This window comes from Pseudomonas sp. S3_B08, assembly GCF_054667725.1.
On record NZ_CP162750.1, the window covers coordinates 3,934,909 to 3,990,345 of the forward strand.

Annotated in this window: 54 protein-coding genes (2 of these 54 cut by a window edge); 29 read left to right on the plus strand and 25 right to left on the minus strand. The window is 61.0% G+C overall.

Annotation, left to right across the window (positions count from 1 at the left end):
* Both cydB and AB4N73_RS17790 read right to left on the minus strand, forming a co-directional pair.
* Window positions 1-936, minus strand: the 5' portion of a protein-coding gene (gene cydB / locus AB4N73_RS17785) for a cytochrome d ubiquinol oxidase subunit II (protein WP_024014408.1). Its footprint begins 72 nt before the window's first position; the window shows 936 of its 1,008 coding nt (coding positions 1-936); its start codon is at window positions 934-936; its stop codon lies beyond the left edge, outside the window.
* Between the two features lie 3 nt (window positions 937-939).
* Window positions 940-2,385 (minus strand): cytochrome ubiquinol oxidase subunit I, encoded by a 1,446-nt coding sequence (locus tag AB4N73_RS17790; protein ID WP_041477768.1) that lies wholly within the window; start codon window positions 2,383-2,385, stop codon window positions 940-942.
* 470 nt (window positions 2,386-2,855) lie between these two features.
* Between AB4N73_RS17790 and AB4N73_RS17795 the strand changes: the two genes are divergently transcribed.
* The 3 genes from AB4N73_RS17795 (at window position 2,856) to AB4N73_RS17805 (ending at window position 4,772) form a co-directional block, all read left to right on the plus strand.
* Entirely contained in the window at window positions 2,856-4,091 is a 1,236-nt protein-coding gene (locus AB4N73_RS17795; RefSeq protein ID WP_400501154.1) for an MFS transporter, read from the plus strand.
* A 100-nt stretch (window positions 4,092-4,191) separates the two neighbouring features.
* Window positions 4,192-4,470, plus strand: coding sequence for a type II toxin-antitoxin system RelE/ParE family toxin (locus AB4N73_RS17800; RefSeq protein ID WP_041477766.1), 279 nt, complete (start codon window positions 4,192-4,194; stop codon window positions 4,468-4,470).
* 14 nt (window positions 4,471-4,484) lie between these two features.
* Complete coding sequence (locus AB4N73_RS17805) at window positions 4,485-4,772, plus strand: HigA family addiction module antitoxin (RefSeq protein ID WP_460142373.1); 288 nt, start codon at window positions 4,485-4,487, stop codon at window positions 4,770-4,772.
* Between the two features lie 4 nt (window positions 4,773-4,776).
* Here AB4N73_RS17805 and AB4N73_RS17810 read toward each other — a convergent pair whose 3' ends face one another.
* Window positions 4,777-5,328, minus strand: coding sequence for a DJ-1 family glyoxalase III (locus AB4N73_RS17810; protein ID WP_252868317.1), 552 nt, complete (start codon window positions 5,326-5,328; stop codon window positions 4,777-4,779).
* A gap of 67 nt (window positions 5,329-5,395) precedes the next feature.
* Window positions 5,396-5,842, minus strand: coding sequence for a DUF4879 domain-containing protein (locus tag AB4N73_RS17815; protein WP_460142374.1), 447 nt, complete (start codon window positions 5,840-5,842; stop codon window positions 5,396-5,398).
* A gap of 220 nt (window positions 5,843-6,062) precedes the next feature.
* Here AB4N73_RS17815 and AB4N73_RS17820 point away from each other — a divergent pair, with 220 nt between their 5' ends.
* From AB4N73_RS17820 to AB4N73_RS17835, 4 genes are all read left to right on the plus strand, one after another.
* Window positions 6,063-7,358 (plus strand): NCS2 family permease, encoded by a 1,296-nt coding sequence (locus AB4N73_RS17820; protein ID WP_016773083.1) that lies wholly within the window; start codon window positions 6,063-6,065, stop codon window positions 7,356-7,358.
* Window positions 7,355-8,434: a tRNA (uridine(54)-C5)-methyltransferase TrmA gene (trmA, locus tag AB4N73_RS17825; protein ID WP_150638447.1), complete on the plus strand. Its 1,080-nt coding sequence runs from the start codon at window positions 7,355-7,357 to the stop codon at window positions 8,432-8,434. The genes AB4N73_RS17820 and trmA overlap by 4 nt, the downstream gene beginning before the upstream one ends.
* A gap of 270 nt (window positions 8,435-8,704) precedes the next feature.
* Complete coding sequence (gene aroQ, locus AB4N73_RS17830) at window positions 8,705-9,145, plus strand: type II 3-dehydroquinate dehydratase (RefSeq protein ID WP_137215639.1); 441 nt, start codon at window positions 8,705-8,707, stop codon at window positions 9,143-9,145.
* Between the two features lie 5 nt (window positions 9,146-9,150).
* Complete coding sequence (locus AB4N73_RS17835) at window positions 9,151-10,005, plus strand: shikimate dehydrogenase (protein ID WP_460142375.1); 855 nt, start codon at window positions 9,151-9,153, stop codon at window positions 10,003-10,005.
* A 117-nt stretch (window positions 10,006-10,122) separates the two neighbouring features.
* On the opposite strand, the gene AB4N73_RS17840 is transcribed toward AB4N73_RS17835, so the two are convergent.
* Window positions 10,123-10,800 carry a TetR/AcrR family transcriptional regulator gene (locus AB4N73_RS17840; RefSeq protein ID WP_252868321.1) on the minus strand — a complete coding sequence of 226 codons (678 nt, stop codon included), beginning with the start codon at window positions 10,798-10,800 and terminating at the stop codon, window positions 10,123-10,125.
* 102 nt (window positions 10,801-10,902) lie between these two features.
* Window positions 10,903-12,804 carry a 3-dehydroshikimate dehydratase QuiC gene (quiC, locus tag AB4N73_RS17845; RefSeq protein ID WP_460142376.1) on the minus strand — a complete coding sequence of 634 codons (1,902 nt, stop codon included), beginning with the start codon at window positions 12,802-12,804 and terminating at the stop codon, window positions 10,903-10,905.
* Between the two features lie 361 nt (window positions 12,805-13,165).
* On the opposite strand from quiC, the gene AB4N73_RS17850 reads away from it, so the two are divergent.
* Window positions 13,166-14,500 (plus strand): MFS transporter, encoded by a 1,335-nt coding sequence (locus tag AB4N73_RS17850; RefSeq protein ID WP_041477757.1) that lies wholly within the window; start codon window positions 13,166-13,168, stop codon window positions 14,498-14,500.
* Window positions 14,501-14,618: 118 nt separating this feature from the next.
* On the opposite strand, the gene AB4N73_RS17855 is transcribed toward AB4N73_RS17850, so the two are convergent.
* Window positions 14,619-15,497: a DMT family transporter gene (locus AB4N73_RS17855; protein ID WP_041477756.1), complete on the minus strand. Its 879-nt coding sequence runs from the start codon at window positions 15,495-15,497 to the stop codon at window positions 14,619-14,621.
* A 390-nt stretch (window positions 15,498-15,887) separates the two neighbouring features.
* On the opposite strand from AB4N73_RS17855, the gene ypfJ reads away from it, so the two are divergent.
* On the plus strand, window positions 15,888-16,772 hold the full coding sequence (ypfJ, locus tag AB4N73_RS17860; protein ID WP_310220142.1) for a KPN_02809 family neutral zinc metallopeptidase: 885 nt from the start codon (window positions 15,888-15,890) through the stop codon (window positions 16,770-16,772).
* Complete coding sequence (locus tag AB4N73_RS17865) at window positions 16,773-17,726, plus strand: alpha/beta fold hydrolase (RefSeq protein ID WP_457265202.1); 954 nt, start codon at window positions 16,773-16,775, stop codon at window positions 17,724-17,726. It begins immediately after the preceding gene.
* A gap of 133 nt (window positions 17,727-17,859) precedes the next feature.
* Here the strand turns inward: AB4N73_RS17865 and AB4N73_RS17870 are convergent, their stop codons facing one another.
* From AB4N73_RS17870 to AB4N73_RS17880, 3 genes are all read right to left on the minus strand, one after another.
* A complete protein-coding gene (locus tag AB4N73_RS17870; protein WP_150638437.1) occupies window positions 17,860-18,453 on the minus strand; it encodes an HAD family hydrolase in 594 nt (197 codons plus the stop codon).
* A complete protein-coding gene (gene tesB / locus AB4N73_RS17875; protein ID WP_236168718.1) occupies window positions 18,450-19,319 on the minus strand; it encodes an acyl-CoA thioesterase II in 870 nt (289 codons plus the stop codon). The genes AB4N73_RS17870 and tesB overlap by 4 nt, the downstream gene beginning before the upstream one ends.
* Window positions 19,320-19,430: 111 nt before the next feature.
* Window positions 19,431-20,000 carry a GNAT family N-acetyltransferase gene (locus AB4N73_RS17880; RefSeq protein WP_095181877.1) on the minus strand — a complete coding sequence of 190 codons (570 nt, stop codon included), beginning with the start codon at window positions 19,998-20,000 and terminating at the stop codon, window positions 19,431-19,433.
* A gap of 82 nt (window positions 20,001-20,082) precedes the next feature.
* On the opposite strand from AB4N73_RS17880, the gene AB4N73_RS17885 reads away from it, so the two are divergent.
* Window positions 20,083-21,003 (plus strand): histone deacetylase family protein, encoded by a 921-nt coding sequence (locus AB4N73_RS17885; protein WP_056790583.1) that lies wholly within the window; start codon window positions 20,083-20,085, stop codon window positions 21,001-21,003.
* A 293-nt stretch (window positions 21,004-21,296) separates the two neighbouring features.
* Window positions 21,297-22,541, plus strand: coding sequence for a TIGR03862 family flavoprotein (locus AB4N73_RS17890; protein ID WP_460142377.1), 1,245 nt, complete (start codon window positions 21,297-21,299; stop codon window positions 22,539-22,541).
* Between the two features lie 156 nt (window positions 22,542-22,697).
* Here the strand turns inward: AB4N73_RS17890 and AB4N73_RS17895 are convergent, their stop codons facing one another.
* Entirely contained in the window at window positions 22,698-24,038 is a 1,341-nt protein-coding gene (locus AB4N73_RS17895) for a DEAD/DEAH box helicase (protein ID WP_024014423.1), read from the minus strand.
* A 52-nt stretch (window positions 24,039-24,090) separates the two neighbouring features.
* Entirely contained in the window at window positions 24,091-25,026 is a 936-nt protein-coding gene (gene yedA / locus AB4N73_RS17900) for a drug/metabolite exporter YedA (RefSeq protein ID WP_315435491.1), read from the minus strand.
* Window positions 25,027-25,188: 162 nt separating this feature from the next.
* Between yedA and AB4N73_RS17905 the strand changes: the two genes are divergently transcribed.
* Window positions 25,189-25,641 carry an Lrp/AsnC family transcriptional regulator gene (locus AB4N73_RS17905; protein ID WP_056790591.1) on the plus strand — a complete coding sequence of 151 codons (453 nt, stop codon included), beginning with the start codon at window positions 25,189-25,191 and terminating at the stop codon, window positions 25,639-25,641.
* A gap of 106 nt (window positions 25,642-25,747) precedes the next feature.
* Here the strand turns inward: AB4N73_RS17905 and AB4N73_RS17910 are convergent, their stop codons facing one another.
* The gene (locus AB4N73_RS17910; RefSeq protein ID WP_236168721.1) at window positions 25,748-26,260 is read right to left on the minus strand and encodes a BRO-N domain-containing protein; all 513 of its coding nucleotides are present in this window, start codon (window positions 26,258-26,260) and stop codon (window positions 25,748-25,750) included.
* A 445-nt stretch (window positions 26,261-26,705) separates the two neighbouring features.
* On the opposite strand from AB4N73_RS17910, the gene AB4N73_RS17915 reads away from it, so the two are divergent.
* Window positions 26,706-27,710: a hypothetical protein gene (locus AB4N73_RS17915; protein WP_460142378.1), complete on the plus strand. Its 1,005-nt coding sequence runs from the start codon at window positions 26,706-26,708 to the stop codon at window positions 27,708-27,710.
* Window positions 27,711-27,826: 116 nt separating this feature from the next.
* Here AB4N73_RS17915 and AB4N73_RS17920 read toward each other — a convergent pair whose 3' ends face one another.
* The 3 genes from AB4N73_RS17920 to AB4N73_RS17930 form a co-directional block, all read right to left on the minus strand.
* Entirely contained in the window at window positions 27,827-28,432 is a 606-nt protein-coding gene (locus tag AB4N73_RS17920) for a 3'-5' exonuclease (protein WP_095181881.1), read from the minus strand.
* 35 nt (window positions 28,433-28,467) lie between these two features.
* On the minus strand, window positions 28,468-28,947 hold the full coding sequence (locus AB4N73_RS17925; RefSeq protein ID WP_056790604.1) for a LabA-like NYN domain-containing protein: 480 nt from the start codon (window positions 28,945-28,947) through the stop codon (window positions 28,468-28,470).
* Window positions 28,948-29,234: 287 nt separating this feature from the next.
* Complete coding sequence (locus tag AB4N73_RS17930; protein ID WP_460142379.1) at window positions 29,235-29,996, minus strand: DUF2076 domain-containing protein; 762 nt, start codon at window positions 29,994-29,996, stop codon at window positions 29,235-29,237.
* A gap of 177 nt (window positions 29,997-30,173) precedes the next feature.
* Between AB4N73_RS17930 and AB4N73_RS17935 the strand changes: the two genes are divergently transcribed.
* Together AB4N73_RS17935 and AB4N73_RS17940 are read left to right on the plus strand one after the other, a co-directional pair.
* Entirely contained in the window at window positions 30,174-30,848 is a 675-nt protein-coding gene (locus AB4N73_RS17935; RefSeq protein ID WP_016773061.1) for a YciC family protein, read from the plus strand.
* 75 nt (window positions 30,849-30,923) lie between these two features.
* Window positions 30,924-32,003: an endonuclease/exonuclease/phosphatase family protein gene (locus AB4N73_RS17940; RefSeq protein WP_460142380.1), complete on the plus strand. Its 1,080-nt coding sequence runs from the start codon at window positions 30,924-30,926 to the stop codon at window positions 32,001-32,003.
* Window positions 32,004-32,015: 12 nt separating this feature from the next.
* Here the strand turns inward: AB4N73_RS17940 and AB4N73_RS17945 are convergent, their stop codons facing one another.
* From AB4N73_RS17945 to hrpB, 3 genes are all read right to left on the minus strand, one after another.
* Window positions 32,016-32,441, minus strand: coding sequence for a hypothetical protein (locus tag AB4N73_RS17945; protein ID WP_016773059.1), 426 nt, complete (start codon window positions 32,439-32,441; stop codon window positions 32,016-32,018).
* A gap of 13 nt (window positions 32,442-32,454) precedes the next feature.
* A complete protein-coding gene (locus AB4N73_RS17950) occupies window positions 32,455-33,027 on the minus strand; it encodes a hypothetical protein (protein WP_256810310.1) in 573 nt (190 codons plus the stop codon).
* Between the two features lie 129 nt (window positions 33,028-33,156).
* Window positions 33,157-35,676, minus strand: coding sequence for an ATP-dependent helicase HrpB (gene hrpB, locus AB4N73_RS17955; protein WP_460142381.1), 2,520 nt, complete (start codon window positions 35,674-35,676; stop codon window positions 33,157-33,159).
* A 110-nt stretch (window positions 35,677-35,786) separates the two neighbouring features.
* Here hrpB and AB4N73_RS17960 point away from each other — a divergent pair, with 110 nt between their 5' ends.
* Together AB4N73_RS17960 and AB4N73_RS17965 are read left to right on the plus strand one after the other, a co-directional pair.
* Window positions 35,787-36,206 (plus strand): hypothetical protein, encoded by a 420-nt coding sequence (locus tag AB4N73_RS17960; RefSeq protein WP_042610556.1) that lies wholly within the window; start codon window positions 35,787-35,789, stop codon window positions 36,204-36,206.
* A gap of 13 nt (window positions 36,207-36,219) precedes the next feature.
* On the plus strand, window positions 36,220-37,116 hold the full coding sequence (locus AB4N73_RS17965; RefSeq protein WP_406227547.1) for a cation diffusion facilitator family transporter: 897 nt from the start codon (window positions 36,220-36,222) through the stop codon (window positions 37,114-37,116).
* Here AB4N73_RS17965 and AB4N73_RS17970 read toward each other — a convergent pair.
* Window positions 37,110-38,048, minus strand: coding sequence for a DUF6515 family protein (locus tag AB4N73_RS17970; RefSeq protein WP_252876952.1), 939 nt, complete (start codon window positions 38,046-38,048; stop codon window positions 37,110-37,112). The genes AB4N73_RS17965 and AB4N73_RS17970 overlap by 7 nt on opposite strands.
* 450 nt (window positions 38,049-38,498) lie before the next feature.
* Here AB4N73_RS17970 and AB4N73_RS17975 point away from each other — a divergent pair, with 450 nt between their 5' ends.
* Together AB4N73_RS17975 and AB4N73_RS17980 are read left to right on the plus strand one after the other, a co-directional pair.
* On the plus strand, window positions 38,499-38,978 hold the full coding sequence (locus AB4N73_RS17975; protein ID WP_007909658.1) for an Lrp/AsnC family transcriptional regulator: 480 nt from the start codon (window positions 38,499-38,501) through the stop codon (window positions 38,976-38,978).
* 170 nt (window positions 38,979-39,148) lie between these two features.
* Window positions 39,149-39,358 carry a DUF2788 domain-containing protein gene (locus tag AB4N73_RS17980; RefSeq protein WP_016773053.1) on the plus strand — a complete coding sequence of 70 codons (210 nt, stop codon included), beginning with the start codon at window positions 39,149-39,151 and terminating at the stop codon, window positions 39,356-39,358.
* Here AB4N73_RS17980 and AB4N73_RS17985 read toward each other — a convergent pair.
* The 4 genes from AB4N73_RS17985 to AB4N73_RS18000 all read right to left on the minus strand — a co-directional run bounded on the left by AB4N73_RS17985 (window position 39,353) and on the right by AB4N73_RS18000 (window position 45,783).
* On the minus strand, window positions 39,353-39,988 hold the full coding sequence (locus tag AB4N73_RS17985; RefSeq protein WP_076564263.1) for a pseudouridine synthase: 636 nt from the start codon (window positions 39,986-39,988) through the stop codon (window positions 39,353-39,355). The genes AB4N73_RS17980 and AB4N73_RS17985 overlap by 6 nt on opposite strands.
* A gap of 72 nt (window positions 39,989-40,060) precedes the next feature.
* Window positions 40,061-41,560 carry an AMP nucleosidase gene (gene amn, locus AB4N73_RS17990; RefSeq protein ID WP_016773051.1) on the minus strand — a complete coding sequence of 500 codons (1,500 nt, stop codon included), beginning with the start codon at window positions 41,558-41,560 and terminating at the stop codon, window positions 40,061-40,063.
* A gap of 120 nt (window positions 41,561-41,680) precedes the next feature.
* Complete coding sequence (locus AB4N73_RS17995; RefSeq protein ID WP_460142382.1) at window positions 41,681-43,336, minus strand: acyl-CoA dehydrogenase family protein; 1,656 nt, start codon at window positions 43,334-43,336, stop codon at window positions 41,681-41,683.
* 95 nt (window positions 43,337-43,431) lie between these two features.
* On the minus strand, window positions 43,432-45,783 hold the full coding sequence (locus tag AB4N73_RS18000; RefSeq protein WP_460142383.1) for a hybrid sensor histidine kinase/response regulator: 2,352 nt from the start codon (window positions 45,781-45,783) through the stop codon (window positions 43,432-43,434).
* Between the two features lie 475 nt (window positions 45,784-46,258).
* Here AB4N73_RS18000 and AB4N73_RS18005 point away from each other — a divergent pair, with 475 nt between their 5' ends.
* From AB4N73_RS18005 to AB4N73_RS18020, 4 genes are all read left to right on the plus strand, one after another.
* Window positions 46,259-47,056 carry a hydroxymethylpyrimidine/phosphomethylpyrimidine kinase gene (locus AB4N73_RS18005; protein WP_007909650.1) on the plus strand — a complete coding sequence of 266 codons (798 nt, stop codon included), beginning with the start codon at window positions 46,259-46,261 and terminating at the stop codon, window positions 47,054-47,056.
* A gap of 18 nt (window positions 47,057-47,074) precedes the next feature.
* Window positions 47,075-47,698, plus strand: coding sequence for a thiamine phosphate synthase (thiE, locus tag AB4N73_RS18010; protein WP_056790629.1), 624 nt, complete (start codon window positions 47,075-47,077; stop codon window positions 47,696-47,698).
* A 15-nt stretch (window positions 47,699-47,713) separates the two neighbouring features.
* Window positions 47,714-48,997 (plus strand): glutamate-1-semialdehyde 2,1-aminomutase, encoded by a 1,284-nt coding sequence (gene hemL, locus AB4N73_RS18015; protein WP_122610969.1) that lies wholly within the window; start codon window positions 47,714-47,716, stop codon window positions 48,995-48,997.
* A gap of 224 nt (window positions 48,998-49,221) precedes the next feature.
* A complete protein-coding gene (locus AB4N73_RS18020) occupies window positions 49,222-49,776 on the plus strand; it encodes a tetratricopeptide repeat protein (protein ID WP_016773046.1) in 555 nt (184 codons plus the stop codon).
* Window positions 49,777-49,967: 191 nt separating this feature from the next.
* On the opposite strand, the gene AB4N73_RS18025 is transcribed toward AB4N73_RS18020, so the two are convergent.
* On the minus strand, window positions 49,968-50,297 hold the full coding sequence (locus AB4N73_RS18025) for a DUF1820 family protein (protein ID WP_016773045.1): 330 nt from the start codon (window positions 50,295-50,297) through the stop codon (window positions 49,968-49,970).
* Window positions 50,298-50,428: 131 nt separating this feature from the next.
* Between AB4N73_RS18025 and miaB the strand changes: the two genes are divergently transcribed.
* The 5 genes from miaB to lnt form a co-directional block, all read left to right on the plus strand.
* The gene (miaB, locus tag AB4N73_RS18030; RefSeq protein WP_041477732.1) at window positions 50,429-51,757 is read left to right on the plus strand and encodes a tRNA (N6-isopentenyl adenosine(37)-C2)-methylthiotransferase MiaB; all 1,329 of its coding nucleotides are present in this window, start codon (window positions 50,429-50,431) and stop codon (window positions 51,755-51,757) included.
* A 282-nt stretch (window positions 51,758-52,039) separates the two neighbouring features.
* Window positions 52,040-53,032, plus strand: coding sequence for a PhoH family protein (locus tag AB4N73_RS18035; protein ID WP_016773043.1), 993 nt, complete (start codon window positions 52,040-52,042; stop codon window positions 53,030-53,032).
* Entirely contained in the window at window positions 53,025-53,519 is a 495-nt protein-coding gene (ybeY, locus tag AB4N73_RS18040) for an rRNA maturation RNase YbeY (RefSeq protein WP_016773042.1), read from the plus strand. The genes AB4N73_RS18035 and ybeY overlap by 8 nt, the downstream gene beginning before the upstream one ends.
* A 5-nt stretch (window positions 53,520-53,524) precedes the next feature.
* Window positions 53,525-54,364 carry an HlyC/CorC family transporter gene (locus tag AB4N73_RS18045; protein WP_024014438.1) on the plus strand — a complete coding sequence of 280 codons (840 nt, stop codon included), beginning with the start codon at window positions 53,525-53,527 and terminating at the stop codon, window positions 54,362-54,364.
* Between the two features lie 14 nt (window positions 54,365-54,378).
* Window positions 54,379-55,437: the 5' portion of an apolipoprotein N-acyltransferase gene (lnt, locus tag AB4N73_RS18050; RefSeq protein ID WP_460142384.1), read on the plus strand. Its footprint extends 465 nt past the window's final position; only the first 1,059 of its 1,524 coding nucleotides appear in the window; its start codon is at window positions 54,379-54,381; its stop codon lies beyond the right edge, outside the window.

A 55,437-nucleotide genomic window follows, 5' to 3' on the forward strand; every position in this document is an offset into this window, starting at 1 on the left:
GAACGGGATGATGAACAACGTGCCGACCAGCATGAAGCCCTGACTTTGCGGCGGCGCGGCGGCGTCCCAGATCGAGATCGACGGTGGCACGATGTTCGGCCACAGGCTGATGCCCAAGCCACTGTAGCCGAGGAAGATCAGCACCAGGGTCAGCAGGAACGGCGTGTAGTTGGCGTTACGTGCCACCGCGCGGATCAGGCCGTACAAGGTGACCAGCACCAGAATCGGCACCGGCATGAACCAGAACAGATTCGGCATGCTGAACCAGCGTGAGGCGATTTCCGGATGCGACAGTGGCGTCCACAGGCTGACGACACCAATCACTGCCAACAGGACGAACGCCAGCGGTCGCGCCAGATCATGCATTTGTTCCTGCAACTTGCCTTCGGTTTTCATGATCAGCCAGGTACAGCCGAGCAAGGCATAGGCCACCACCAGCGCCGCGCCGCAGAACAGCGTGAACGGTGTCAGCCAGTCCAGTGAACCTCCAGCGAACTGGCGATTGACCACCGGCAGACCATCGATGAACGCTCCCAGCGCCACGCCCTGAAAGAACGTCGCCGCGATCGAACCACCGATGAATGCCTTGTCCCACAGGTGACGTTTTTCATCCTTCGCCTTGAAGCGGAACTCGAAGGCCACACCGCGAAAGATCAGGCCCATGAGCATGAAGATCAGCGGCAGGTACAGCGCCGACAACACCACCGAATAGGCCAGCGGGAAGGCGCCGAACAACGCCGCCCCGCCCAGCACCAGCCAGGTTTCGTTGCCGTCCCATACAGGGGCGACCGTATTCATCATCACGTCGCGATCGGTCTTGCCGGGCACGAACGGGAAGAGAATGCCGATGCCCAGGTCGAAGCCGTCCATGACCACGTACATCATGATGCCGAAGATGATGATCACGGCCCAGATCAGCGGAAGATCGATACCCATGAGTCAAATCTCCTTGGTCAAGCGAGTGTTGTCTTCGTGCTCGCCCTCGGCCGGATCATCGGCTGCGGACAACGGACGCGCCGGGGTGCGTTTCTTGCCTGGACCACCGTCCGGCGTTGCGCTGCCTTCGCTGATCTTCGGCCCTTTGCGCACCAGGCGCATCATGTAGCCGAGCCCGGCGCCGAACAGGGCGAAATACACCACTACGAACATGATCAGGGTGATGCTCATCTGCATGAAGCTGTGGTTGGACGAAGCATCTGCGGTGCGCATCAGGCCATAGACCACCCACGGTTGACGGCCGATTTCCGTGGTGAACCAGCCGGCAAGAATTGCGATCAGGCCGGACGGCCCCATCCACAAGGCCAGATGCAGGAACGGCCGCGAGGTATACAGCGAGTCGCGTTTGCGCAGCCACAGACTCCACAAACCGGTGAAGATCATCAGGAAACCGAGGCCGACCATGATCCGGAACGACCAGAACACGATGGTCGAATTCGGCCGGTCTTCCGGTGGAAATTCCTTCAGCGCCGGTACTTGTTTATCCAGCGAGTGGGTCAGAATCAGGCTGCCGAGGTATGGAATCTCTACGGCGAACTTGGTGCGTTCCTCTTTCATGTCCGGCCAGCCGAACAGGATCAGCGGCGTCGCTTCGTCGCCATGGTTTTCCCAGTGGCCTTCGATCGCAGCGATTTTTGCCGGCTGATGCTTGAGCGTATTGAGGCCGTGGAAGTCGCCGATCACCGCTTGAATCGGCGCGACGATCAATGCCATCCACATGGCCATCGACAGCATGGTGCGGATCGCCGGGTTGTCTCTGCCGCGCAGCAGGTGCCAGGCCGCTGACGAGCCGACGAAGAAGGCAGTGGCGACGAACGCCGCCGTGGCCATGTGCATCAGCCGGTAAGGGAATGACGGGTTGAAGATGATTGCCAGCCAGTCGGTGGGGATCACCTGACCGTTGACGATTTCAAAGCCTTGCGGGGTCTGCATCCAGCTGTTGGAGGCGAGAATCCAGAAGGTCGAAATCAGCGTGCCGATCGCTACCATCACCGTCGAGAAGAAGTGCAGGCCGCGCCCGACCTTGTTCCAGCCGAACAGCATGACGCCAAGGAAACCGGCCTCAAGGAAGAACGCGGTGAGCACTTCATAGGTCAGCAACGGCCCGGTGACGGCACCGGCGAAGTCGGAAAAACGACTCCAGTTGGTGCCGAACTGATAAGCCATGACCAGCCCGGAAACCACGCCCATGCCGAAGTTGACGGCAAAAATCTTCGACCAGAAATGGTAGAGATCACGGTAGGTGTCGTTGCGGGTCTTCAGCCACAAGCCTTCGAGCACCGCCAGGTAACTCGCCAGGCCAATGGTGATGGCCGGGAACAGAATGTGGAACGAGATGGTGAACGCGAACTGAATTCGGGCGAGATCCAGAGCCTCTAAACCGAACATATGGCTTCCTCTGTCAGGTAATACGGGTAGCTGGCCCGGAGGCCTGCACCACTGCCCCCACGGATATGGAGTGCGGCGAATTCGGATTCGTTCTTTTTTTGCAACCATCGCAACGCAGGGAGTCTGGCCAAATGGCCGCCAGATCAGTTCCGGTCGGGGTCTTGATCTGGATCAAGCAACGTTGAAAGAGTAGTCCCATTTTTACCAATGAACTGCGTGGTGGTTTGCCGCGTGACAAGTTGCCTCACTCCCCTGTGGCGAGGAGATTTATCCCCGTTCGGCTGCGCAGCAGTCGTCGCTTCCAGCTTTTGGGGCCGCTGCGCGACCCAACGGGGATAAATCCCCTCACCACAGGGTTGATTGTCAGCATGAAAGATCGATGTCTGGCTAACTGAATTGTTTCTCCTAGCAACTTCCTGTTACAGACTGGTGATAATCTCGCCGTTCACTCGCCCAAGACCTGCCTTCAGATGCCCATTCAAGAGCCCCTGCTGTTACGTCACCATCGTCCATTCATGGCCTTTTGGCTGGCGCGGATTTTCACCGCCAGCGGTTTCCAGATGCTCACCGTGGCGATCGGCTGGAATCTGTATCAACTGACCGGCAACGTGCTGGATCTGGGCCTGGTCGGGCTGGTCGAATTCGCGCCGCGGGTGCTGTTCATGCTGCACACCGGGCACGTTGCCGATCGCTATGATCGGCGCAAGGTCGCCGCGCTTTGCCAGTCGTTGCAGGCACTGATTGCCTTGGCGCTGGCTATCGGCAGCGCCACCGATCACGTCACCCGCGAGATGATTTTCATCCTCGCCTTCCTGCTCGGCGCCGCCCGTTCGTTCGAGATGCCGACGACTCAGGCCTTGCTGCCCAGCATCGTCCCCAGTGCGCTTTTCCCCCGTGCGGTTGCCGCCGCGCAATCGGCGCAGCAGTCGGCCACTATCGTCGCTCCGGCTCTTGGCGGTTTGCTCTATGCGTTCGGCAGCGTCTGGGTCTACGGCCCGACCGTGCTGCTGTACGTGATCGCCTGCACGCTGATGCTCAACCTGCCGGCACGCCAGACGCCATTGAATAAAGGCAAAGCCACGCTGGACTCGCTGCTGGCGGGAATTCGCTTCATCCGCAGCCGCCCGGACATCCTCGGAGCGATCTCGCTGGACCTGTTCGCCGTGTTGCTCGGTGGCGCCACGGCGTTGCTGCCGGTGTTCGCCAAGGACATTCTGCTGACCGGCCCGTGGGGCCTTGGCCTGTTGCGCTCGGCGCCGGCGGTGGGTGCGTTGCTGATGTCGCTGTTTCTGGCGCGATTTGCCGTGGAACGCAATGTCGGCCGGGTGATGTTCACCGCCGTCGGCATCTTCGGCGTCGCCACCATCGCGTTCGGCCTGTCGACCTCGTTCTGGTTCTCGCTGGCGGTGCTGGTGGTGCTCGGCGCAGCGGACATGATCAGCATGGTCATCCGCGCCTCGTTCGTACAACTGGAAACCCCCGACGAAATGCGCGGCCGGGTCAGTGCGGTCAACGGCCTGTTCATCGGCGCATCCAACCAGTTGGGCGAATTCGAATCCGGCCTCACCGCCCACTGGTTCGGCACCGTGCCGGCCGTGGTGATGGGCGGGATCGGCACGCTGGTGGTCACAGGAACGTGGATCAAACTATTCCCGACGTTGGCGAATCGGGACCGGATGCATGTGCCGGTGGAAGAGAAGGTCTGAGTTTTTTGGAAAAAACTCACCTGCTCAGCACCTATCAAGCGACAACGTGCGGTACATAGTTACCGCACCGGGTGTAATGTATCGCCTTACACTCGCCGCCATGATCAAATCCTTTCAGCACAAAGGCCTTCGTGGCTTCTATGAAACAGGTACGACTCGTGGAATTCGTGCCGACCATGCAAAACGGCTGTCGCGCATGTTGCAGTTCATGGATCGAGCGACGCTTCCCGCAGACCTGGACTTGCCCGGCTGGCGCCTGCATCCGTTGAAAGGTGAGCTGAGCGAATATTGGTCGCTCAGCGTTTCAGGCAACTGGCGAGTGATCTTTCGTTTTGTCGGTTCGGATATCGAATTGGTCGATTATCTGGACTACCACTGACAGGAGGCTGGCTCATGCCCATGCACAACCCGCCACACCCCGGTGAAACCCTGCTGCTGGATATCTTGCCCGAGCTTGGTATCAGCGTGAGCGAATTGGCCCGGCACCTTGGCTTTGCACGCCCGCATCTTTCGCGCGTACTGCACGGACACGCGCCGATCAGCCCGGATCTGGCAGTAAGACTTGAGCGTGCAGGGATCGGCAAGGCGCGCGTTTGGCTAGGCGTCCAAACCGACTACGATCTTTGGCAAGCGGAGCACCGTGAGCAACCAATGATAGAACCCCTCGCAGCCCACGGCTGACCCTTCAGGCCATCAACTCCCCCGCCACCCTCGCCCGCAACGCCTTGCCACCAAGCTGCTCGACCAGGGTCAAGGCAAATTCCAGCGCCGCGCCCGAGCCTTGGGCGGTGATGCAGTTGCCGTCGACCACCACCGCTTGATCAACAAACGTACAGCCTGATAGTTGATGGCTGGCGCCGGGCAGGCAGGTCATGCGTCGCTGGCGCAGCACGCCTGATGCTTGCAGGGCGACAGCTGGAGCTTCGCCGATGGCGGCGAACAGGCGGCCGGCGCTGGCTTGGTCCTTGAGCAATTGCTGCAAGGGTTGATGCGCCGCCAGATGCCGGGAACCGACGGCACCGCCCGGCAGGACAATGAGGTCAAAAGTCTGTGCCAGTACATCGACCAGCATGCCGTCGGCAGTCAGCCGGGTGCCGCGCGCACAGGTCAGCATGCGTCGGCCTTCGATGCTGGCGGCGACCACTTCGATGCCGGCGCGGCGCAGCACGTCGATCAGGGTCACGCTTTGCAAATCGTCGATGCCCTCGGCGAGGGCAATCAGGGCTCTGGAAGTCATGGGTGCTTTCCGCTGGATAGTCAGTCAAGCGTAGTCAGCTTTGTCCCACCCTGTTCGCAGACAGCCGTTACTTGATGTAAAGCTGGGTCGAAAGCGTGTTGCGCGGGGCGTTGATCGAGGTGTTGCTGAAGTTGAAGGTGCCTTCCTGTTTGCCGGCCAGATCGAAGGTATAAAGAGATCCGACGGTTTTGCTGCCAGGCGTGCATTCGGTGAGGTTGCCATTATCGAAGGCGCACACCGGACCTCTGGTGCCGTTGACCTCGAAGCCATCCAGAGTCACGTGTGGCTGGTTCTGGCCATAGCCGACTTCCAGCACGAAGACTTTGATATTCGGCCCGCTGTGATTGCATTGGGTTTGCGGCTGGTTATCGGCAATATCTTCCAGGCCGCAGGACGGTGACTGCACTTTGATCACCTTCACCTCGGTGAGCGGCGGCGCCGATGCCGCGAACGCCGGAGCTGTCTGCAGCAGTGCTGCAATCCATCCGAAAATCCTGATCCAACCGTTGCGCATGCCTGCCCACTCCAAAAAATCAGCGCGCAGTATGGCGCAGTTGTTGGCTGCGCAAAACTTCGCCGACGATCGACACCAACATCCGCCAAATTCCTCACGCGGCTGGTATGATGCGCGGCTTTTTCCGGCCCACGACAATTTTCCAGGCGCTTGCGACGGTCTGTGCTTTGCTGTTGAGGTCGATACATTCACGGCGCCACGCGCGCCACGGGGAGCAGACATGCTGGAAAGGCTGTTTCAACTCAAGGCACACAACACCAACGTGCGCACCGAAATTCTTGCGGGCGTCACGACTTTCCTGGCCATGGCTTACATTCTGTTCGTCAACCCGAGCATCCTCGGCGAGACCGGCATGGACAAAGGCGCGATCTTCGTCGCCACCTGTCTGGCGGCTGCAATCGGCTCGACCGTGATGGGCCTGATCGCCAACTACCCGATCGCTCTCGCTCCGGGCATGGGCCTGAACGCCTTCTTTACCTACACCGTGGTGCTGCACATGGGCCACACCTGGCAAGTGGCGCTGGGTGCGGTGTTCATTTCCGCCGTGCTGTTCTTTCTGCTGTCGATCTTCCGCATCCGTGAATGGATCATCAACGCCATTCCGCTGCCACTGCGCTCGGCGATCGCCGCAGGTATCGGCCTGTTCCTGGCACTGATCGCCCTGCACAATGCCGGCATCGTGGTCAGCAACCCGGCGACCATGGTCGGCCTCGGCGATCTGACCAAACCGGCGCCGATTCTGGCCACCGTTGGCTTTGCCGTGATCGTCGCCCTCGAAGCGCTGAAAGTGCGTGGCGCGGTGCTGATCGGCATTCTCGCCGTAACCATCGCCTCGATCGTACTGAACGTCACCGAGTTCGGCGGCATCATGTCAATGCCGCCGTCGCTGGCGCCGACCTTCCTGCAACTGGACATCAAAGGCGCACTCGACATCGGTCTGGTCAGCGTGATTTTCGCCTTCCTGTTCGTCGACCTGTTCGACAACTCCGGGACCCTGATCGGCGTCGCCAAGCGCGCCGGCCTGATGGGCAAGGACGGCCACATGCCGAAAATGGGCCGTGCGCTGATCGCCGACAGTACTGCGGCCATGGCCGGCTCGCTGCTGGGTACTTCGACCACGACCAGTTACATCGAATCCGCTGCCGGCGTCAGTGCCGGGGGCCGCACGGGCCTGACCGCCATCGTCGTGGCAATCCTGTTCCTGCTGGCGCTGTTCTTCTCGCCCCTGGCGGCCAGCGTTCCGGCGTTCGCCACTGCGCCAGCGCTGCTGTTCGTCGCCGTGCTGATGACTTCCGGCCTGGCGGAAATAGACTGGGACGACATCACCGTGGCGGCGCCGGTTGTGGTTACCGCGCTGGCCATGCCGTTCACCTATTCGATCGCTAACGGCATCGCCTTCGGCTTCATCGCCTGGACCGCCATCAAGCTGCTGTCCGGCCGCGCCCGTGAGCTGAACCCGGCACTGGTGATTCTGTCGATTCTGTTTGTGATCAAGTTGGGTTGGTTCAACGCATGAGTTTCGATTCCCAAGCCTACGCCGAACAACTCGAAGCCAAGGTCACGCGCTTGCGTGATCTGCTGGCACCGTTCGATGCACCTGCGCCGACGGTGTTTGACTCGCCTCTGCAGAACTTCCGCCTGCGCGCCGAATTCCGCCTGTGGCGCGAGGGCGGCGAACGCCACTACGCGATGTTCTCTCAGGACGACAAACGCACGCCGATCCTTATCGAAGAATTCCCGATTGCCAGCCTGCGCATCAACCAGTTGATGCCGCAGTTGAAGGCCGCGTGGCAAGCCAGTTCGGCGCTGAGCCACAAGCTGTTCCAAGTCGAATTTCTGACCACGCTGGCCGGCGACGCGATGATCACCCTGTGCTATCACCGTCCGCTGGACGAGCACTGGCATGCGGCAGCAACGAAGCTGTCGGCCGATCTCGGCGTGAGCATCATCGGCCGCTCCAAGGGCAAGCGCGAAGTGCTCGGTCAGGACTATGTCGTCGAGAAACTCGAAGTCGGCGGCCGCACCTTCAGCTATCGCCAGCCCGAAGGCGCGTTCACCCAGCCCAACGGCACGGTGAACCAGAAGATGCTCAATTGGGCTTACGAAGCGCTGGGCGATCGCAGCGACGATCTGCTCGAGTTGTACTGCGGCAACGGCAACTTCACCCTGCCGCTGGCGACTCGCGTGCGCAAAGTGCTCGCTACCGAAATCAGCAAGACTTCGGTCAACGCGGCCCTGAGCAACCTCAGCGAAAACGCTGTGGATAACGTTACGCTGGTGCGTTTGTCCGCCGAGGAGCTGACCGAAGCGCTCAACGAAGTGCGCCCGTTCCGCCGCCTGCACGGCATCGATCTGAAGAGCTACGAATTCGGCAGCGTCTTCGTCGACCCGCCACGCGCCGGCATGGACCCGGACACCTGCGAACTGACACGACGCTTCGACAACATCCTCTACATCTCCTGCAACCCTGACACCCTCGCGGCCAACATCGCCCAGCTGCATGACACCCACCGCATTACCAAGTGCGCATTGTTCGACCAGTTCCCGTGGACCCATCACATGGAATCCGGTGTGCTGCTGACCCGACGCTAATCGCGGGTAGTTGGTACGAGAAAGCCGTCGTGATTGACGGCTTTTTTGTGGGTGCTCTAAAAGATCGCAGCCTTCGGCAGCTCCTACATGTGGAACGCGGTTATCTGTAGGAGCTGCCGAAGGCTGCGATCTTTTGATCCGTGCGATCACCGAACATAAAACGCCAAGGTCATTTCTGTTCAATTGACCGATGTAACCATCTAGTACATTTTATCTCCACAGGCCGAACCCTCTCGGCCAATGCCAAAAACAATAAGTGGAGTTGCCCCCATGTCCCCTATCGTTCTGGTGCTTAACGGCCCGAACCTGAACCTGCTCGGCACCCGCGAGCCGGCGACTTATGGTCATGAAACCCTGGCCGATATTTCTGCACTGTGTGGTCGCGCGGCTGACGAGTTCGGCCTGACCGTGGAATTTCGCCAGACCAATCATGAAGGCGAGCTGCTCGACTGGATTCACGCCGCGCGTGGTCGTTGTGCCGGGATCGTGATTAATCCGGCGGCGTGGACGCATACGTCCGTGGCGATTCGCGATGCACTGGTCGCCAGTGAATTGCCGGTGATCGAGGTGCATCTGTCCAACGTGCATGCCCGTGAGCCGTTTCGTCATCATTCGTTTGTTTCCGGCATCGCCACGGCGGTGATGTGCGGGTTCGGCAGCCATGGCTACCGCCTGGCGCTGGAGCATTTCAGTCAGCGGTTGCAGAGGTAAGAACCATGTCGCGTTCCAGGGTGATACTCGCCGGGCTGATCGGCGCCGGGATTCAGGCTTCACGTACACCGGCACTGCATGAGCACGAAGGTGATGCGCAGGGCCTGCGTTATCTGTACCAGCTCATCGACCTCGATCAATTGCACCTCGACAGCACGGCCCTGCCCGACCTGCTGCAAGCGGCGGAGCGGATGAATTACACCGGACTGAACATCACTTTCCCGTGCAAACAGGCGGTCATCCCGCTGCTCGATGAGTTATCGCCGGAAGCCCGTGGCATCGGCGCGGTCAACACCGTGGTGCTGAAGGACGGCAAGCGTGTCGGCCACAACACCGATTGCCTCGGTTTCGCCGAGGGCTTTCGCCGGGGTCTGACAGACGCTGCCCGTGAACGTGTCGTCCAGATGGGCGCCGGCGGGGCTGGCGCGGCGGTGGCCCACGCGCTGCTCAGTGAAGGCGTACGGCAATTGACGATTTTTGATGTCGACCGCGAGCGTGCCGAGAGCCTGGCGAACAATCTGAATCAACATTTTGGCGCCGGTCGCGCGCAGGCGGGACGGGATTTGCCCGGGGCGCTGGCGCAGGCCGATGGCCTGGTCAACACCACGCCGATGGGCATGGCCAAGCTGCCGGGTTCACCGGTGCCGGCCGGCTTGCTACGCAAGGCAATGTGGGTCGCGGAAATTGTGTATTTCCCGCTGGAAACCGAGCTGCTGCGCGATGCCCGCGCCTTGGGTTGCCGCACCCTGGATGGCGGCAACATGGCGGTGTTTCAGGCGGTGAAGGCGTTTGAACTGTTCAGCGGCGTGGTGCCGGATGCGCAGCGCATGCTTGAGCATTTTCAGAGCATGAATGGCTGAACAACAGGGTAACTCTGTGGGAGCGAGCCTGCTCGCGAAGGCGTCGATTCAGTCAACGAACAGGGCGACTGACACACCGCTTTCGCGAGCAGGCTCGCTCCCACAGGGGGGATCGAGTCAGGCCTTCAGGTAGCGCAACACCGATTCGCAGATCATCTCGCGGTGGCGCTGCTTGATGGTTTCGTCCGGCAGGTCGATCTGGAAGATTTCTCCCAGCGTGTGGCGGTTCGACACGCGATAGAAGCAGAACGAACTGATCAGCAGGTGCACGTCCAGCGCATCGATGCCACGCCGGAACAAACCTTCGTCCGCGCCTCGTTGCAGAATCCCGCCCAAGGTGTCGAGGATCGTGTTGTTCAGCGCCTTGATCGCATCGGAACGCTTTACGTACTCGGCGTTGTGGATGTTTTCGATGCTGACGATGCGCACGAAATCGACGTTGTGGTCATGGTGATCGAAGGTGAATTCCACCAGTCGGCGGATCGCCAGCTCGGGCAGCAGCTCGTCCAGGTGCAGGCGGTTTTCCGTGCTGCGAATATCGCCGTAAAGCTTCTCCAGCACCTCGACGTACAACTGCTCCTTGCTGCCGAAGTAGTAATAGATCATCCGCTTGGAGGTGTGGATGCGCTCGGCGATCGCGTCGACGCGGGCGCCGGACAAGCCCTGCTGGACGAACTCGACGATCGCCTCCTGCAGAATGTTTTCGCGGGTCTTTTCCGGATTGTTCTTGCGACTCTTGCGCGGCACTGCGTCGGACTCGACAGCAGCGGCGGAAAGTTCTGAATTCATGGTCATCGCGGGCTCACGGCCATCACTGCACAAGCTGGCGATTATGGGCCGCGCGGGACAGTGAAGGAAGCCGCGCAGCCGGTGTTTAATCCCGCGTTTACGAATTCCCTACAACTTCGCCTGACGCACCGCACCGCTGCGGGATTTGGCCATCGCCGCCAGCCGCACCGCAACGTTGGCCGCGCCGTAGCCGGCATAGCCATTCTTGCGCTGGATGATCTCGAAGAAGAAACGCCCCTCGAACGGCTCGGTGTAGACGTGAAACAACTCGCCGCCCTGGGCGTCACGGTCGTAGAGCACGTTGTAATAGGCCAGCTCGCTGAGAAACTCATCGTCGAAATCGAAACGCGCCGCGAGGTCGTCGTAGTAATTCAGCGGGATGTCCAGCAGCGGCACACCGGCCTCTTTGGCGCGACTGACCTGGGCGAAGATGTCGTCACAATCGAAGGCGATGTGATGCACGCCGGAGCCGCGATAACTCGACAGCGCATGCGAAATGGCAGTGTTGCGGTTCTCGGAAATGTTCAGCGGCAGCCGGATCGAGCTGTCGCGACTGCGCAGTGCGCGGCTCTTCACCAGACCGTACGGATCGGGCAGCACCACTTCGTCGTCGGCTTCGAAATCCAGCAGGCTTTTGTAAAACAGCACCCAACTGTCGAGGCTGTCCGCCGGCAACGCCATGGCCATGTGATCGATACGCTTGAGGCCGCCGCCGGTCTGCGCGTCCGGCAACAGATTGAAATCGGTGCCGTACACGTCGGCGTCCTCATCGACCAGATAAATCAGGCTGCCGTCCGGTGCGCGCACCGCCGCCAGCTCCAGTTCATTCGGCCCGACCAGCCCGCGATAGGGCTGCCCCTTGTAAGCGACCGCGCGGGCCAGCGCACTGGCGCTGTCCTTGACCCGCACGGCCGTGGCGCACAGTGACGGGCCGTGGGCTTCGAAAAAGCTGTGGGCGAAGGAATACGGCTCGGAGTTGAGGATCAGGTTGATATCGCCCTGACGCAGCAGGCTGACGCTCTTGGAGCGATGCTGCCCGGCCTTGGCGAAACCGAGGCGTTGCAGCCAGTGACTGAGCTTAGCGCCCAGCGCTTCATCGACGGCAAATTCGAGAAATTCCACGCCGTTGTATTCGCTGGCCGGCGGCGTTTCGAAAAGAATCTCACGGTTGGCCACCGGCGCCGCTTCCTGCTCGAGACGCTGACGGGTCTTCTCTTCCAGATACAGCAGCGAACGCAAACCATCGGCGGCGTTGGCTCGCGGGGGCGCGGCGCGAAAGCCGTCGTTGAAGATTTCCAGCGACAGCGGCCCGGTATAGCCACTCTTGATGATCGGCGCGAGGAAACCCGGCAGATCGAATTCGCCCTGCCCCGGGAAACAGCGGAAATGCCGACTCCACTCCAGCACATCCATGGCCAGGATCGGTGCGTCGGCCATTTGCACGAAGAAGATCTTGTCGCCGGGAATGTCGGCGATCGCGCTGGGATCGCCCTTCAGCGACAGGGTATGGAAGCTGTCGAGCAGCACGCCGAGGCTCGGGTGATCGGCCTTGCGGACGATGTCCCAGACCTGTTGATAAGTATTGACGTGACGGCCCCACGCCAGCGCTTCGTAACCGATGCGCAAGCCACGGGCGCCGGCGCGTTCAGCCAGCAGGCGCAAATCATCGACGAGGATTTGTTGATCGCCGACACTGTCCGGCGAGGCGTTGCTGCAGACCAGCACCAGGTCGGTGCCAAGTTCCTGCATCAGATCGAACTTGCGCTCGGCACGCTCAAGGTTGCGCGCCAGGCGCTCGCGGCGGCAGCCTTCGAAGTCACGGAACGGCTGAAACAGGGTGATGGCGATCCCCAGATCGGCGCACATCTGTTTAATTTCCCGGGGACTGCCGTCGTAGTACAGGAGGTCGTTTTCGAAAATCTCCACGCCGTCGAACCCGGCGGCGGCAATGGCTTCGAGTTTTTCCGGCAGGGTGCCGCTCAAGGAAACGGTGGCAATGGAACGCTGCATGTTTCAACTCCCGGACTGCGCCGCTTTATCTTTACTGTAGGAGCTGCCGAAGGCTGCGATCGTTTGATCTTGATTACCAAAACAGCAAAATCAAAAGATCACAACCTTCGGCAGCTCCTACCGGGGAATGGGTTTTTATAGTGAGGGAAATTATTGGCTGCATCCCTGCGCGCAGCAATTTAAAGTGTACTACCCGGTTAGTTTTGCGTGCGATTATCGAACACTAAGGCGATTTGGCGAATTGACGATTTTTTGTTCACTGCCCAACATCGGTTGCACATCGAGTCCGGCCACTAACCACCGGGCAAGGTGTTCGACAGAAAAGAACACCAAATAACAAATCCAAAAACGGGTGGAACACATGATTCCTTCACAGACTTCCCGCATGGCTCCGGCCATGAGCACTGCCACGGGTGGCATTGGCGACAAGATCCGCGGCGCCATGGCCGTCGGCAAGACCCGCTGGGGCATGCTGGCGCTGGTGTTTTTTGCCACCACCCTCAACTACATCGACCGCGCCGCCCTCGGCGTCATGCAGCCGATCCTCGCCAAGGAAATGAGCTGGACGGCGATGGACTACGCCAACATCAACTTCTGGTTTCAGGTCGGCTACGCGATCGGGTTTGTCCTGCAGGGACGCCTGATCGACCGGGTCGGCGTCAAGCGCGTGTTCTTCTGCGCCGTACTGCTCTGGAGCCTGGCCACCGGCGCCCACGGCCTGGCGACCTCGGCGGTCGGCTTCATGGTCTGCCGCTTCATCCTCGGCCTGACGGAAGCGGCCAACTACCCGGCCTGCGTGAAGACCACGCGCCTGTGGTTCCCGGCCGGTGAACGCGCTGTCGCTACCGGCATTTTCAACGCCGGCACCAACGTCGGCGCGATGTTCACGCCGATGCTGCTGCCACTGGTCCTGCATGTGTGGGGCTGGCAAGCGGCGTTCCTGTGCATGGCGGCACTCGGCGGCATCTGGCTGTTGTTCTGGGGCTTGAAGTATTTCAATCCGGAAGACCATCCGACGGTGAAACAGTCGGAACTCGATTACATCCAGCAGCAAGTCGAACCGGAACAGGCCCGCGTGCCGTTCAGCAAGATCCTGCGCATGCGCGGCACCTGGGCCTTCGCCCTCGCCTACTCGCTGACCGCGCCGGTGTTCTGGTTCTATCTGTACTGGCTGCCGCCGTTTCTCAATCAGCAATACAACCTCGGCATCAACGTGACGCAGATGGGTATTCCGCTGATCATCATCTACGTCACGGCTGACTTCGGCAGTGTCGGCGGCGGGATTCTGTCCTCGTTCCTGATCGGTCGCGGGATGAACTCGATCAAGGCGCGGCTGCTGTCGATGTTGCTGTTTGCCTGCTGCATCATCGGCGTGGTCATGGCCGCCGGCTCGGCGAATCTGTGGGTGGCGGTGGCGGCGATCTCGCTGGCGATCGGCGCGCATCAGGCCTGGACTGCGAACATCTGGAGCCTGGTGATGGACTACACGCCCAAGCACATGATGAGCACGGTGTTCGGCTTCGGCGGCATGTGCGCGGCGATCGGCGGGATGTTCATGACCCAGATCGTCGGCCACATCCTCACCGTTACCAACAACAACTACACGGTGCTGTTCACGCTGATCCCTGCAATGTACTTCCTCGCACTGACGTGGATGTACTTCATGGCACCGCGCAAGATTCCGACCGTCGAATAACCCGCTAAATCGCCCCTGTAGGAGCTGCGGAACGCTGCGATCTTTTGATCTTGCTGTTTAAGATCAAAAGATCGCAGCCTCGTTTCACTCGTCAGCTCCAAGGGATCTTTGCTCCCCCTTAGCGCCGGCTCTGCTGCCACGCTGCCGCCAATCCGCTGCAACAGATCACCGCAATACCGATCACCGTCAACCCGCTCGGTGTGTGATTGAACAGCAGCCAGCCCAACAACCCGGCAAAGACGATCTGGCAATAGCCGAACGGCGCCAGCAAGGCTGGTGCAGCGTGACGGAAGGCCTGAGTCAGGAACAGATGCGCCGTCATCCCGCAACTGCCCAGCGCCAGCATCAGCGCGGCATGAGGCAACGTCGGCACTTGCCAGAAGAACGGCACCAGCGCGCTCATCACCAGGGTATTGCACAGCCCGGCGAAGAAGTTGCTGGTGGTCGGGCTGTCCACTTCGGCGAGCTTGCGCGTCAGCAATTGGTAGAAGCAGAAGAACAGCGCCGAGCAGAACGGCAGCAGGATCGCCGGGGTGAACAGTTCGCCGCCCGGGTGGACGATGATCAGCACGCCGATGAAGCCGCAGATCACCGCGATCCACTGCCCGCGCGTCACTCGTTCCTTGAGCAGCGGCACCGATAACGCCGTCACCAGTACCGGCGCGAGAAAGTTGACCGCCGTGGCTTCCGCCAGCGGGATGTACAGCAGCGCCGTGGTGAAAAACAGGCTGGTGCCGAGCAGGCACAGGGCACGGGCGAGCTGCCATAACGGTTTTTTCGTACGCAGCACGCGCAAACCGGACTGCGGCAGGAAAATCCCCGCCATCAACAAGGTGTGCACCACGTAGCGCGCCCACACCACCATCACGATCGGATAAAAACCGGAGAGGTATTTCGACAGCGCGTCGTGACTGGAAAACAGGAACGTCGCCACGACAATCAGCAGAATCCCCTTGAAGGGCTGGTTGACACCGGAGAGCGGGGTGCTGACGGTCATTGGCAATCTCTGAAAAAATACCCGGGCGAGCGTTCGCGCTGGCGGCAATCGGTGTGGCAATCATAGTCGGCAGAGCTTTCAGCAACCGCACAGATTGCACTCTTCTTCGCCGGGAAACCGCCGTTAAGCAAAACCTCGAGGCAAGATTCCCGCCACTTCGGCGCCCGGCCAGTGTGCAACATCACAGACTGCCGTCGAAACGGCGGGTTCATGAATCGGCAGAAGAAATTCCACTCGGGATTGAATTCACGGCCCGCTCGACCGTCAATACCAGGCCCGCACCATGTGGGCGCGTGTGCATGGACGGACGACCGGACTGGCGCCACACTCACACAGCGGCAACACTCATCACCAGCAGATTCATCACCGGCAATAAAAGAGGATTCCCACATGCTATGGAAAAAAGGCCGACGCAGTGACAACGTCGTCGACGCCCGGGGTGATGACGCAGGCGGTGGCGGCGGCATGCGCTTCGGCGGCGGCAAGGGCCTGAGCCTGACGGCCATCGTGCTGATTGTCGGCATCGGCTGGCTCACCGGCCAGGACCCGCTGCAGATCCTCGGCCAGTTGACCGGGCAGATGGAGCAGCCGGCGCCCTCCTCGCAAACCCGTCAGGCGCCACCGGCCAATGATGAACAGGCCGAATTCGTCCGCTCGATCCTCGGCGACACCGAAGACACCTGGGGTCCGATCTTCCAGCAGGCCGGACGCCAATACAAAGACCCGACACTGGTGCTGTTCAGCAATCGGGTGAACTCCGCGTGCGGCATGGCCACTTCTGCCACCGGCCCGTTCTATTGCCCGGCAGACCAGAAGGTCTATCTGGACATGGCGTTCTTTCAGGAAATGTCGCAGCGCTTCAAAGCCGCCGGCGATTTCGCTCAGGCTTACGTGATTGCGCACGAAGTCGGCCACCATGTGCAGACGCTGCTGGGCGTCTCGGCGAAGATGCAGGCGGCGCGTCAGCAAGGCCGGCAGATGGAGGGCGACGGCGGCTTGCTGGTTCGCCAGGAATTGCAGGCCGACTGTCTCGCCGGCGTCTGGGCGTATAACGCGCAGAAACGCCTGAACTGGCTGGAACCGGGCGACATCGAGGAAGCCTTGAACGCCGCCAACGCCATCGGCGATGATCGCTTGCAGCAACAGGGTCAGGGCCGTGTGGTGCCGGACTCGTTCACCCACGGTACGTCAGCGCAAAGGGTGCGCTGGTTCAAAACCGGATTCGCGCAAGGCCAGGTAAGCCAGTGCGACACCTTCGCGGCGAAAACCCTGTAAATGCATAAATGGCTTGTGGCGTTACTGTTGATCGTCGGCACCGCGCAAGCGGCCGGCGTCGATGCGATCAGCCCCGGTCGCCTGCAACTCAAGGCCGGGGAGATGGCGGTGGGCATCGGCCCGGCACCGGAGAAGATCGAGCGGGTGCTGATCGTCATTCACGGTCGCCTGCGCAACGCCGAGACCTACCGCAAAAGCGCGGAAAGCGCCGCCGAACTCGCCGGGCAGACCGCGCACACGCTGGTGATCGCTCCGCAGTTTCTCAATGAAAGCGACGTCACCCTGTACTCCTTGCCGCCAACGGTGCTGCGCTGGCAGGGCAACGAGTGGATGGGCGGCGGCTTGTCCAGCGGGCCAAATCCGCTGAGCTCCTACGCGGCGCTGGATGAAATCGTCGCGCGGGTCAGCGATCGCAAACAGTTTCCGGACGTGAAGCAGATCGTGATCTTCGGCCACTCCGGTGGGGGTCAGGTGGTGCAGCGTTACGCCCTGCTGGCCAAGGATCAGCCGGCGCTCAAGGCCAACGGTATTCGCTTGCGCTATGTAGTGGCCAATCCTTCTTCTTATGCGTACTTCAACGAGCAGCGGCCAGTGGCGTTCGACCACGCACAATGCCCGGGCTTCAATCGCTGGAAGTACGGCCTGGCGGACATGCCGGTGTATGCCGGCGGGCAAACGCCGTTGCAGGTCGAGAGCGCTTACGTCAAACGCGAGGTGATTTATCTGCTCGGGCAGCAGGACGTCGACCCGGAACATCCGGCGCTGGACAAGAGCTGCGCGGCCGAGGCGCAAGGGGCTTACCGCTTGATGCGCGGAAAAATGTATTTCGGCTACTTACTGCGCCGGCATCCCGAGGGGGTCAATCAGCGGCTGATTGAAGTGCCTGGGGTCGGGCATGACGGGGATGGCATGCTGACGTCGGCGGAGGGGCAGAAGGCTTTGTTTGATCAGTGAGTTTTCTAATGAATCCACCGGCCCCTTCGCGAGCAGGCTCGCTCCCACATTTGGAATAAATGCCACACTCGGAATGCATTCCCCTGTGGGAGCGAGCCTGCTCGCGAAGGCGTCCGATCAGACAACAACGATCTCAGGCCTGCAGCATCCGCCGCAACTCAACACAATCCCTTGCATGCCAATCCGTCAACTCCGGCCACGGGTTATCCGGCAGGTTCACCAACACCGTCCGCGCCCCCGCTGCTCGGCCGCAATCCAGATCAAAGCGGTAATCACCAACCATCACCATGTCACTGGCCGGCACTTGCCAGGCATCGGCCAGTTTCAGCAAACCGCCGGGATGCGGCTTCGGCGGTGCTTCGTCGCGACCCAGCACATCCTCGACCGCGAAGCAGTCAGCCAGGCCGATCGCCTCCAGCGTGACATGCGCCAGCTCCCGCGCATTGCGCGTGAGGATGCCGAGGCGATAACCGCGCGCATGCAGGTCGCGCACCAGCTCTACCGCACCGGTGGCCGGGGTCGAGCCCAGCGCCAGATCGCGTTCATGCTCGAGCAACCAGGCATGCTTGGCCGCCGCTTCATCCGCTGGCAATGCAGCGAGATGGGTGAGGATGTCGTCCTCCGGCGGAATCGCCAGTGCCACACGAATCGCCGCGAAATCATGCACGGCGACGGTCAGCGTGCCGTCCATGTCGAACACCCAATGACGAACCTCGGTCAGGCTCATGCCCAGTCCTTGCGATGGCGGATCAGACCTTCCTGAGTCACCGAAGCGACCAGTTGCCCGGCACGGTTGAATACGCTGCCACGGGAAAAACCACGGGAGTTGCCGGCCCACGGGCTGTCCATCGCGTAGAGCAACCAGTCATCGGCGCGCAGATCATTGTGGAACCACAGCGCGTGATCGAGGCTGGCGACCTGCATGTCCTTCTGCCAGACCGACTTGCCGTGGGGCAGCATCGACGTGGTCAGCAGACCGAAGTCCGAGGCATACGCCAGCAGGTATTTGTGCAGCGCCGGGATGTCGGCCAAGGCGCCGTCGGCGCGGAACCACACGTACTTCAGCGGATCGGCCGGTTGCGGGTTGTACGGGTCTTTTTCGGTAACCGGGCGTACTTCGATCGGTTTCGGACACAGCAGTTTTTCACGCATGTGCTCGGGAATCAGGTGCGCACGCTGCTGGATCAGTTCCAGCTCCGAGGGCAGGTTTTCCGGGCCGACCACCACGGGCATCTGGCCCTGATGCTCGAAACCTTGTTCGTCGTACTGAAACGAAGCGCTGCACGTGAAGATCGGGTGGCCCTTCTGGATCGCAGTCACGCGGCGAGTGCTGAAGCTGCCGCCATCACGCACGCGATCCACCGAATAGACCACCGGCAACTTGGCATCGCCCGGGCGCAGGAAATAACCGTGCAGCGAGTGCACATGACGCGCTTCTTCCACCGTCTGACTGGCCGCCGACAGCGACTGGCCCAGCACCTGACCGCCGAACAACTGGCGGAACCCCAGATCCTGGCTGCGGCCACGGAACAGGTTTTCTTCGATCGGTTCCAGGGTCAGCAGATCGACCAGATCTTCCAGCACTTGGCTCATTCAGACTCTCCTCACACAAAGCAATGGCCGCGCAGTCTTGGCTGCGGCGGACGATTCAGGTTCTGGCACGGGCCAAATACGATGGCGGCCATTGTAAACGTCCGTGTCGGCTTATTCATGCAAGGTTTGCAGCCATTGTTCGCGGCTGATGCGATACAGAACATGGCGGCGCAACGGGTGATCGAGCGCAACCTTGGGGTGATCGAAATCATCCTGCGGATCGTGATGCATGCCGATCGCCTGCATGACCTTCTCCGACTGCGCGTTCTGCCCGGCGGTAAACGAGACGATTTCCTCCAGTTTCAACTGGTCGAAACCCGCGCGCAGAGCCGTCCACGCCGCTTCGCTGGCGTAACCCAGGCCCCAGTGTTCCTTGGCCAGACGCCAGCCGATTTCCACCGCCGGGGTAAACGGCGCATCGAAGCCGACCACGCCCAACCCGGTGAAACCGATGAACTCACCCGTGTCCTTGCGCTCCAGCGCCCACAGGCCAAAGCCGTGCTCGGCAAAATGCCCGCGCACACGGCCGATCAATGCGGCACTCTCGAGCCGGGTCAACGGCGCCGGAAAGTAGCGCATCACCTGCGGATCGGCGCACATCGCGGCGAATGCCGGCAAATCCTCATCCTGCCACTGACGCATCAACAACCGCGCGCTTTGCAGCTCCAGTATCGGCTCCATCGTCCCCTCCATTTCCATGCCGTTGAGTCTACATCGCTGGTAGGATCGTTCATTCTTTCCCAGGTTCTGCGCGAAACAAGCCATGCCTTTGCCGTTGATCTACCACGAAGACTACAGCCCCGAGTTTCCTGCGGAGCACCGCTTCCCCATGGACAAGTTTCGTCTGTTGCGCGATCACCTGGTCGACAGCGGCCTGACCCGCGACGCCGACCTGCTGCGCCCGCAGATCTGCCCCAACGACATCCTCGCCCTCGCCCATGACCGCAGCTATATCGAACGCTACATGAGCGGCGAGTTGTCCCGCGAAGACCAACGGCGCCTCGGCCTGCCGTGGAACGAAGCGCTGGCGCGACGCACCGTGCGTGCAGTGGGCGGTTCGATCCTCGCGGCAGAGCAAGCCCTTGAGCATGGTCTGGCCTGTCATCTGGCCGGCGGCACCCATCACGCTCACTACGATTACCCTGCCGGCTTCTGCATCTTCAATGACCTGGCGATCATCAGCCAGTACCTGTTGCAGAGCGGCCGGGTCAATCGCGTGCTGATCTTCGATTGCGACGTGCATCAGGGCGACGGCACTGCGCGGATTCTGCATGACACGCCGGAGGCGATTACCGTTTCCCTGCACTGCGAAAAGAATTTTCCCGCACGCAAAGCCGAAAGTGACTGGGACATCCCGCTGCCAAAAGGCATGGGCGATGCCGACTATCTGCAGGTGGTCGATGACACGCTCAATTACCTGCTGCCGCTGTATCAACCGGATCTGGTGCTCTACGACGCTGGCGTTGATGTGCACAAGGACGATGCCCTCGGTTATCTGCAACTGACCGACGAGGGCGTAGCCGAGCGTGATGAACGGGTGATGCGCCACTGCCTGGGCCGCGACATCCCGGTGGTCGGGGTGATCGGCGGCGGCTACAGCAAGGACCGCCACGCCCTCGCCCGCCGCCACGGCATCCTCCATCACAGCGCGCAACGGGTCTGGGATTCACACGGCTGTCATTGAAACGTGCTGCGTTACCCACAATCGCTGTGGAACTGGCTGTGGATAACCTGAGTGAAAGGGACTGCAGGCCAGGCTGGGCATGGCGCCCAGCGCACTGTTTATTTTTTAACCAGCCTCGAAATACACCGCAGCCCCGGTGGGAGCGAGCCTGCTCGCGAAAGCTTTAGCACCCACAACATCTAATTGACTGACAGACCGCGTTCGCGAGCAGGCTCGCTCCCACATGGGGTCTCCCACAGGGTTCAGCGCTGTTAGAATGCGCGCCTTGTCCCGCCATACCGCAGCGCACCCCCATGACCCAGAATTCCGCCCCCGCCAACACCCACGTCGCCATCATCGGCGGTGGCCCCGCAGGCCTGATGGCCGCCGAAGTGCTGAGCCAGGCCGGAATCCGCGTCGACGTGTACGACGGCATGCCCTCGGTCGGGCGCAAGTTCCTGCTGGCCGGGGTTGGCGGCATGAACATTACCCACTCCGAAGCGTACCCGGCGTTCCTCTCCCGCTACGCTGAACGCGCACCGCAGATCGCCCCGCTGCTGCGCGCATTCGATGCCGATGCGCTGTGCCAGTGGATTAATGAACTGGGCATCGAAACCTTCACCGGCAGCTCCGGCCGCGTGTTCCCCACCGACATGAAAGCCGCCCCGCTGTTGCGCGCCTGGCTCAAGCGCCTGCGCGACGGTGGCGTGGTTATCCACACCCGCCATCGCTGGCTCGGCTGGGACGCAAGCGGTGCACTGCGCATCGCCAGCCCGCAAGGCGAAATCAGCGTAAACCCCGACGCCACCCTGCTCGCCCTCGGCGGCGGCAGTTGGTCGCGCCTGGGCTCGGATGGCGCGTGGATGTTGCCGCTGGAGCAGCGCGGCGTGGATCTGGCGCCGTTGCAGCCAAGCAATTGCGGCTTCGACGTGCAGGCCTGGAGCGAGCTGATGGTGAGCAAATTCGCCGGCGCGCCGCTGAAAAACATCGCCATCGGGTTAAACGACGATATCCCGCGTCTGGGCGAATGCGTGATCACCGCGACCGGCATTGAAGGCAGCCTGATCTATGCCCTGTCGGCGCCGATACGCGAGGAAATCAATCGCTATGGCGCAGCGGTTATCCACATCGACCTGCTGCCCGGCCGGCCTGTGGATAAATTGCAGGCGGCGCTGAGCAAACCACGTGGCTCGCGCTCAATGGCCAAGCATCTGCACAGTCAGGTGGGGATTGATGGGGTTAAAGCAGCGTTGTTGCGCGAGCTGACCGATGCCGAAACCTTCGCCGATCCGGCGCTCCTGGCGCGAGCGATCAAAGCGTTGCCGCTGACACTGGTGAAAACCCGTCCGCTGGATGAAGCGATCAGCAGTGCCGGTGGCGTAAGGTTCGAAGCGATGGATGAGCGCTTGATGCTCAAGGCGCTGCCGGGGGTGTTTTGTGCGGGCGAGATGCTCGACTGGGAAGCGCCGACCGGAGGCTATTTGCTGACCGGGTGTTTTGCCAGCGGGCGGGCGGCAGGGCTGGGTATTGTGCAATGGCTTAAGGACAAAATCCTGTAGGAGCTGACGAGTGAAACGAGGCTGCGATCTTTTGATCTTCAAAAATCAACATCAACATCAAAAGATCGCAGCGTTCCGCAGCTCCTACAGGGAAACGCATCCCCAATGTGGGAGCGAGCCTGGTCGCGAAGACGTCCTTACAAACGCTTCATCAAATCAAGGCTTGCGCTTACGCGGTCCGGTATTGAACACCGGCACTTTGCGCACCGGCTTGATCGATGGCTCCGGTGCCGAGGTCTCGCCGCTGTCGACCCACTTGCCCAGATTGCGCTTACCACCGCCACCGCCCGACGCTTTCGGCTTCTTCGGTTTTTTCGGTTTCTTGATCACCTGACCGCTGGCATCGGTGTCCGGCACGCGGTGCTCGGGTTCGAAATCCGGCTCGTTCTGGCGCTTCAGGTTCTGCCGCGTCAGCATTTCGATGGCCGAGAGCATGTTCACTTCATCGGCACACACCAGCGAGATCGCCTCACCGGTGGCACCTGCGCGGCCAGTGCGGCCGATGCGGTGAATGTAATCCTCGGCGACGATCGGCAGATCGAAGTTGACCACCAGCGGCAGGTCTTCGATGTCCAGACCACGGGCGGCGACGTCGGTCGCCACCAGAATCTGCACTTCGCTGAGCTTGAACCGGTCCAGCGCGCGCTGGCGCGTAGCCTGGGGTTTGTCGCCATGGATGCCGTCAGCATTCACACCGAGGCCCTGAAGTTTTTCCACCAGCGCATCGACGCCGTTGCGGGTCTTGGCGAACACCAGCACCTGCTTCCACTTGTTCTTGCGCATCAGGTGCACGAACAGTTCGGCCTTGCGCTTCTTGTCTACGGTGACGATCCACTGCTTGACCGTGTTGGCAGCGACGTTGCGCGGGCTGACTTCGACGCTCAAAGGATCATTGAGCATCTGCCCGGCAAGCAGGCGGATGTCATCGGAGAAGGTCGCGGAGAACAGCAGGGTCTGGCGCTTTTTCGGCAGCATGCGGTAAATGTTCGCCAGTTCTTCCGAGAAGCCCAGGTCGAGCATACGGTCGGCTTCATCCAGCACCAGCGTTTGCAGCTGATTGAGTTTCAGCGCGTTCTGGCGGAACAGGTCGATCAAGCGACCGGGCGTGGCGACCAGCACATCGACGCCGCCGCGCAGCTTCATCATCTGCGGGTTGATGCTGACACCGCCGTACACCGCATATGTGCGCAGCGGCAGGTTCTCGGCGTATTGGCGCACGGCTTCATGGACCTGCTCCGCCAGCTCGCGGGTCGGCACCAAAATCAGCGCACGCGCCGAGTTGGCGGTGACTTTCGGCCCTTCCATGGCCAGCAACTGCAACAGCGGCAAGGCGAAACCGGCAGTTTTACCGGTGCCGGTCTGGGCCGCTGCCATCAGGTCACGACCGGCCAGCACCGCCGGAATGGCTTGCGCCTGCACCGGCGTCGGGGTCTGGTAGCCGAGCGTCTCGAGGGAGCGCAGCAAGGGTTCGATCAGGCCAAGGGAGGCGAAAGTCATGGGAGTACCGTAGGAAAAAATGACGCGGGGATGCAATGCCGCGCAGTTTACCCTAATTCGTACGCGCTTCCGTCGGAACGGCTTTCGCCTCTTCCACGGGTGGCTGCGCAGGTCGACGCCACTGCGGCAGGCTGATCAGCAGCACGGCGCTGATGATCACCAGCATCGCCAACGCTTCTTCGATGCCGATGGTCTCGCCGACAAACACTACACCGAGCAACACCGCCACCGCCGGGTTGACGTAGGCGTAACTGGTCGCTGCCGCCGGGCGCACGTGTTTGAGCAGATACATGTAGGAATTGAAGGCGATGATCGAGCCAAAGAAGATCAGATAGGCCAGCGCCAGCCAACCCTCGAGCGACGGCATGGCTTGCAGGTGCTCGCCGCTCAGCGCACTGCCGATCAGCAAGACCACGCCGCCGACGAGCATTTCCACCGCACTGGCCATGGCCCCCGCCGGCAATGGCAGGTATTTGCTCCACACCGAACCGAACGCCCAGCTCGCCGCCGCGAAGATCAGCAACATCGCGCCGAGCGGGCTCGATTGCAGGTTGGAACCCATGTTGAGCATGGCGATGCCAATAATCCCCAACGCCACACCGGCCCACTCCAGCCGCGTATTGCGCGCGCCCCAGAAGTAGCCGAACAACAAGGTGAACAGTGGCACCGTCGCCACCGCCAGCGCGGCAACGCCGGAAGCCACACCAGTGTGCTCGGCCACGCTGACCGCGCCATTACCAAAACTGAGCAGCAGAATGCCGACCAGCCCCGCCGCTTTCCACTGCGCCCAGGTCGGCGCAGGAGCACCGCGCCAGCGCAGCCAGGCGTACATCAAGCTGCCGGCAATGACGAAGCGCACCCCGGCCAGCAACAGCGGCGGCCAGTATTCGACGCCAATGCGAATCACCAGATAGGTCGATCCCCAAATCACGTACAACGCAAAAAACGCAGCGATCAACGGCAGGGAAAAACGGCGCAAGGCAGGCATGGACAGCTCGACAGTCAGATTCGGTGGATGGATTATTCTAGAAAGGCGCACGAGCAAAAATAAGTTACAAAACCTGTTTTTAGCGCCGGTACACTTTGGAAAACACGGAGATCGCCGAGTTAAGCCGCGATTTCGAAAGTCTGGCCATTTCAGGAGTTCGCCTTGGACAAATACGACCGCATGCTGCTCGGCGCACTTCTGGAAAACGGCCGCGCGTCTTACGCTGATCTGGCGCGCAAGATTAACCTCTCAGCCCCCGCCGTCGCCGAACGCGTGGCCAAACTAGAAGCGGCCGGAGTGATCACCGGTTATCAAGCAAAAATCGATATGGCGAAAATCGGCCTGCCGATCCAGTGCGTGATCGAACTGCGCCTGAACCAGCACGGCAACCAGAAGGCCTACGATGAACTGATCAAAATCCCGCAGATCACCGAATGCCATCGGGTCACCGGCGACCCGTGCGTGATCATGCAAGCGGCGGTGGCCTCGATGCCGAAGCTGGAAGAGTTGATCGATCGGGTGGCGCAGTTCGGGTTCAGCAAGACGTCGATTGTGCTTTCAAGCGCAGTCGAAAAGCGTGTGCCGTTGGGACACATCGAAGGCAACGGTAAATAATCAGGCACACCGAAAAGATTAATGTGGGAGCGAGCCTGCTCGCGAAGGCGGTGCATCAATCAATACAAAGCTGACTGACACACCGCCATAGCGACCAGCCGAATATTCAACCGTAACTGCGGCCCTCCTCGGTCAGCAAATACGGCATATCCCGCATACGGATCCAAGGCTCATTGCGCCAATGCAGGAGCCTCACCGTTTCTCCGGCACACGCGAGTAAACGCAAATGCGGGTCTGCAACCGACTTGGCGTCCTGCCGAAGCAAGGGCACGACCTGATGCGTAAGCCATTGGCGAAGGTGTCGGTTCTCAGGGGAGTAGTGGTAGATCAGCATCGAATAGACGCCGGACTCACTCAGCATCAAAGCCTTGTCAACACCTTCATGCCCAGACAGATGCATCATCTGCCTCTGATCCTCATCCAGCTTGAGCACTTGTCGTGCATTGATTTCCAGCCCCATGAGACGACCGATGTCTCGGGCACAGAACCAAGCCTCCGCATGCTGCAGAGTGGCCCGCAGTTGAATGTGATGACGGATGAATAATTGGGGCTGTATGAGCGGCTCACGAGAGAATGCTGAATCGAAATTTTCTGAGTGCGTGGGGACAACCTTGACCATGACAAATCTCCTTAAAACATCGGAGCTGCCCGCATCACTTGCAGATGATGGGTGGCAGCTGTGCGCGGGTCTGCAAGACCGAGTAGGAGACCTCGGCAGACCAGAAGGTCTCCCGCACACAGCTACCATAAATCGATAGTCGCCAATTGAAGCGACGCGATTATAGGTTTGCCAGTGGTCTCCTAACAAACTATCGGCGGGCTTGCAGTCCCGATCGCTGAATTTGCAGCGACGCACAGAGGTTAACGGCAGGGTTATCTAGGCTCAAGACGGATTCCCCCTAAACTTCAGTAGGATGCTTCGCCGAGCCATACACGTAATTAAACAAACTGATTACGGGAGACTTTTGTTCGATGGACGCCACCCAGCGCAGCAGCTAATGTCCTGAACATGCCGAGAATTGACCGTTCTCAAATAAACCGATGGACATGAAAGGAGTTCAAAAATGACTTGGAAGGGAACCCTACGCTCAATGCAGGCATCAGCGAGAAGAGCAGAGCGCAACTCAAAACGGCGACAAAGGGAATTGGAGGTGCGTCAGAAAGAATTCGAAAAAATGGAGGTCCTTGAGCAGGCCGCCTACGAAGTTGAGGTCTACGAAAATCACATAGATTTGTTGCTGTCTGTGCATAAAGACTGCGGCGAAAGGATCGACTGGAGTGAGTTCGCAAATCAACCTCCACCGATAAAACCAGCCGCACTAAATGCTCATGAAAACCAAGCGAGGGCGAAACAGGCCAGCTATAAACCTGGCTTCATTACGCGCACTTTGAAACTTGAGGCCAGACAGCGTAAAAAACTGGAATACGCTATTCAAGCAGCGGTTGCCAAAGACACGCAGCAGTTGGCTCAAGAAATAGCGGAGTGGGAAAACGAGTATCAGGATTGGAAAATAGATCACGAACTCGCGCTAGGAATTCTCGCGGGCAATGGCCAATCGAAAATTGATGCAGTTCTGCGCGTGAACCCGTTCACGGATATTTCCCACTTGGGCACGTCAATTAATTTCTCGGTCGCAGATAACGGCATTCTCGAATGCACACTCTCGGTACACGGGACCAAAGTGATCCCTCAAGACATCAAGTCGCTACTACAGAGTGGAAAACTGTCGGTGAAAAAAATGCCGATCAGTAAATTTAATGAGCTGTTACAGGACTACGTATCCAGCTGCGTTCTGCGTGTGGGTCAAGAACTGCTAAATATTCTTCCCGAACACCTCGTCATCGTTACGGCCGTTGACTTACTCCTCAACTCCGCGACCGGCCACTTAGAGGATCAGCCCATCCTCAGCGTCGCTATTTCTCGCGAGACACTGTCCAAGCTCAACATGCAAAGCATCGATCCATCAGACTCGATGAAGAACTTTGTACACACTATGAACTTCAAGAAAACGACAGGCTTCATGCCGGTAAGCAAGATCAATAGCCAGCAATTCAACAGTCTGGCTTAAAGCCGAACCCGCAGCCTTCGGCAGCTCCTAAAGGACATTTGATGTTCCAAAGTACACATCGTCTTATCCCATAATGGTTAAGGTGGTGTGTACAACACTCTGCAGTGGGCTAGGGATCAGCGATAACGCTGCAGATGCTCGCCGACTTTTGCGGCAGGGACTTTCTGCAATTTGCACAGCAGGTCGTGATTCAACTCGCGCACCCCGTGCTTGCCCCGCAACTCTTCCGCCAAATGCGCCATCAGATTGGCGGCCATCTCGGCGTCGGCCATGGCCCGGTGAGCCTGGCCGGTGTGCGGCAACTGCGCGAACGTGGTGAGCGTACCGAGCTTGTGATTCGGCGCCGCCGGCATCAGGCGCCGCGCCAGCAGCAGTGAACAGGCGAAATTCTGCAGGCGTGTGCGTTTGATCCGCCCCAGTTCGAAATCCCAGAACTTCTGGTCGAACGAGGCGTTGTGCGCCAGCAACGGCGTGCAGCCGACGAATTCGTTGACCTCTTCCATCACCCGCTCGGCCGGCGGCGCGGTGCGCAGCATGGCGTTGCTGATGCCGGTCAGTTGCTCGATGAACGCGGGGACGCGCACGCCGGCGTTCATCAGGCTCTGGTAACGCTCGACGATGCGGCCGTTTTCCAGCATGACCACGGCGATTTCCGTGGCGCGGCAGCTGCTGTTCGGCGACAGGCCGGTGGTTTCAAAGTCGATGACTGCGATGCGTTCCAAACCGGGGTGTACTCCGTTCAAATCTATTGTTCAGCTCAGCTCTTGAGCAACAGTGCGCCTTCGATCGGCACGTAGCGGCTGGCGGCGCGGATCAGCGAGTTGGCGGTCAGGCCAGGGACGCCGTAGGCCACCGCTTGCACACCGTGCTTGTTGATGATGCGCTCGAGCAGCATGTCGAAATCGCCGTCACCGGAGGCCAGCACCACTTCGTCGACATGGTCGGCGGCGTCCATGATGTCCAGGGTAATGCCGACATCCCAGTCGCCCTTGGCCGAGCCGTCGCTGCGCTGGATGTAGGGCTTGAGCTTCACGGTGAAACCGAGGTTGCGCAGGATCTGCTGAAACTGTTGCTGCTTGCTGTCGCCACGGTCGATGGCGTAGGCATAGGCCTCGACGATCTGCCCGTTCTTGCTGATGTCCGCCCACAATGCGGCGTAGTTGAAGTGGCAACCATAGGCCTGACGCACGGTGTAGTAGAGGTTCTGCACATCGGCGAACACTGCGATTTTTTTCACCGGAGTTCCTGTGGGCGCACAAGCGCACGAAGCGGGGTCAGGCGATCAGGCCTGAAAAAGGCGCTCAGTATGCCAGCCAAGAGAAAGATTCAGCGAATAATCACCGGCTGGCGCCGAGGTGTCCCTGACAAACGGTGTTGTGGTGAGGGGATTTAGCGAAACGTCGCACCGCCCCGCTGGGCTGCGCAGCAGTCCTCGCTTTAACCAGGAAAAGCGGGGGCTGCTGCGCAGCCCAGCGGGGATGAATCCCCTCGCCACAGGGTGCATGTCAGCCTTCAGAGGCTATGTCAGACAAAGGAGTCGTCGTCATCGAAGAACGACGAATTGTCGCTGCTGTAATCGGCGTCGCTGAAACCGCCCTGGTCATTGCCAGAGAAGCCGTTGTCCGCCACGCGCTGATCATCGCCCCAGCCGTTGTTGCTCTGGTCGGCGACTTGCGCCGGTTCTTCCTTGATGACCTCGACGATTTCTTCCGGTTGCTGATTGTGGTGGAACAGGCTGCTGATGCCCTGCGCCAGCATCACACCGCCGGCCACGCCAGCGGCGGTTTTCAGCGCGCCGCCGAGGAAGCTGTTGCCCGCCGCCGGGGCTGCCTGCTGCGCATAGTTGGGCGGCGCGGCGCCGAAGCTCTGTTGTGGCGCCGGTGCCTGGTAGCTCTGCTGCTGTGCCGGTTCACGCCAGCCGCCGGAGGACGACGGCGCTGCGCTCGGGCTCGGCGCCGGACGTGAATTGCCGCCACCAAAAATGCTCGACAGGAAGCCACCGCTACCGCTCGCTGCCGGTGCGCCACTCTGGGCCTTGGCCGATTGCAGCTCGGCCTGCAGGCGCTGGACTTGCTGGGTCAGTTGCTTGTTCTGCTCGTCGAGGCTTTTCAGCGCGGCCTCTTGCACCAAAATCGCCTGGGTCATGAAATAGCCTGCCGCCGGTTGGCGCGTCAGGTGTTCCTTGATCCGCGCCTCGGCCTGGGCGTCGCGCGGGGCTGCCTCCGTCTCGGCCTGTTGCAGCCGGGAAAACAGTCCATCGATCAGGGTTTGCTCTTCGCTGTTCATGGCGACCTCGTAGATTGCCGGTAATAACGTGCCCGCACCCACTCTGGGCGCGGTGCTCTCCTGTAATGGAGACAGTGACAAAACGTTTCAATGACCTTTACCGAATGTTTACGTTTGTGTCGCCCCGCGTTGCATCGGTTAAAGTGAGCCACTGTTTTCGACCTGCGATACCGACTGATGAATGCCCTCGAAGTACTGCGCGACTCTTTGTATTTTTTCAAACGCCATCTGGGCAGCATCGTGCAGTTGTGCCTGCCGCTGGTGATCGTCGAAGCTTTCTTGCAGCAGGCGGTCGATCACGCCACCGGGCCGGACACCTTCGCCGGAGTCAGCATCATCGTCGGCCTGCTGGTGTATCCGCTGTACACCGCCGCGCTGATCCTGTTTCTCGATGCGCGCAGCCGTGGCGAGTCGCCGCGCAACCGCGACCTGCTGGCGATGGCCGCAACCCTGTGGCCACGCTTCGCCGTGCTGACCGCGCTCAATACCTTGCTGATTCTGCTGGGCCTGTCGCTTTACTTCCTGCCGGGCTTGATGCTGATGGTCATGCTCGCCTTCGCTGAATACCTGTTGGTGCTGCGCGGCCTCGGGCCGTTGCAGGCGATGAAGGAAAGCCTGCGCCTGACGCGCGGGCACTTCTGGCGCATCCTGCTGTGCATTCTCTGCGTAATGACTCCGTTGTGGTTGCTCAAGGGCGCGACGCTGGCGGTGTACCCCGAACCGCAGAATCCGCTGATTGCCGGGCTGATCGACAGCGCTCACAGCTTTCTGCAACTGTTCACCAGTGTGGTGCTGTTCCGCCTGTTCATGCTGATCAGCGAATTGCCTGACAAACGTAACGGAGCGGTCTGACCGCGCCGTGCTTGGGCTTCGCGGCTGCCGTCAGGTATGCTCGGGGCCACTTCCTGTAACGCTATAAGCCGAGCCATGACCCGTCTGCTGCGCTACACCCTGCTTCTCGTCATCCTTGCCGTCGTCCTGTTCGGCGTACTGCTGTTCAGCCTGACCTGGCGCCCCGATGCCCGCGAAACCCTGCCGGTCAGTTGCAGCGCCACGGCGCCGACGCTGGTTCCCGGGCAAGCACTGAAAGTCATGACCTGGAACGTGCAGTTCCTCGCCGGCAAGCGCTACGTATTCTGGAATGATCTGGCCGAAGGCGACGATGAAGCGCCGACCGCCGAAGACATGGCGTTCAGCCTCGACGAAGTGGCGCGGGTGATTCGTGACGAACAACCCGATGTGGTGCTGTTGCAGGAGCTCGATGACGGCGCCAAGGCCAGCGATTACCAGAACCAGCTCAAACTGTTACAGGAACGCGTCGCCGATCTGTATCCATGCAGCACCAGCGCCTTCGACTGGAAAGCCGATTTTGTCCCCGAGCCCCACATCTACGGCAGCGTCGGCCGCCAATTGGCCACGTTGAGTCGCTATCGCATCGAACACGCCGAACGCCTGCAACTGCCCGTCGCACCGAGCAACTTCATCAGCCGCCAGTTCCAGCCCAAAGACGCTTTGCTCGCCGTCAAACTGCCGCTCAGCGATGGCGGACAACTGACCGTGTTCAACACCCACTTGCAGCGCGCCAGCCAGGCGGACGGCAACGTGCAGGCGCAAGTGGCTGCCGTGGCCAAAGTCCTCGACAAATATGAAAGCCAAGGCCTGCCCTGGCTGATCGGTGGCGATTTCAATCTGTTGCCGCTGGGCCAGTACCGACGCCTGCCCGTCGAGCGGCGCGCGCCCTACTCTGCCGACAGCGAACTGCATCTGCTGTGGGACAAGTACCCGATGATCCCGACCAACAACGAGGCCGGCGGTATCGATCGAGCCAAATGGCTGACCCATTACCCCAACGACCCCGGCCTCAACGGTCCGGATCGCACGGTGGACTATCTGTTCTACAGCCCGAAGCTCAAACGCCTGCAAGCGCAGGTGCGGCAGGACGATACCTTGCGCATCTCCGACCACTTGCCGGTGATTGCGCGGTTACTCCTGCCCGCTGCGCCGTAATCGCTGCAGCCTTCACAGACCGGGCGGAACGTAGCCGGGAACATAGCGGACGTTGGCGCACTTGCCATGCAGTATTCGCCCGTCTTCGATCAGGAACTGGGCGATCTTCTTCTGTTGATTGATCTTCGCCTGCAACTTGCAGGTAGAACTGTGGCCGACCTGTTGGTAGTGCTCGGTGTACACCATGCCATTGCCGGTATGGGTCATCGAAGTGCCGGCCGCTTCGGTGGAGGTCCAGCTCGCGGACTTGTGCCAGGTCAGTACGGCCAAGGGTTCGCCGTTCGGGCCGGTTTCCTTTGCCATCGAGTCGGGCGTGCCGAACAGGTCCAGTGCTTCCTGCATATCACGGCCTTCCCAGCGGCTCTGTGCGATAGTGGAACAGCCGCTCAAGAGCAATCCTGCCAGCAGGGTTGCCAGCCATAAACGTGTGTAAGTCATTGGATGCCTCGGCTTATTTCTTCAGTTCGAGCAGGCTGTCGATGTTGTCCATCATCTGGCTCTTTTGCTGGATCGGCGCGAGCTTGAAGAACATCTGCTGCAGCATCTCGATCATCTGCAGGTATTCCATCTTGCCCACGGCGGCCATGTCGTTTTTCGCGCGACTGCCAGGGGCGCAGGCAAACTTCAGCGCTTGCTGGACCCAGAACTCTTTGGGGGTCTGCCATTGATTGGCAACTTTCAGATGACGCATGGTGTAGGCAAGACGCTCGATGGACTGGCCATTGATAAAACGCACCTTGCCCGTAGAGCATTGGGCTTCGAGGTTGTAGACGTCGATCATCGGTTTGCCCGGCTCTTCATACACCAGGGTCACTGCGACCATGGTTGCGCCTTTGGTTTTCTGCGAAGGCACGACCGAGGTGGCATCGGCGACGTACATGATGTTTTTCTGGGGCACGCCGTTGCCGTAGATAATCCACCAGTCGCCAATCGGGTTGGACTCTTCGGCCATTGTCGGATTAGAGGCGGCCAGCAGCGCAGCCGACAAGAAGATCAACTTCTTGAACTTGAAGAAAGAGCTCATGGGCAGTTCCGTTCCTTGGGCACAAGTTGCCAGGCAACAAGGCTTGTTATTGTTCAGGCCGCGATTTTGGGAGCCTGAACAAACAAGGGCAATTAGCACGGATGGGCTAATGGCGCGCTGCCATTGTGTTCAGGTACCGCGTGGCTTTGCCCGCGCGGTGGCTTCGGCGACCAAGGGATCGTCCGGCCAATAATGCTTCGGATAACGCCCCTTCAGATCCTTCTTCACCTCGGCATAGGTGCTGCGCCAGAAGTTGGCCAGATCCTGCGTGACCTGCACCGGCCGCCGCGCTGGCGAGAGCAGATGCAGCTTGACCACTTGCCGGCCGCCGGCAATCCGTGGCGTATCGGCCAGACCAAACAACTCCTGCAAGCGCACCGCGAGAATCGGTGGATGGTCGCTGTAATCCAGGCGAATCGATGAACCCGACGGCACGCTCAAATGATGCGGCGCCAGTTCGTCGAGCTTCTGCGGCAGCGGCCACGGCAGCAGATTGCGCACGATGCTCGACAGGTCGAGGTTGGCGAAATGGCTCAGCCGCGAGACCTTGGCCAGATAGGGCAGCAACCAGTCTTCCAGGGTATTGAGCAGCGCTGCATCGCTGACATCCGGCCATTGGCTGTCGTCCTGAGTGTTCAGATCGAGCTGACGCAGCAGCGCCACCCGCGCCTGCCACTGGCGCAGTTCTGGCGTCCATGGCAGCAGCTCCAGACCCTTGCGTCGCACCAGATTGACCAGGGCCTGACTGCGCGCGTTTTCATCCAGACCGGTCAAAGGTTCGCGGCTGAGAATCAGCTCGCCGACCTTGCGCTGGCGCTCGGCGCGCAGCACGCCTTCGCGTTCATCCCAATCGAGTTGATCGACGCTGCGCACTTGCTCGGCGAGCACCGAATCGAACAGCGCAGGGTCGAAATCCGCCGCCAGATAGATGCGTTCTTCGCGCTGGCCCTGACGGCTGCCAAGGTCGGCGATAACGATCCACTCATGCTTCATCAAGCTGTCGGCCTCAGCAAACAGCGCCGCGCGGCCGTTGGCCAAACGGTATTCGGCCCCACCGGCACGCCGTTGCTGGGCGACGCGATCCGGGTAGGCCAGCGCCAATAGCGCGCCGAGCCAGCGCGGATGCTCGGGATCGTTTACCGGTTCGCTCGGCTTGCCGCGCAGATAGCCGCGATATTGCCGAGCCAATTGCCGGGCACGTTGCACCCCGCCCTGCGCCCCACGACCGGCACGTTCTTGGCCGGAAAGCAGGACCAACCGGCTGTGCAGATCCGCGCCAGCGCCGCGCAGGATATCGCGCTCGCCGAGCAGCGCCGCCACATCGCAGGCCATCGCCGCCAGCCCCAATGCCTGACCGCGCAACAGCAAATGCGCAATGCGCGGATGCGCCGGCAATTCAGCCATCGCCTGGCCGTGGGCCGTCAGCGTGTCGCCGTGCAAGGCGCCGAGGCGTTGCAGCAGATCCTGCGCTTGCGCATACGCGGCCGCTGGCGGCACATCCAGCCAGACCAGTTCGCCCGGGGTCACGCCCCAGCGCCCCAGCTGCAAAGCGAGGCTGGCCAGATCCGCCGAGAGAATTTCCGCGCTGCCATAGGCCGCCAGTTGTTCGTGCTGATCCTGTGACCACAGGCGATAACACACGCCCGGCTCCAATCGCCCGGCGCGGCCGGCACGCTGGGTGGCGCTGGCCTTGGAGATGCGTTGAGTGTCGAGGCGGGTCATGCCGCTGCCCGGGTCGAAACGCGGCACCCGCGCCAGCCCGGCATCGATGACCACGCGCACGCCGTTGATGGTCAGGCTGGTCTCGGCGATGTTGGTTGCCAGCACCACTTTGCGCTGACCGGGCGGCGCCGGATCGATCGCCGCGCGTTGCGCATTGAGGTCGAGTTCGCCGTGCAACGGGCACAGCAAGATGTCTTTGCGCTCGCCAATGGCGTCGGCCAATTGCTGATGCACGCGACGGATCTCCGCTTGCCCCGGCAGAAACACCAACATGCTGCCGGTCTCGTCGTGCAGCGCTTCGAGCACGGTTTGGGTAACCCGCTGGTCGATGTATTCCCCTGGTTGGAACGGCCGGCCCCAGCGCATCGTCACCGGGTACATGCGGCCTTCGCTGCGCAGGATCGGCGCGTCATCGAGCAACCCCGCCAGGCGCTCGCCTTCGAGGGTCGCCGACATCAGCAGAATCTTCAGCGGCTGTTCAGCGCGAAACAGCTCGCGACCGTTCAGACTGAGGGCCAGCGCCAGATCGGCGTCGAGACTGCGTTCATGAAATTCGTCGAAGATCAGCAGACCCACACCCTCCAGCGCCGGGTCGTCCTGCAAGCGCCGGGTAAGGATGCCTTCGGTGACCACTTCGATACGGGTTTTCGGGCCGACTTTGCTGTCGAGGCGGATGCGATAGCCGACGGTTTCACCGACCTGCTCGCCGAGCTCGCTGGCCAAACGTTCCGCCGCTGCGCGCGCGGCCAGACGCCGTGGTTCGAGCATGACGATGGTCTGCCCGGCCAGCCAGGCTTCGTTGAGCAAGGCCAAGGGCACGCGGGTGGTCTTACCGGCGCCGGGCGGTGCTTCGAGCACGGCTTCGTGGCGTGACGCGAGGGCTTCACGCAGGGCGGGTAAAACATCGTCGATCGGCAAAGAAATCATGCTGGCTCCCAAACAGAGCGGCGAGTATAACGACGAACTGTCTGACGTTCGTCAGGGTCTTAACTTCACAAGACGAAGCTTCGTTATTTGATGACTCAGGAGACATTTCCATGCGCTTACCCTCTCGCCTGATCGGCGGTGTTCTGGTTGCCACTCTGCTCACGCAACTGTCGGCGTGCGGTTCGATTTTCTACCCGGACCGCCGTGGCCAGATCGACGGCAAGATCGACCCGGCGATTGCCGTGCTCGATGCCGTCGGCCTGCTGTTCTACATCATTCCCGGGCTGATCGCGTTTGCCGTCGACTTCGCCACCGGGGCGATCTATTTCGAACCGGGCCACACCGCGCAGATCGATCCGGCCAAGCTCAAGCAAGCCATCGGCCCGGACGGTCAGGTCGACAATCACAAGTTGCAGGCGATTCTCGAGAGCGAACTGGGTAAAGACTTTCCTCTCGACGACCCGCGCCTGATCCAGCACAAGGGCAGCACTCAGCAACTGGCGATGTTCGGCCTGCAACCCGCCGCTTGAATAAGGACGTTCAATGACCTCCAGCCCCGAACACGCCCGCCTGCTGCGGCTGGCGACCCGCGCCTCGGTGGCGGTCGCGTGCACGCTGATCGTCGCCAAAGCGATTGCCTGGTGGCTCAGCGGATCGGTGAGCATGCTCGCCGGCCTCACCGACTCGGCGCTGGATGGCATCACTTCAATGCTCAATCTGCTGGCGGTGCATTACGCCTTGCGTCCGGCGGATGACGATCACCGTTATGGCCACGGCAAAGCCGAATCGCTGGCGGGCATGGCGCAGGCGTTGTTCATCGGTGGCAGCGCGGTGCTGATCGCGTTCCAGGCCTACCAACGCTTGCAGACTCCGGAGCCGCTTGGCGCGCCGTGGCTGAGCATCGGTGTGATCGTGTTTTCCCTGCTGCTGACGGCGGCGCTGCTGATGTTGCAGCACCGGGTGATCAAGCAGACCGGCTCCAACGCCGTGCGCGCCGACTCCCTGCATTACCGTTCGGACCTGCTGCTCAACGGCAGCATCCTGATCGCGCTGGTGTTGGCCGGGATGGGTTTTGCGCAACTGGACGCGTGGTTCGGGCTGGGGATCGCCGTGTACATTTTCTGGAGTGCGATTCAGATCGCCCGGGAAAGTTTTTCGGTGTTGATGGACGAGGAACTGCCAACCGATGTCAGCCAGCACATGCTTGAGCTGGCGTGCAGCGTGCCGGGGGTGCTCGGTGCGCATGACTTGCGCACGCGGATCTCGGGCAACCACTGGTTCGTGCAATTGCACCTGGAATTGCCGGGCGAACTGACCCTGTCAGTCGCCCATGGCATCAGCGATCAAGCGGCGGCGGCGATTCACAAGGAATATCCGAAGGCCGAGGTGCTGGTGCACGCCGACCCACAGGAAGTGGTGCTCGCCGCCCGCACTCAGTAATTGACCTGATAACCGCGGCTGCTCAGGCAGTTGCCCTGCGCCTGGCGATAGGCCTGAACCACTTCGGGCGCCGGTTGGTAGGTCGCGGTGCGCGGGTCGAAACCGCTTTGCTGCACCGCGTACTGCGAGCACTGGTAACCGTCCTGCTGCACCTGCTGCGGTGACTGGCCGTTGGCCGGGTAGGCTTCGACGTCATAGCCTTGAGATTGTGGTTGCGGCGGTTGCTGCAGCGGCGGCTCGACCACCACGTAATCCTGCGTTGCCTCTTGATAGGCGTAATACGAGCCGGCGGCGAGGAACAGCAGCGAGCCGCCGATCCACACTTCACGGGCGTAATCCGGCAAATACTGGATGCGGATCCCGCGCGGCGGCTGCACGACGATGTAGCGTGGGCCTTGCGGGCGATACCAATAGCCACCGGAATAGAAGTAATCCTGACCGCGATACGGCACGCGGTAATCACGATCCGGGAAACGATCGATCACATGGCCCGGACGATATTGTGGGCCAGGCCCCCAGCCATTGCCATGACCGTTCGGCCGTCCCGGCCAGCGGTTGTCATCGGGACGTGGCCGCGTCTGCCATTGCTGATTGTGGTAACCGTTCTGCGGGCGCTCGTCGCGGTAGTAACCCTGACGCGGCTCCTGAGTCTGGTGCACGGCGTCGGGTCGCGGCTGGATCGGCAGATTGTTGCCCGGCTGGCGAGGCGGTTCTGGACGATCATCGACACGGTTGCGGTTCTGCCATTGACCGTCATTGTTGTGCGGCTGGCCGTTGTGCTCGAACTGACGGCTGTTGTCGCCACGGATGATCCCGTCGTTCTGCGGCCCGTTGCCCGGCCCACGATTCTGCGGCTCATCGGCCAGCGCTTGCGCACTGACACCCACACACAGCAAACCAACACCGGCCAGACGCCAGATGCGCGAATTCATGCTTTTCCTCACTGCGGGAGCCTGTCGTTGGCAGGGCTTGTTGCTGAGACTCGAAACAGCCCCATCGGGTTCTGCAACAGGTTATCAGTCGCGCGACTTATTTATTGAGGCGCCAACATGAAATCGCAGGCAAGAAAAAAGGGAGACCCGTCGGCCTCCCTTCTGGAGAACTTCGTCCTGGCTCGACGCTTTTGACGTCGGCTCACCTCACGCCGTCTTCTGGACAGTGTGCAGCTCGGGGGCCGGCACATCCCCGGTGGGGGTGGCGGCCGCGGCGGGCCTGATTGGGCGGGCCGCGTGGACTGTGTTACCGAGCAGTGATTCTGGTGTTAAGAATAAGCCTGAGGCTGCGACAGAGGATTGCGAAAATTGCTCAATTAAACACCGCTTGCGCAATTTTTAACCCTGGATAGATAATCTGCCGCAATAGTTACGACCAAGGACAGATTGATGAGCAAACTCGACCGGTATGACCTGAGTATTTTGGCGGAATTGCAGCGCGACGCCCGTATCTCCAACCAGGAACTGGCCGAACGCATCGGTCTGTCGCCCTCGCCTTGCTCGCGCCGGGTCAAGCAGCTGGAAGACGATGGCTATATCTCGCGCCAGGTGGCGCTGCTCGATCGCAAGATGCTCGGCTTGAGCCTGACGGCGTATGTACTGATCGGCATGGACCGGCACACCCCCGAGCGCTTCGAGAATTTCGAGGCGGCAATCCGCACATTGCCGCAAGTGCTGGAATGCAGTCTGGTGACCGGAGTGGATGCCGACTACCAGTTGAAAGTGGTGGTGCCGGATATGGATCACTATCAAAAGTTGCTGTTGGGGCATCTGACCCGGATTGAAGGGGTCACCAGCGTGCGGTCGAGTTTTGTGCTGAACCAGGTGCTCAACAGCACCGAACTGCCGCTGACTCATTTGCGTAGCTGATATCGCTTTCGCGAGCAGGCTCGCTCCCACAGGGGAATGCATTTCAACCTGTGGGAGCGAGCCTGCTCGCGAAGGGGCCGGCACAGGCGACGCAGATCAATGCCCCGCCATCCGACCATGGCGTATACTCGCCGCCGCCCTTTCAGCCCTGTCCGCGCCGGAGATCGCCAATGGATCCAGCACTGTTCGAAGAGTGGATGATGACCGGTCTGGTCAGCATCCTGATCATTTTCATGGGTTTCATCGTCTGGGATCTGGCGAAGAAGTCCAAGGCCGGGCGGTTCGGCTCGTTCATTCTGTTTTTCGTGCTGGGCCTGGGCGTGGCCGCGTTCATCATCAAGAGTGTGGTGATCGGCCTGATCGAGTCCGGCGCCTTATAAGCGCGCCGGCACTTCCCGCCACTGGCCCTGATCCAGCCCTTCAAGGGTCCAGTCGCCAATCCTGACTCGCACCAGACGCAACGTCGGCAGCCCGACCGCCGCCGTCATGCGCCGCACCTGACGGTTGCGCCCTTCGCGAATCACCAGTTCCAGCCACGAAGTCGGTATGGTCGCGCGAAAGCGTACCGGCGGATTGCGCGGCCACAACTGCGGCTCAGCCAGTTGCCGCGCTTCAGCGGGCAGGGTCATGCCGTCATTCAGCTCGACGCCATCGCGCAGGCGCTGCAACTGCTCAGCCGTCGGCTCGCCCTCCACCTGCACCCAATAGGTCTTCGCCAGTTTGTGTTTCGGATCGGCGATGCGCGCCTGCAACTGGCCGTCGTTGGTCAACAGCAACAAACCTTCGCTGTCACGATCCAGACGTCCGGCCGGATAAATCCCCGGCACATCGATGTAATCCTTGAGCGTCGCCCGCCCTTCACCGTCGCTGAATTGCGTCAGCACATCGAAGGGTTTGTTGAACAGGATCAGTTTCGGCTCGGCCGGTGGTGCCTTGGCAACACGGCGCGGAGCAGAAGACTGAGGCTTCACGCCGGGGCGGCGGGAAGGTGGACGCGGGGGACGGGACATAAGAGACAGAACATTTAGCGATCAGGGCTGACAATGCTAGTGCCCCGACCGCCAAATGACCACGACTAACCGTTAACGGAATGGCGGCTCGTCGAAGCTGCGCAACTTGCGCGAGTGCAGCGAGTTGAGTTCGGTACGCAGCAGATCCACCGCTTCGATGCCGATTTTCAAATGCTGGCTGACCGCGCGCTCATAGAAGGCGTTGGCCGAGCCCGGCAGTTTGATTTCGCTGTGCAGCGGCTTGTCCGAAACGCAGAGCAACGTGCCGTACGGCACACGCAGGCGATAACCTTGCGCTGCAATCGTGCCGCTTTCCATGTCCACCGCAACCGCGCGGGACAGGTTGATCAGCGGTCGTTCCTGAGCCCAGCGCAGTTCCCAGTTACGGTCGTCGTAGGTCAGAACCGTGCCGGTGCGCAGGCGCTTCTTCAGATCGTCGCCCTTCTCGCCAGTGACATTCGCCGCTGCCTGTTGAAGCGCAAGCTGCACTTCGGCCAGTGCCGGGATGGGAATATTCGGCGGCACCACGCGATCGAGAATGCCGTCGCGGCGCATGTAAGCGTGGGCCAGCACGTAATCGCCGATGGTCTGCGACTGACGCAGGCCACCGCAGTGGCCGATCATCAGCCAGCAATGCGGGCGCAGCACGGCCAGGTGATCGGTGATGTTCTTGGCGTTGGAAGGGCCGACACCGATGTTCACCAGCGTGACGCCGTGGCCGTCGCTGGCGATCAGGTGATAGGCCGGCATCTGGTAACGGTGCCAGACCACACCGGCGGCAATCGCCGAGGCTTCGCCGTGGTCCATGCTCTTCTCGATGATCACGTTGCCCGGCAGGACCATGCGCACGAAACGCGGGTCGCGGCGCAACTGCTCCAGACCATGAACGATGAACTGGTCGACGTAGCGGTGATAGTTGGTCAGCAGAATCCACGGCTGCACATGGCGCCAGTCACTGCCGGTGTAATGCACCAGACGGCGCAGCGAGAAGTCCACGCGCGCGGCGTCGAACAGTGCCAGTGGCAGCGGATCGGTGTTTTCCCAGTCGTAGAGACCGTCGGCAATGCCATCGGTAGCGGCGGACAGATCGGTACTCGGGAACACCCGCGCCAGCACCGCCGCAGTGACGCCGGAACCGGCCAGTTCATCGCCCTGCTCGACCACGTACGGATACGGAATGTTCTGCTGGCTGACGCCGACTTCGACGGTCACGGTGAAGTCGTGCATCAACGGCGTCAGTTGTTCAAGCAGGTATTTGCGAAACGCCGCCGGGTGGGTGACGGTGACGCTGTAAGTACCGGGCAACTGCACCTTGGCGTAAGCGCGGGTGGTCTGCGGCACTTCGCCCTGGCAGTGGTAGGTCAGACGCAGTTCGGGATAACGAAACAGGGCACGCTGTTCGGCGTCGGGCTCGACGCGGTCCTTGAGGTAACGCTTGAGGGCAGAATTCAGCGCAGTGGTGGCCCGCTCATGCAGCTCGGCCAGACGATCCACGGCTTGTTCGGCGGTTTGAACGACAATAAACGCTTCGGTCACGATCAGCTTCCTGTGTTCTGACTTGCAGAGCTTCATCTTGCCTGCATCGTGGACGCACGGGAACAGTGGCGTTGTGGCGACACTTAAATCTGCAGACCAATGATGTCCTCTGTGGGAGCGAGCAGGCTCGCTCCCACAGGGGGGATATGACGTGGGTCAGAAAAGCTGAGGGGTCGAGCGTGCGACGATGGCTTCGACGTCCAGCCCACGCGGCAACCCGCCGTAGACGCGACCGCCACCGCCACCGCTCAGACGGCTGGCAATGAAAGCATCACTGACCGCCGAATTCCCCGCCTCCAACAGAAGCCTGGCCTGCAACCCGAGCGCGATGTCTTCGGTCAACTGCCGCGCTCGATACTGAATATCACTGGTGTCCTTGAATTGCGCCTGCAACTGCTGGATATGCGCGGCCAGACGCTTGTCGCCATGGCCGTCGCCCAGTTCGCTGAACAGCACATCGAGCACGCCCGGTTCTTTTGACAATGCGCGCAGCACGTCGAGACATTGCACATTCCCCGAGCCTTCCCACGTCGAATTCACCGGCGCTTCGCGGTACAGGCGCGGCAGGATGCTGTCCTCGACGTATCCAGCGCCGCCCATGCATTCGGCGGCTTCGTTGATCATTCCTGGCGCACGTTTGCATATCCAGTATTTGCCCACCGCCGTCACCAGCCGCGCGAACTGCGCTTCGTGGCGATCATCCAGATGATCGAGCGCCTTGCCCATGCGCAGACTCAGGGCCAGCGCGGCCTCGCTCTCCAGGGCCAGATCGGCGAGTACGTTTTGCATCAGCGGCTGCTCGCTGAGCAATTTGCCGCCGACCTTGCGGTGCGCGCAGTGATGGCTGGCCTGGGTCAGTGCCTGGCGCATCAGCGAGCTGGAGCCGACCATGCAATCAAAACGGGTCATCGCTACCATTTCGATAATGGTCGGCACGCCGCGCCCTTCTTCGCCGATCATCCACGCCAGCGCCCCACGAAACTCCACTTCGCTGGAGGCGTTGGACTGGTTGCCGAGTTTGTTTTTCAGACGCTGGATGTAGAACTGATTGCGCGTGTCGTCCGGACGATGGCGCGGCAGCAGGAAGCAACTCAAACCCTTGTCGGTTTGCGCCAAGGTAAGGAAGGCGTCGCACATTGGCGCCGAACAAAACCACTTGTGCCCGACCAGTTCATAAGCCTGACCCGGACCACTGGCGCCGACCGGATAAGCCTTGGTGGTGTTGGCGCGGACATCGGTGCCGCCCTGCTTCTCGGTCATCGCCATACCGATGGTCACGCCAGCCTTGTGCGCCATGCCGACGTTGCGCGGGTCGTAGTCGGTGGCGAGGACTTTCGGCAGCCACTGTTCGACCAGGTCCGGCTGCAAGCGCAGGGCCGGCACGCTGGCGAAGGTCATAGTCAGCGGGCAACCACTGCCGGCCTCGGCCTGGCTGTGCAGGTAGGTCATCGACGCGCGGGCGACATGTGCGCCGTCCTGTGGGTGTGCCCAAGGCAGCGAGGTCAGGCCATGTTCGATCGCGGTGCGCATCAGCTCGTGGTAGGCCGGGTGAAACTCGACCAGATCGATGCGATGGCCGTAGCGATCATGGCTGGCAAACACCGGTTTGTTCTGGTTGGCGAGAAACCCCGCTTCCATCAAAGGCCCACCCGCGAGTGCGCCATAGGCATCGATGCGCGACTCGGCCCAACCGGCGCCAAAACGCCGCGACCACTCCTGTAACGGCAGATCGATGCGGTACAGGTTGGTGCCGTCCAGCGACGGCGGCTGATTGGTGACTTCGTGGGTTTCGGCGAACTGATGCAGGTTCATGACGGCGCTCCGTGTTCAGCAATGGCACCAGTTAAGCACTGGTGCTTTTTTGAACAAAGTGTCATAGACGCCGTTTTTGCGGCGCTTTTACCCCATCAGCAACTGAGCACGCGGCGCTGTAATGCAGCCTGCAGATCCTCGAATTTGACCGGTTTGTGCAGATAGTCGATAGGCGCGCCCGGGGCGCATTGCTCGCGATCAGCACCCAGCGCCAGCATGAATACCGGCAAGTGCGCACAGCCCGGCAATGCATGGATCTGGCAGCACAGCGATGCGCCTTCGTGGCGGGGCAACTGGCAATCGATCAGCACCGCATCGAAACTTTCCCGTTGCAGGCAGTCCAGCGCGGCGGCGCCGTTGTCAGCGCTGCGCACGCGGAAACCGAGCTTGAGCAACATGCCACGCATGACCAGTTGATTGACGCTGTTGTCATCCACCAGCAGCACCGTGCAGTCCTGCGGCGCACGAATGCAATCGCGGGTCGGCTGATCCGCAGGCGCTTCGATCACCGGCAGTTCGAATTCGACATCGAGTTGGAAGCGGCTGCCGCGTCCCGGCTCGGAACGATGGGTGAGTTTGCCGCCGAGCAATTCGACCAGCTGCCGACAGATCGCCAGACCCACCCCCAGGCCGCCGTATTCGCGAGTCATCGAGCCGTCGAGCTGGAAGAAACGCTGATACAGGGTCGCCTCGCCCAGATCAGTGAAACCGATACCGGTGTCGATCACCGCGAACGATAGCGCCATGCGCTCATCCGCCGACGGCCGCCCGGTAACGCGCAACGCCAGCCCGCCGACGCGGGTGAACTTGATCGCATTGTCCAGCAGGCATTCCGGGCACTGCGCCAGTTTCGCGCTGTCGCCGAGCAAGCGATCCGGCAGGGTCGGCAGCACCTCGACCTTGAAGTCCAGCGACTTGCTCGCTGCATTACCTTCGAACTGCACGCGCAACGCCTCGACCACTGCGCGCAGGCTGAAACTGCCCGGCGTCGCCTTGAGTTTGCCGGCCTGCAATTCAGTGAGCGTGAGGATGCCATTGACCATGCGCATCATGTCGCGAGCAGAACCGGCGGCGGTTTGTTGATATTGCTCAAGCTCGGGATCGAGGTCGACGGTCTGCATCAGCTCCAGCGAACCGATCACGCCGTTCATCGGCGTGCGCAGTTCGTGGGTCAGCGTGGCGAGGAATTCATCCTTGAGCTTGTTGCTGTGAGCCAGTTGCTGGTTGAGCACTTCGAGTTTCTGCCCGGCGTCGAACAAGGTCTGCGCCTGTTGTTCGCGCATGGCGTTGATGCGATCGGCCAGCGCCAGCGACAGCAGCGCGACCTCGATCGCCGAGCCGATCTGGCTGGCGTACATGGTCAGGAACACGTTGGGCAGCAGGCCCAGCACCATCAGCGTATTGACGATGCCGCCGAGCAGGAACGCCGACCAGGCGATGATGAAGTAACGCGCCACCCGCAGGCCGCGCCACCAGGCAAGAATCCCGGCGGCAAAGATCACCACGGTGAAGGTCAGCGCCAGTGTGGTCGCCAGGCGCAGGGCCAGAGCATAACTGGTCATCAGCGACAGGCCGATCACCAGTGCACTGAAGGCAATCAGGCCGATCAGCAAGCGGTCCAGCCAGGGGCTGTGGGTCTTGGTCTGCAGGAAACTGCGGGCGAACTGGCTGCCGAACAGCCCGGCGCAACCGATGAAGAACGGCGTCGCGGCGTTGGCCCACCATGGGTTGTCCGGCCAGAAATACTCGACCGCCGCACCATTCACCGACAATTGATAGAGGCCGAACGAGCCAATATAGAAGATGTAATAGAGGTAACTGGTGTCGCGCACGCTCAGGTAGATGAACAGGTTGTAGACCAGCATCCCCAGCAGCACGCCATAAATGATGCCGAGTACGTACAGGCGCACCGGCTGGTCTTCGAGGTATGCGCTGCTCGACCACAACGTCACCGGCGCCTGAATCGAGCCTTCGCTGGCCAGGCGCAGGTACAGCGTCTGCTGTTGATCCGGTTTGAAGGGAAGGTCGAACAGGTAGTTGTTCTGGCGGATCTCGCGACTGGCGAAGGGCAAGGCATCGCCGGTCTGGCGCACCAGTCGGTATTCGCCGCTGGTGTCAGGCAAGTACAGGTCGAGGTGATCAAGCGGCGGATACGCCAGTTCCAGCAGCCACGTGCGCTGGGCGGCCGGGTTGCTCGGGCGGTAATGCAGGTCGATCTTCAGCCAGAACGCCGAACGCGAGTAACCGGCATTGAGCGTGGCTTTGTCGTGAGCTTTGAACTGGCCGGCGGCATCTTGCGCGCGGACGTCGGCAATCGTCGCCTGACCGCTCGGGTCTTCGAACACTTGCAGCGATCGGCCCAGTGGCAGGCTCTGGGTGAATTCGTCGAATTCGACAGCGCTCGCCATGAGGGGCAAGCAGAACAGCAACATCAGCAAATAGCGCATTGAAGCCCCAGCGTGGCTCGTCCGGTTGTGTCAGGAAGCCCCCCATTCCCTTTGAGTAGACGTAAAACCGGTATTACCTGTGATTGTTTGGATCCAGCCTAGCATAGCCGTTGATGGCCATTGAGCACCATGGAAATTTTTCCTACAACGGCTCTAGAACGGGCGTTCCAGGGCAAAGCACTGAGATAGAGCTGTTGGGTTGGTCAACTCGCGACGACAGCCTCCTTGATAGATGACCAATTGTGGCGAGGGGATTTATCCCCGTTCGACTGCGAAGCAGTCGCAAGTCCATCCAGCGAGGTGTGTCAGAAAGAACCGGATTGCAGGGTTTGGGGCCGCTTCGCAGCCCAACGGGGATAAATCCCCTCGCCACAAATGTGCTCCAAATAAAGACTGCGGGGTTGTCCGACAATCTGCTCGCAAACACCGTGAGTACTGAACCCCAAAATCAGCTTTGGTGGTAAGCTCGCGCACCATGAATATCTACAGCTCCCGCCCCGTTGTCCTCTGTCTCTCCGGCCACGACCCCAGTGGTGGCGCCGGCTTGCAGGCAGATATCGAAGCCTTGCTCGCGCAGGGTTGCCATGCGGCTCCGGCCGTCACCGCCCTGACCGTGCAAGACACCGTCAACGTCACTGACTTCCGCGTCCTCGACCGTGAGTGGGTACTGGCCCAGGCCAACGCCGTGCTCAACGACTCCGAAGTCGCCGCAGTGAAACTGGGCATGCTCGGGTCGCTGGAGATGGTCGACACGGTCGTCGAACTGCTCTCGGCGCACCCGCATCTGCCGGTGGTCTGCGACCCGGTGCTGCGTGCCGGCGGCGGCGGACGCCTGGGCAAGGACGAGGTCGGCTATGCGATGCGCGAGCGTCTGCTGCCGCTGTCGATCATTGCTACCCCCAATCTTCCTGAAGCGCGCATCCTCGCCGAACTGCCCGAAGGCACGGCCGACGAGTGCGCAGAAAAACTCCTGCCATTCGTCAAAAACCTGCTGATCACCGGCGGCCATGGCGACGAAACTGAAATCCACAACCGCGTGTACAGCCGCGACGGTCTGCGCGAAACCTTTATCTGCCAGCGCCTGCCGGGCAGCTATCACGGCTCCGGTTGTACGCTGGCCAGCGCCCTCGCCGGTCGCCTGGCTCAAGGCGAACACCTGGCCAGTGCCGTGCGCAGTGCGCTGGATTACACCTGGCGCACTTTGCGCGATGCCGAACAACTGGGCAAAGGCCAGTTCGTGCCGCGTCGCCTGCCGCTGGATTTCTGCTCGTAACGTCGTGAGGTCTGCCCGATGAAACTACGTGGCCTGTATGCCATTACCGACAGCCAGTTGCTGGCCGGCAAGTTTCTGTCTTACGTGGAGGCGGCGCTCGACGGCGGCGTCACCCTGCTGCAATACCGCGACAAGAGCAGCGACGAGGCCCGCCGTCTGCGCGAGGCCGAAACGCTGCGCAACTTGTGCGAGCGCTATAAAACGCAGTTGATCATCAACGACGACGCCGAGTTGGCCGCGCGCCTCAACGTTGGCGTGCACTTGGGCCAGACCGACGGCCCGCTGTCGCCGACCCGCGCCCTGCTCGGTTCGAAAGCGATCATCGGTTCGACCTGCCACGGGCAAATCGCTCTGGCCGAACAGGCTGCCAAAGAAGGTGCGAGTTATGTCGCCTTCGGCCGCTTCTTCAATTCCACCACCAAACCCGGTGCGCCGAGTTGCAGCCTCGACTTGCTCGACGAAGCCAAACGCACGCTGCACTTGCCGATCTGCGCGATCGGCGGGATCACCCTCGATAACGCCGCGCCCCTGGTCGAGCACGGTGTCGATCTGCTCGCCGTGATCCACGGTTTGTTCGGCGCCGAGAGCAGCGCCGAAGTGACCCGCCGCGCCCGCGCCTTCAACGAACTTCTGAAAATCTGATTTGAGAGCCCGATCATGTCTCGTTCCGAAACCCTGTTTGCCAATGCTCAGAAACACATTCCCGGCGGCGTCAACTCGCCGGTGCGCGCGTTCAAGAGCGTTGGCGGCACCCCGCTGTTCTTCAAACACGCCGAAGGCGCTTACGTCACCGACGAAGATGACAAGCGTTATGTCGATTACGTCGGTTCGTGGGGCCCGATGATCCTTGGCCACAGCCATCCGGACGTGCTCGACGCGGTGCGCAATCAGCTGCAACACGGCCTGTCCTACGGCGCACCGACGTCGATGGAAACCGAGATGGCCGATCTGGTCTGCTCGCTGGTGCCGTCGATGGAGATGGTGCGCATGGTCAGCTCCGGCACCGAAGCGACCATGAGCGCGATCCGACTGGCCCGTGGTTACACCGGTCGCGACAGCATCATCAAATTCGAAGGCTGCTACCACGGCCACTCCGACAGCCTGCTGGTCAAGGCCGGTTCCGGCGCTCTGACCCAGGGCGTACCGAGCTCGGCCGGCGTGCCTGCAGCGTTCGCCAAACACACCCTGACCCTGCCGTTCAACGACATCGACGCGGTTGAAGCGATGCTCGCCGAAGTGGGTGAGGACGTGGCGTGCATCATCGTCGAGCCGGTCGCCGGCAACATGAACTGCGTGCCGCCAGCGCCGGGCTTCCTCGAAGGCCTGCGTTCGCTGTGCGACAAACATGGTGTGGTGCTGATTTTTGACGAAGTGATGACCGGTTTCCGCGTCGCCCTCGGCGGTGCCCAGGCGCACTACGGTGTGACGCCGGACCTGACCACGTTCGGCAAGATCATCGGCGGCGGCATGCCGGTGGGCTGCTTCGGTGGCAAACGCGAAATCATGCAACGCATCGCCCCGCTCGGTCCGGTGTATCAGGCCGGTACGTTGTCGGGTAATCCGCTGGCGATGGCTGCCGGCCTGACGACCCTGCGTCTGATCAGCCGCCCGGGCTTCCACGCCGAACTGACCGACTACACCGCGCGCATGCTCGACGGTCTGCAGCAGCGTGCCGATGCTGCGGGCATCCCGTTCGTGACCACTCAGGCCGGCGGCATGTTCGGTCTGTACTTCAGCGGCGCCGACGACATCGTCACCTTCGACGACGTGATGGCCAGCGACGCAGCAATGTTCGGTCGCTTCTTCCACTTGATGCTGGAAGGTGGCGTGTACCTGGCGCCGAGCGCTTTCGAAGCCGGTTTCACCTCGATCGCCCATGGCGAAGCCGAGTTGCAACTGACGCTGGACGCCGCCGAGCGTGCCTTCGCCGCATTGAAATAATCGCCGTACCGCTGACGTTGGCTATGGCCAGCGTCAGCTTTCGCGTACATCCGCTCGGTTTTTCCGACGCGTCTGCGAAAATCCTGCCCGAATCGGGCGATATATTCCCCACGCAGCAGAAAAACGAGTAAAGACTTTGTAAGGTTGGCCCTGCTTATTTCATAATGCGCGCTTATTGGATCCCTCGACGGGTCCGCGTGCCCTTCAGAGGTAAGTCGATTCCCATGAACCGCACCGGCCGCACCCTTGCATTGGGCTGCCTGTTGCTCCTTCAGCCCCTGCTCGCGCATGCACAAGCAGGCGGCAACTCGTTGTTGATCCCGGCGATGGGTCGTTGCACCCTCAATACTCAGCCGCAAGACGTCACGCAGGCACTGGCCGCCTGCCAGAAAGCGGCGGACGAAGGGGACGCGCAAGCGCAATACGAGTTGGGTGAGTTCTACTACGACGGCAAGAACGCGCCGCGCGACCTCAATCAAGCCCTGAGCTATTTCGAAAAGGCCTCGCTGCAAGGCCACGCCCAGGCGCAATTCAAGCTCGGCAGCATGTTCTTCCACGGTGAAGGCGTGCAGGCCAACAATATCCAGGCCTACATCGTGCTGAAGATGGCAGCGGTCAACGGTGCTGAAGAGGCATTGGACACGGCTGACGAAGTCTCGGAAAAGATGTCCCGCGAAGATCTCGAAACCGCCACTCAGGTGCTCGGGCAGATTTTCCGCAAATACCTGATGGAACTGCAGAACGCCGATGGGCGTACGCCATTCTCCCCACTTCCATAAGCGCTGTGGAGATGGCCTGTGGCGAGGGGATTTATCCCCGTTGGGCTGCGAAGCGGCCCCAAAACCTGCAACCCGATTCTGTCTGACACACCTTGCTGAATGGAGCTGCGACTGCTTCGCAGCCCAACGGGGCGGTGCGACGTTTCGCTAAACCCCCTCACCACAAACTCATCCCAATCCAGAATCCGCTGTTACTTCTCAGGCATCGGCATCGGAAACGGCATGACATTGCCGACCGCGCCCCGGGCCTCGCTGATTTTCGGTGTGCCCAGACGTTCGACTTCATCGATGCGCACGATCGAATGCATCGGCACAAAGCTGCGCACCACGCCTTCGAACTGCGCCTTGAGCTTTTCTTCGCTCGGATCGACGACCATTTGCGTGCGCTCGCCAAAGACGAATTCTTCAACTTCCAGGAAACCCCACAGATCACTTTGATAGATCTGCTTGGCGTACATTTCGAACACCTGGCCCTGGTTGAGGAAAATCACCTTGTAGATTGGAGCTTCGCGTTTGGTCATGGCGGGCGGATAACATCGGGGTAAAAATGAGGGCGCGAACTATAGCATAGCCACCGGACGCACAGCGGTAGGAACCTGACGGCTTGTTCCCTATAATGCGCGGTTCTTTGAATCACGTGACGACCGAATCCATGGCCAAGAAGCTTTACATCGAAACCCACGGTTGCCAGATGAACGAGTACGACAGCTCGCGCATGGTCGATCTGCTGGGCGAACATCAGGCCCTGGAAGTCACCGCTCGCGCGGAAGACGCCGACGTGATTCTGCTCAACACCTGCTCGATCCGCGAACGCGCGCAGGATCGCGTGTATTCGCAGCTCGGCCGCTGGCGCGAACTGAAGCTGGCCAACCCCGACATGGTCATCGCCGTCGGCGGTTGCGTGGCCAGTCAGGAAGGCGCAGCGATTCGCGATCGCGCTCCGTACGTCGACGTGGTGTTCGGCCCGCAGACCCTGCACCGTCTGCCGGAAATGATCGACGCCGCGCGCAGCAGCAAGCTGCCGCAGGTCGACGTCTCGTTTCCGGAAATCGAAAAATTCGACCACCTGCCCGAGCCGCGTATCGACGGCCCGAGCGCTTATGTGTCAGTGATGGAAGGTTGCAGCAAGTACTGCACGTTCTGCGTGGTGCCGTACACCCGTGGCGAAGAGGTCAGCCGACCGTTCGACGACGTGATCGCGGAAATCATTCACCTCGCCGAACACGGCGTGCGTGAAGTGACCTTGCTCGGGCAGAACGTCAACGGCTATCGCGGCCAGACCCACGACGGTCGCCTGGCCGACCTGGCCGAGCTGATTCGCGTGGTCGCCGCTGTCGATGGCATCGACCGCATCCGCTACACCACCTCGCACCCGCTGGAGTTCTCCGACAGCCTGATTCAGGCCCACGCCGAAGTGCCGGAACTGGTCAAGCACTTGCACTTGCCAGTGCAGTCGGGCTCGGACCGGATTCTCGCGGCGATGAAGCGCAACCATACGGCGCTGGAGTACAAATCCAAGCTGCGCAAATTGCGCGCCGCCGTACCGGGGATCTGCATCAGTTCGGACTTCATCGTCGGTTTCCCCGGTGAAACCGAGAAAGACTTCGAACAGACCATGAAGCTGATTGCCGATGTCGGCTTCGATTTCTCCTACTCGTTCGTCTACAGCCAGCGCCCGGGCACGCCCGCTGCCGATCTGGCAGATGACACCCCGGAAGAATTGAAGAAAGAACGTCTGAACGCGCTGCAACATCGTTTGAATCAGCAGGGCTTCGAAATCAGCCGACAAATGGTCGGCTCGATCCAGCGCATTCTGGTGACCGATTACTCGAAGAAAGACCCGGGCGAACTGCAGGGCCGTACCGAGAATAACCGTATCGTCAACTTCCGCTGCGACAATCCCACGCTGATCGGCCAGTTCGCCGACGTGCACATCGACGCCGCGCAACCGCACTCGCTGCGTGGTTCGCTGGTTCAATAACACCATCGCATTGTGGATGGGGCTTCTGTGGTGAGGGGATTTATCCCCGATGGTTGGCGCAGCCGACCCAAAACCTGCAATCCGGGTGATCTGATACACCTCTGATAATGGTTTCAGGGCCGCTTCGCGCCCCATCGGGGATAAATCCCCTCACCACAAAAGAACCCGCCAGCCACAGTGACTGGGTTGAAAAGCAGCATCGATATTAAGAGCTTTCGCACCCACGCCACTGGCGTTATCCTTGATTTCATCCTAATTGCCCCAGGGCGGCTAAATACGACCTTGAACGCACCCATCGAACCACATCGTTTTCTCCTCGAGCCTTTTGAGGCTCGCCGCTTCGCCAATCTGTGCGGGCAATTCGACGAGCATTTGCGCTTGATCGAACAGCGCCTGGCCATCGAGATCCGCAATCGCGGAAACCAGTTCGAGTTGATAGGCGATCCAAAACTCACCACGTCCGCGGAAAACCTGCTGCGCCGCCTGTACCGGGAAACCAAGGGTACCGAGCTGTCGCCAGACCTGGTGCACCTGTTCATTCAGGAATCAGCAGATATCGACAACCCGGCCCCTGCCGAAGCGACCGTCGCCCTGCGCACCAAGAAAGGCATGATTCGCCCGCGCGGCTTGAATCAGCAACGCTACGTGAAGGAAATCCTCGGCAACGACATCAACTTCGGCATCGGCCCGGCCGGTACCGGCAAGACCTATCTGGCCGTGGCCTGCGCGGTAGATGCGCTGGAGCGCGAGCAGATCCGCCGCATCCTGCTGGTGCGTCCGGCGGTAGAAGCAGGGGAAAAACTCGGCTTCCTGCCCGGCGACCTGTCGCAGAAGATCGACCCGTACCTGCGCCCGCTCTACGACGCGCTGTACGAAATGCTCGGTTTCGAATACGTCGCCAAGCTGATCGAGAAACAGGTGATCGAAGTCGCGCCGCTGGCCTACATGCGCGGTCGTACGCTGAACAACAGCTTCATCATTCTCGACGAAAGCCAGAACACCACCGTCGAGCAGATGAAGATGTTCCTCACGCGCATCGGCTTCGGCTCCACCGCCGTGATCACCGGCGACATCACCCAGGTCGACCTGCCGCGCGGCACCAAGTCCGGCCTGCACCATGTGATCGAAGTGCTCAAAGACGTGCCGGGCATCAGCTTCACCCACTTCCAGCCCAAAGACGTCGTGCGCCACCCGTTGGTGCAGCGGATTGTCGAGGCCTACGAGCGCTTCGAAACCCGTGCCGAAGCCGCGAAGGAAGCCTCGCGCGATGCTTGAGCTGGATCTGCAAATCGCCACCGAGGCCAGCGCGCCGAGTGAAGCCGAGTTCCGCCAGTGGTGCGAACTGGCCCTGCGCCAGCGCAGCGCTGATTCGGAAATGACCATTCGTCTGGTCGACGAGGAAGAAGGCCGCGAGCTCAATCACACCTGGCGCCACAAGGACTACGCGACCAACGTGTTGTCGTTCCCGGCGGAAGTGCCTGACGAGTTTCTCGATATCCCGCTGCTCGGCGATCTGGTCATCTGCGTGGCCGTGGTCGAACGCGAAGCCGCCGAGCAGGGCAAGGAACTAAAGGCGCACTGGGCACATCTGGTCATTCACGGCTGCTTGCATCTGTTGGGTTACGACCATATAGATGACGACGAAGCCGAGGAAATGGAAGCACTGGAACGCGAGTTGCTTGCTGAACTGGGCTATCCCGATCCGTACGCGGACGACGAAACCGAACACTCCCCCATCGTTACAACAAAGGATTCAGAGTAATCGCTATGAGCGAAGATCGATCGAGCAACGGGCAGAAGTCATGGCTGGGTAAACTGACCCAGGCTTTTGCCCACGAGCCGAAGAACCGTCAGGAGCTCCTCGAGCTGCTGCGTGATGCACATCAGAACAAACTGCTGGACAGCGAAGCGCTGGCCATCGTCGAAGGCGCCATCCAGGTGGCTGACCTGCAAGTGCGCGACATCATGGTGCCGCGCTCGCAGATGGTCAGCATCAAGGCGACCCAGACACCCCGCGAATTCCTCCCCGCCGTGGTCGACTCGGCCCACTCGCGCTATCCGGTCATCGGCGAAAGCCATGACGACGTGATGGGCGTGCTGCTGGCCAAGGATCTGCTGCCGCTGATCCTCAAGGAGAACGGCGACAGCTTCAACATCAAGGACCTGCTGCGCCCGGCCACCTTCGTGCCGGAGTCCAAGCGTCTGAACGTGTTGCTGCGTGAGTTCCGCGCCAACCACAACCACATGGCCATCGTCATCGACGAATACGGCGGTGTGGCCGGTCTGGTGACCATCGAAGACGTGCTCGAGCAGATCGTCGGCGACATCGAGGACGAGCACGACGTCGAAGAAGACAGCTACATCAAGCCGCTGCCCAGCGGTGATTTCCTGATCAAGGCGCTGACGCCGATCGAGAACTTCAACGAGTTCTTCGACAGCGAGTTCTCCGACGACGAGTTCGACACCGTCGGCGGCCTGGTGATGAGCGCGTTCGGGCACTTGCCAAAACGCAACGAAACCACTGAAATCGGCGCTTATCGTTTCCGCATCCTGAACGCCGACAGCCGTCGGATTCACTTGCTGCGACTGACGCCTATCGCTCGTTAATTCTAAGGACTGAAATGCGCTGGACAACCCGCCCCGGCTGGCCCGGTAACCTGCTGGCCGTGGCGGCCGGTGCAATCACCACATTCGCTCTCGCACCGTTCGACATCTGGCCGCTGGCATTGCTGGCGGTTGGTCTGTTCTATGCCGGTTTGCGTGAGCTGAGCCCGCGTCAGGCGCTCGGCCGTGGCTGGTGCTTCGGCTTCGGCCTGTTCGGTGCCGGCACCAGTTGGATCTATTACAGCATTCATCATTTCGGCGGCGCTTCGGTGTTGCTCGCCGGGATCCTGATGCTGCTGTTCACCGCGGCGATTGCCTGGTTCTTCGCCCTGCCCGCGTGGCTGTGGGCGCGCTGGTTGCGGCGTAACGAAGCACCGCTGGCGGATGCCTTGGCGTTTGCGGCGTTGTGGGTCGGCCAGGAAGCCTTTCGCGGCTGGTTCCTCACCGGTTTCCCATGGCTTTATTCCGGTTACAGCCAGCTCGACGGCCCGCTGGCCGGGCTCGCGCCGGTGGGCGGCATGTGGCTGGTCTCGTTTGTTCTGGCACTTACCGCAGCGCTGATCTACAACGCGTCGCGCTTGTTGCAGGCGCGCCGCAAGGGTTTCATCGCGGCCGGTCTGGTACTTCTGGCGGGGCCTTGGGTGGCGGGCATTGCCCTCAAGGGCCACGCGTGGACCAGCCCGTCCGGCGCACCGCTGACGGTCGCCGCGATTCAGGGCAATGTCGCGCAAAGCATGAAATGGGACCCGGCCGAACTCAACGCGCAACTGGCGCTGTACCGTGATCTGAGCTTCCGCTCCAAACCGGTCGATCTGCTGATCTGGCCGGAAACCGCCGTGCCGGTGTTGAAGGAGTCCGCCGAGGGCTACCTGACGATGATGGGCAACTTCGCCGCCGAGCGTAAATCGGCGTTGATCACCGGTGTGCCGATCCGCCAGACCGTGCATCACGAACGGCGCTTCTTCAACGGCATCACCGTGGTCGGCGAAGGCGACGGCACTTACCTGAAGCAGAAACTGGTGCCGTTCGGCGAATACGTGCCGTTGCAGGATGTGTTGCGCGGTTTGATCGCGTTC

Excerpts from the sequence above, each read along its gene's own strand:
- AB4N73_RS17980 (WP_016773053.1), top strand. The coding sequence starts at position 39,149 with ATGGATCCAGCACTGTTCGAAGAGTGGATGATGACCGGTCTGGTCAGC.
- AB4N73_RS17985 (WP_076564263.1), bottom strand. The coding sequence starts at position 39,988 with ATGTCCCGTCCCCCGCGTCCACCTTCCCGCCGCCCCGGCGTGAAGCCT.
- AB4N73_RS18045 (WP_024014438.1), top strand. The coding sequence starts at position 53,525 with ATGAGCGAAGATCGATCGAGCAACGGGCAGAAGTCATGGCTGGGTAAA.
- AB4N73_RS17835 (WP_460142375.1), top strand. The coding sequence starts at position 9,151 with ATGTCGCGTTCCAGGGTGATACTCGCCGGGCTGATCGGCGCCGGGATT.
- AB4N73_RS17960 (WP_042610556.1), top strand. The coding sequence starts at position 35,787 with ATGCGCTTACCCTCTCGCCTGATCGGCGGTGTTCTGGTTGCCACTCTG.
- AB4N73_RS17995 (WP_460142382.1), bottom strand. The coding sequence starts at position 43,336 with ATGAACCTGCATCAGTTCGCCGAAACCCACGAAGTCACCAATCAGCCG.
- AB4N73_RS17890 (WP_460142377.1), top strand. The coding sequence starts at position 21,297 with ATGACCCAGAATTCCGCCCCCGCCAACACCCACGTCGCCATCATCGGC.
- miaB (WP_041477732.1), top strand. The coding sequence starts at position 50,429 with ATGGCCAAGAAGCTTTACATCGAAACCCACGGTTGCCAGATGAACGAG.
- AB4N73_RS18000 (WP_460142383.1), bottom strand. The coding sequence starts at position 45,783 with ATGCGCTATTTGCTGATGTTGCTGTTCTGCTTGCCCCTCATGGCGAGC.
- AB4N73_RS17795 (WP_400501154.1), top strand. The coding sequence starts at position 2,856 with ATGCCCATTCAAGAGCCCCTGCTGTTACGTCACCATCGTCCATTCATG.
- AB4N73_RS18005 (WP_007909650.1), top strand. The coding sequence starts at position 46,259 with ATGAATATCTACAGCTCCCGCCCCGTTGTCCTCTGTCTCTCCGGCCAC.
- AB4N73_RS17880 (WP_095181877.1), bottom strand. The coding sequence starts at position 20,000 with ATGGAGCCGATACTGGAGCTGCAAAGCGCGCGGTTGTTGATGCGTCAG.
- AB4N73_RS17935 (WP_016773061.1), top strand. The coding sequence starts at position 30,174 with ATGAATGCCCTCGAAGTACTGCGCGACTCTTTGTATTTTTTCAAACGC.
- AB4N73_RS17895 (WP_024014423.1), bottom strand. The coding sequence starts at position 24,038 with ATGACTTTCGCCTCCCTTGGCCTGATCGAACCCTTGCTGCGCTCCCTC.
- tesB (WP_236168718.1), bottom strand. The coding sequence starts at position 19,319 with ATGAGCCAAGTGCTGGAAGATCTGGTCGATCTGCTGACCCTGGAACCG.
- ypfJ (WP_310220142.1), top strand. The coding sequence starts at position 15,888 with ATGCTATGGAAAAAAGGCCGACGCAGTGACAACGTCGTCGACGCCCGG.
- thiE (WP_056790629.1), top strand. The coding sequence starts at position 47,075 with ATGAAACTACGTGGCCTGTATGCCATTACCGACAGCCAGTTGCTGGCC.
- AB4N73_RS17965 (WP_406227547.1), top strand. The coding sequence starts at position 36,220 with ATGACCTCCAGCCCCGAACACGCCCGCCTGCTGCGGCTGGCGACCCGC.
- ybeY (WP_016773042.1), top strand. The coding sequence starts at position 53,025 with ATGCTTGAGCTGGATCTGCAAATCGCCACCGAGGCCAGCGCGCCGAGT.
- AB4N73_RS17970 (WP_252876952.1), bottom strand. The coding sequence starts at position 38,048 with ATGAATTCGCGCATCTGGCGTCTGGCCGGTGTTGGTTTGCTGTGTGTG.
- AB4N73_RS17805 (WP_460142373.1), top strand. The coding sequence starts at position 4,485 with ATGCCCATGCACAACCCGCCACACCCCGGTGAAACCCTGCTGCTGGAT.
- trmA (WP_150638447.1), top strand. The coding sequence starts at position 7,355 with ATGAGTTTCGATTCCCAAGCCTACGCCGAACAACTCGAAGCCAAGGTC.
- AB4N73_RS17855 (WP_041477756.1), bottom strand. The coding sequence starts at position 15,497 with ATGACCGTCAGCACCCCGCTCTCCGGTGTCAACCAGCCCTTCAAGGGG.
- AB4N73_RS17910 (WP_236168721.1), bottom strand. The coding sequence starts at position 26,260 with ATGGTCAAGGTTGTCCCCACGCACTCAGAAAATTTCGATTCAGCATTC.
- quiC (WP_460142376.1), bottom strand. The coding sequence starts at position 12,804 with ATGCAGCGTTCCATTGCCACCGTTTCCTTGAGCGGCACCCTGCCGGAA.
- AB4N73_RS17865 (WP_457265202.1), top strand. The coding sequence starts at position 16,773 with ATGCATAAATGGCTTGTGGCGTTACTGTTGATCGTCGGCACCGCGCAA.
- amn (WP_016773051.1), bottom strand. The coding sequence starts at position 41,560 with ATGAAGCTCTGCAAGTCAGAACACAGGAAGCTGATCGTGACCGAAGCG.
- aroQ (WP_137215639.1), top strand. The coding sequence starts at position 8,705 with ATGTCCCCTATCGTTCTGGTGCTTAACGGCCCGAACCTGAACCTGCTC.
- AB4N73_RS17945 (WP_016773059.1), bottom strand. The coding sequence starts at position 32,441 with ATGACTTACACACGTTTATGGCTGGCAACCCTGCTGGCAGGATTGCTC.
- AB4N73_RS17790 (WP_041477768.1), bottom strand. The coding sequence starts at position 2,385 with ATGTTCGGTTTAGAGGCTCTGGATCTCGCCCGAATTCAGTTCGCGTTC.
- AB4N73_RS17940 (WP_460142380.1), top strand. The coding sequence starts at position 30,924 with ATGACCCGTCTGCTGCGCTACACCCTGCTTCTCGTCATCCTTGCCGTC.
- AB4N73_RS17810 (WP_252868317.1), bottom strand. The coding sequence starts at position 5,328 with ATGACTTCCAGAGCCCTGATTGCCCTCGCCGAGGGCATCGACGATTTG.
- AB4N73_RS17885 (WP_056790583.1), top strand. The coding sequence starts at position 20,083 with ATGCCTTTGCCGTTGATCTACCACGAAGACTACAGCCCCGAGTTTCCT.
- AB4N73_RS17975 (WP_007909658.1), top strand. The coding sequence starts at position 38,499 with ATGAGCAAACTCGACCGGTATGACCTGAGTATTTTGGCGGAATTGCAG.
- AB4N73_RS17815 (WP_460142374.1), bottom strand. The coding sequence starts at position 5,842 with ATGCGCAACGGTTGGATCAGGATTTTCGGATGGATTGCAGCACTGCTG.
- AB4N73_RS17840 (WP_252868321.1), bottom strand. The coding sequence starts at position 10,800 with ATGACCATGAATTCAGAACTTTCCGCCGCTGCTGTCGAGTCCGACGCA.
- yedA (WP_315435491.1), bottom strand. The coding sequence starts at position 25,026 with ATGCCTGCCTTGCGCCGTTTTTCCCTGCCGTTGATCGCTGCGTTTTTT.
- hrpB (WP_460142381.1), bottom strand. The coding sequence starts at position 35,676 with ATGATTTCTTTGCCGATCGACGATGTTTTACCCGCCCTGCGTGAAGCC.
- AB4N73_RS17915 (WP_460142378.1), top strand. The coding sequence starts at position 26,706 with ATGACTTGGAAGGGAACCCTACGCTCAATGCAGGCATCAGCGAGAAGA.
- AB4N73_RS17930 (WP_460142379.1), bottom strand. The coding sequence starts at position 29,996 with ATGAACAGCGAAGAGCAAACCCTGATCGATGGACTGTTTTCCCGGCTG.
- AB4N73_RS17820 (WP_016773083.1), top strand. The coding sequence starts at position 6,063 with ATGCTGGAAAGGCTGTTTCAACTCAAGGCACACAACACCAACGTGCGC.
- AB4N73_RS17870 (WP_150638437.1), bottom strand. The coding sequence starts at position 18,453 with ATGAGCCTGACCGAGGTTCGTCATTGGGTGTTCGACATGGACGGCACG.
- AB4N73_RS18020 (WP_016773046.1), top strand. The coding sequence starts at position 49,222 with ATGAACCGCACCGGCCGCACCCTTGCATTGGGCTGCCTGTTGCTCCTT.
- AB4N73_RS17950 (WP_256810310.1), bottom strand. The coding sequence starts at position 33,027 with ATGAGCTCTTTCTTCAAGTTCAAGAAGTTGATCTTCTTGTCGGCTGCG.
- AB4N73_RS18025 (WP_016773045.1), bottom strand. The coding sequence starts at position 50,297 with ATGACCAAACGCGAAGCTCCAATCTACAAGGTGATTTTCCTCAACCAG.
- AB4N73_RS17800 (WP_041477766.1), top strand. The coding sequence starts at position 4,192 with ATGATCAAATCCTTTCAGCACAAAGGCCTTCGTGGCTTCTATGAAACA.
- hemL (WP_122610969.1), top strand. The coding sequence starts at position 47,714 with ATGTCTCGTTCCGAAACCCTGTTTGCCAATGCTCAGAAACACATTCCC.
- AB4N73_RS17850 (WP_041477757.1), top strand. The coding sequence starts at position 13,166 with ATGATTCCTTCACAGACTTCCCGCATGGCTCCGGCCATGAGCACTGCC.